The sequence below is a fragment of the Salinisphaera japonica YTM-1 genome (assembly GCF_003788585.1).
Lineage (GTDB): Bacteria > Pseudomonadota > Gammaproteobacteria > Nevskiales > Salinisphaeraceae > Salinisphaera > Salinisphaera japonica.
Genome location: NZ_AYKG01000018.1, coordinates 1 through 53524 on the forward strand (window position 1 = coordinate 1; position 53524 = coordinate 53524).

At 63.6% G+C, this 53524-nt stretch carries 49 protein-coding genes and 1 pseudogene; 31 read left to right on the forward strand and 19 right to left on the reverse strand.

Features of this window, described 5'->3' with window-relative positions; translation table 11 throughout:
• The first annotated feature begins 285 nt into the window (after positions 1-285).
• The 5 genes from SAJA_RS06865 to SAJA_RS06885 all read left to right on the forward strand — a co-directional run bounded on the left by SAJA_RS06865 (position 286) and on the right by SAJA_RS06885 (position 5428).
• Entirely contained in the window at positions 286-1665 is a 1380-nt protein-coding gene (locus tag SAJA_RS06865; RefSeq protein WP_123657929.1) for a hypothetical protein, read from the forward strand.
• Positions 1662-2252 (forward strand): LOG family protein, encoded by a 591-nt coding sequence (locus SAJA_RS06870; protein WP_221180154.1) that lies wholly within the window; start codon positions 1662-1664, stop codon positions 2250-2252. The genes SAJA_RS06865 and SAJA_RS06870 overlap by 4 nt, the downstream gene beginning before the upstream one ends.
• Positions 2253-2356: 104 nt before the next feature.
• A complete protein-coding gene (locus tag SAJA_RS06875) occupies positions 2357-3802 on the forward strand; it encodes an SLC13 family permease (RefSeq protein WP_342777540.1) in 1446 nt (481 codons plus the stop codon).
• A 7-nt stretch (positions 3803-3809) separates the two neighbouring features.
• Complete coding sequence (locus SAJA_RS06880; RefSeq protein ID WP_123657931.1) at positions 3810-4415, forward strand: 3'-5' exonuclease family protein; 606 nt, start codon at positions 3810-3812, stop codon at positions 4413-4415.
• A gap of 56 nt (positions 4416-4471) precedes the next feature.
• The gene (locus SAJA_RS06885) at positions 4472-5428 is read left to right on the forward strand and encodes an oxygenase MpaB family protein (protein ID WP_123657932.1); all 957 of its coding nucleotides are present in this window, start codon (positions 4472-4474) and stop codon (positions 5426-5428) included.
• Positions 5429-5456: 28 nt separating this feature from the next.
• Here SAJA_RS06885 and SAJA_RS06890 read toward each other — a convergent pair whose 3' ends face one another.
• On the reverse strand, positions 5457-6470 hold the full coding sequence (locus tag SAJA_RS06890) for a M23 family metallopeptidase (RefSeq protein WP_123657933.1): 1014 nt from the start codon (positions 6468-6470) through the stop codon (positions 5457-5459).
• 251 nt (positions 6471-6721) lie between these two features.
• On the opposite strand from SAJA_RS06890, the gene SAJA_RS06895 reads away from it, so the two are divergent.
• Positions 6722-8245: an OprO/OprP family phosphate-selective porin gene (locus tag SAJA_RS06895; RefSeq protein WP_123657934.1), complete on the forward strand. Its 1524-nt coding sequence runs from the start codon at positions 6722-6724 to the stop codon at positions 8243-8245.
• Positions 8246-8779: 534 nt separating this feature from the next.
• On the opposite strand, the gene SAJA_RS06900 is transcribed toward SAJA_RS06895, so the two are convergent.
• Both SAJA_RS06900 and SAJA_RS06905 read right to left on the reverse strand, forming a co-directional pair.
• On the reverse strand, positions 8780-10351 hold the full coding sequence (locus tag SAJA_RS06900) for a SulP family inorganic anion transporter (RefSeq protein ID WP_123657935.1): 1572 nt from the start codon (positions 10349-10351) through the stop codon (positions 8780-8782).
• A gap of 62 nt (positions 10352-10413) precedes the next feature.
• Positions 10414-11019 (reverse strand): carbonic anhydrase, encoded by a 606-nt coding sequence (locus SAJA_RS06905; RefSeq protein ID WP_184999785.1) that lies wholly within the window; start codon positions 11017-11019, stop codon positions 10414-10416.
• Between the two features lie 220 nt (positions 11020-11239).
• Here SAJA_RS06905 and SAJA_RS06910 point away from each other — a divergent pair, with 220 nt between their 5' ends.
• Complete coding sequence (locus SAJA_RS06910) at positions 11240-11749, forward strand: GNAT family N-acetyltransferase (protein ID WP_245963251.1); 510 nt, start codon at positions 11240-11242, stop codon at positions 11747-11749.
• Between the two features lie 16 nt (positions 11750-11765).
• On the opposite strand, the gene SAJA_RS06915 is transcribed toward SAJA_RS06910, so the two are convergent.
• Positions 11766-12668 carry an EamA family transporter gene (locus SAJA_RS06915; RefSeq protein WP_123657938.1) on the reverse strand — a complete coding sequence of 301 codons (903 nt, stop codon included), beginning with the start codon at positions 12666-12668 and terminating at the stop codon, positions 11766-11768.
• Positions 12669-13263: 595 nt separating this feature from the next.
• On the opposite strand from SAJA_RS06915, the gene SAJA_RS06920 reads away from it, so the two are divergent.
• The 4 genes from SAJA_RS06920 (at position 13264) to SAJA_RS06935 (ending at position 18298) form a co-directional block, all read left to right on the forward strand.
• Entirely contained in the window at positions 13264-13860 is a 597-nt protein-coding gene (locus SAJA_RS06920; protein ID WP_184999786.1) for a fimbrial protein, read from the forward strand.
• Positions 13861-13961: 101 nt separating this feature from the next.
• On the forward strand, positions 13962-14669 hold the full coding sequence (locus SAJA_RS06925; RefSeq protein ID WP_221180155.1) for a fimbrial biogenesis chaperone: 708 nt from the start codon (positions 13962-13964) through the stop codon (positions 14667-14669).
• A 30-nt stretch (positions 14670-14699) separates the two neighbouring features.
• A complete protein-coding gene (locus tag SAJA_RS06930) occupies positions 14700-17273 on the forward strand; it encodes a fimbria/pilus outer membrane usher protein (protein ID WP_123657941.1) in 2574 nt (857 codons plus the stop codon).
• Positions 17274-17395: 122 nt separating this feature from the next.
• Positions 17396-18298 (forward strand): fimbrial protein, encoded by a 903-nt coding sequence (locus SAJA_RS06935; RefSeq protein WP_184999787.1) that lies wholly within the window; start codon positions 17396-17398, stop codon positions 18296-18298.
• 46 nt (positions 18299-18344) lie between these two features.
• On the opposite strand, the gene SAJA_RS06940 is transcribed toward SAJA_RS06935, so the two are convergent.
• Entirely contained in the window at positions 18345-19571 is a 1227-nt protein-coding gene (locus tag SAJA_RS06940; protein ID WP_123657943.1) for an L-dopachrome tautomerase-related protein, read from the reverse strand.
• Between the two features lie 132 nt (positions 19572-19703).
• On the opposite strand from SAJA_RS06940, the gene SAJA_RS06945 reads away from it, so the two are divergent.
• Positions 19704-19928 carry a DUF3072 domain-containing protein gene (locus SAJA_RS06945; protein ID WP_123657944.1) on the forward strand — a complete coding sequence of 75 codons (225 nt, stop codon included), beginning with the start codon at positions 19704-19706 and terminating at the stop codon, positions 19926-19928.
• A 378-nt stretch (positions 19929-20306) separates the two neighbouring features.
• Here the strand turns inward: SAJA_RS06945 and pepD are convergent, their stop codons facing one another.
• Positions 20307-21764, reverse strand: a complete 1458-nt coding sequence (gene pepD, locus SAJA_RS06950) for a beta-Ala-His dipeptidase (protein ID WP_123657945.1) — start codon at positions 21762-21764, stop codon at positions 20307-20309.
• 61 nt (positions 21765-21825) lie between these two features.
• Positions 21826-22728 (reverse strand): LysR substrate-binding domain-containing protein, encoded by a 903-nt coding sequence (locus SAJA_RS06955; protein WP_184999788.1) that lies wholly within the window; start codon positions 22726-22728, stop codon positions 21826-21828.
• Between the two features lie 105 nt (positions 22729-22833).
• On the opposite strand from SAJA_RS06955, the gene SAJA_RS06960 reads away from it, so the two are divergent.
• Entirely contained in the window at positions 22834-23892 is a 1059-nt protein-coding gene (locus tag SAJA_RS06960; RefSeq protein WP_123657947.1) for a DMT family transporter, read from the forward strand.
• Positions 23893-24132: 240 nt separating this feature from the next.
• On the opposite strand, the gene SAJA_RS06965 is transcribed toward SAJA_RS06960, so the two are convergent.
• The 5 genes from SAJA_RS06965 to SAJA_RS06985 form a co-directional block, all read right to left on the reverse strand.
• A complete protein-coding gene (locus tag SAJA_RS06965; protein ID WP_123657948.1) occupies positions 24133-24315 on the reverse strand; it encodes a CsbD family protein in 183 nt (60 codons plus the stop codon).
• A gap of 199 nt (positions 24316-24514) precedes the next feature.
• The gene (dsbG, locus tag SAJA_RS06970) at positions 24515-25366 is read right to left on the reverse strand and encodes a thiol:disulfide interchange protein DsbG (RefSeq protein WP_184999789.1); all 852 of its coding nucleotides are present in this window, start codon (positions 25364-25366) and stop codon (positions 24515-24517) included.
• A gap of 78 nt (positions 25367-25444) precedes the next feature.
• Positions 25445-26965, reverse strand: a complete 1521-nt coding sequence (locus tag SAJA_RS06975) for an efflux transporter outer membrane subunit (protein ID WP_123657950.1) — start codon at positions 26963-26965, stop codon at positions 25445-25447.
• Positions 26962-30042 carry an efflux RND transporter permease subunit gene (locus SAJA_RS06980; protein WP_123657951.1) on the reverse strand — a complete coding sequence of 1027 codons (3081 nt, stop codon included), beginning with the start codon at positions 30040-30042 and terminating at the stop codon, positions 26962-26964. Before SAJA_RS06980 ends, SAJA_RS06975 begins: the two co-directional genes overlap by 4 nt.
• On the reverse strand, positions 30042-31229 hold the full coding sequence (locus SAJA_RS06985) for an efflux RND transporter periplasmic adaptor subunit (protein WP_184999790.1): 1188 nt from the start codon (positions 31227-31229) through the stop codon (positions 30042-30044). Before SAJA_RS06985 ends, SAJA_RS06980 begins: the two co-directional genes overlap by 1 nt.
• Before the next feature lie 133 nt (positions 31230-31362).
• On the opposite strand from SAJA_RS06985, the gene ubiE reads away from it, so the two are divergent.
• The 4 genes from ubiE to SAJA_RS07005 are packed head-to-tail and all read left to right on the forward strand — an operon-like array spanning position 31363 to position 34979.
• Complete coding sequence (gene ubiE, locus SAJA_RS06990) at positions 31363-32145, forward strand: bifunctional demethylmenaquinone methyltransferase/2-methoxy-6-polyprenyl-1,4-benzoquinol methylase UbiE (protein ID WP_123657953.1); 783 nt, start codon at positions 31363-31365, stop codon at positions 32143-32145.
• Positions 32142-32783 (forward strand): ubiquinone biosynthesis accessory factor UbiJ, encoded by a 642-nt coding sequence (locus SAJA_RS06995; RefSeq protein ID WP_184999791.1) that lies wholly within the window; start codon positions 32142-32144, stop codon positions 32781-32783. Before ubiE ends, SAJA_RS06995 begins: the two co-directional genes overlap by 4 nt.
• Positions 32783-34438, forward strand: coding sequence for a ubiquinone biosynthesis regulatory protein kinase UbiB (gene ubiB / locus SAJA_RS07000; protein ID WP_123657955.1), 1656 nt, complete (start codon positions 32783-32785; stop codon positions 34436-34438). Before SAJA_RS06995 ends, ubiB begins: the two co-directional genes overlap by 1 nt.
• A 10-nt stretch (positions 34439-34448) precedes the next feature.
• Entirely contained in the window at positions 34449-34979 is a 531-nt protein-coding gene (locus SAJA_RS07005; protein ID WP_123657956.1) for a GNAT family N-acetyltransferase, read from the forward strand.
• Positions 34980-35297: 318 nt separating this feature from the next.
• Here SAJA_RS07005 and SAJA_RS07010 read toward each other — a convergent pair.
• Positions 35298-36644, reverse strand: a pseudogene (locus SAJA_RS07010) (S41 family peptidase); the annotation flags it as partial.
• Positions 36645-36720: 76 nt separating this feature from the next.
• Positions 36721-37875 (reverse strand): murein hydrolase activator EnvC family protein, encoded by a 1155-nt coding sequence (locus SAJA_RS07015; protein ID WP_123657958.1) that lies wholly within the window; start codon positions 37873-37875, stop codon positions 36721-36723.
• Between the two features lie 154 nt (positions 37876-38029).
• On the opposite strand from SAJA_RS07015, the gene SAJA_RS07020 reads away from it, so the two are divergent.
• From SAJA_RS07020 to SAJA_RS07040, 5 genes are all read left to right on the forward strand, one after another.
• Positions 38030-38455, forward strand: coding sequence for a rhodanese-like domain-containing protein (locus SAJA_RS07020; RefSeq protein WP_123657959.1), 426 nt, complete (start codon positions 38030-38032; stop codon positions 38453-38455).
• Positions 38456-38472: 17 nt separating this feature from the next.
• Positions 38473-38952 (forward strand): protein-export chaperone SecB, encoded by a 480-nt coding sequence (gene secB / locus SAJA_RS07025; RefSeq protein WP_123657960.1) that lies wholly within the window; start codon positions 38473-38475, stop codon positions 38950-38952.
• A 6-nt stretch (positions 38953-38958) separates the two neighbouring features.
• Positions 38959-39969, forward strand: coding sequence for an NAD(P)H-dependent glycerol-3-phosphate dehydrogenase (locus tag SAJA_RS07030; RefSeq protein ID WP_123657961.1), 1011 nt, complete (start codon positions 38959-38961; stop codon positions 39967-39969).
• Between the two features lie 126 nt (positions 39970-40095).
• The gene (locus SAJA_RS07035) at positions 40096-40716 is read left to right on the forward strand and encodes a CDP-alcohol phosphatidyltransferase family protein (protein WP_123657962.1); all 621 of its coding nucleotides are present in this window, start codon (positions 40096-40098) and stop codon (positions 40714-40716) included.
• A 1-nt stretch (position 40717) separates the two neighbouring features.
• On the forward strand, positions 40718-41380 hold the full coding sequence (locus SAJA_RS07040) for an HAD family hydrolase (RefSeq protein ID WP_123657963.1): 663 nt from the start codon (positions 40718-40720) through the stop codon (positions 41378-41380).
• A 258-nt stretch (positions 41381-41638) separates the two neighbouring features.
• Here the strand turns inward: SAJA_RS07040 and SAJA_RS07045 are convergent, their stop codons facing one another.
• The gene (locus SAJA_RS07045) at positions 41639-42103 is read right to left on the reverse strand and encodes a tRNA (cytidine(34)-2'-O)-methyltransferase (RefSeq protein ID WP_123657964.1); all 465 of its coding nucleotides are present in this window, start codon (positions 42101-42103) and stop codon (positions 41639-41641) included.
• Between the two features lie 300 nt (positions 42104-42403).
• Positions 42404-42745 carry a putative signal transducing protein gene (locus tag SAJA_RS07050; RefSeq protein ID WP_123657965.1) on the reverse strand — a complete coding sequence of 114 codons (342 nt, stop codon included), beginning with the start codon at positions 42743-42745 and terminating at the stop codon, positions 42404-42406.
• An 80-nt stretch (positions 42746-42825) separates the two neighbouring features.
• Between SAJA_RS07050 and SAJA_RS07055 the strand changes: the two genes are divergently transcribed.
• The 4 genes from SAJA_RS07055 (at position 42826) to SAJA_RS07070 (ending at position 46627) form a co-directional block, all read left to right on the forward strand.
• Positions 42826-43176 carry a hypothetical protein gene (locus tag SAJA_RS07055; RefSeq protein WP_123657966.1) on the forward strand — a complete coding sequence of 117 codons (351 nt, stop codon included), beginning with the start codon at positions 42826-42828 and terminating at the stop codon, positions 43174-43176.
• Positions 43177-43283: 107 nt separating this feature from the next.
• Positions 43284-45200, forward strand: a complete 1917-nt coding sequence (locus tag SAJA_RS07060) for an Lnb N-terminal periplasmic domain-containing protein (protein ID WP_123657967.1) — start codon at positions 43284-43286, stop codon at positions 45198-45200.
• A 2-nt stretch (positions 45201-45202) separates the two neighbouring features.
• On the forward strand, positions 45203-45760 hold the full coding sequence (ampD, locus tag SAJA_RS07065; protein ID WP_123657968.1) for a 1,6-anhydro-N-acetylmuramyl-L-alanine amidase AmpD: 558 nt from the start codon (positions 45203-45205) through the stop codon (positions 45758-45760).
• A gap of 57 nt (positions 45761-45817) precedes the next feature.
• Positions 45818-46627: an inositol monophosphatase family protein gene (locus SAJA_RS07070; protein ID WP_245963253.1), complete on the forward strand. Its 810-nt coding sequence runs from the start codon at positions 45818-45820 to the stop codon at positions 46625-46627.
• Positions 46628-46631: 4 nt separating this feature from the next.
• Here SAJA_RS07070 and SAJA_RS07075 read toward each other — a convergent pair whose 3' ends face one another.
• Positions 46632-47312 carry a histidinol-phosphatase gene (locus tag SAJA_RS07075; protein WP_123657970.1) on the reverse strand — a complete coding sequence of 227 codons (681 nt, stop codon included), beginning with the start codon at positions 47310-47312 and terminating at the stop codon, positions 46632-46634.
• A 221-nt stretch (positions 47313-47533) separates the two neighbouring features.
• Between SAJA_RS07075 and SAJA_RS07080 the strand changes: the two genes are divergently transcribed.
• From SAJA_RS07080 to bfr, 3 genes are all read left to right on the forward strand, one after another.
• Positions 47534-48016: an RNA pyrophosphohydrolase gene (locus SAJA_RS07080; protein ID WP_123657971.1), complete on the forward strand. Its 483-nt coding sequence runs from the start codon at positions 47534-47536 to the stop codon at positions 48014-48016.
• Between the two features lie 397 nt (positions 48017-48413).
• On the forward strand, positions 48414-48662 hold the full coding sequence (locus SAJA_RS07085) for a (2Fe-2S)-binding protein (protein ID WP_123657972.1): 249 nt from the start codon (positions 48414-48416) through the stop codon (positions 48660-48662).
• Positions 48663-48734: 72 nt separating this feature from the next.
• Positions 48735-49244 (forward strand): bacterioferritin, encoded by a 510-nt coding sequence (bfr, locus tag SAJA_RS07090; RefSeq protein ID WP_123657973.1) that lies wholly within the window; start codon positions 48735-48737, stop codon positions 49242-49244.
• A gap of 85 nt (positions 49245-49329) precedes the next feature.
• Here bfr and SAJA_RS07095 read toward each other — a convergent pair whose 3' ends face one another.
• Together SAJA_RS07095 and SAJA_RS07100 are read right to left on the reverse strand one after the other, a co-directional pair.
• A complete protein-coding gene (locus tag SAJA_RS07095) occupies positions 49330-49755 on the reverse strand; it encodes a CopD family protein (RefSeq protein WP_123657974.1) in 426 nt (141 codons plus the stop codon).
• A gap of 91 nt (positions 49756-49846) precedes the next feature.
• The gene (locus SAJA_RS07100; RefSeq protein WP_123657975.1) at positions 49847-51724 is read right to left on the reverse strand and encodes a chloride channel protein; all 1878 of its coding nucleotides are present in this window, start codon (positions 51722-51724) and stop codon (positions 49847-49849) included.
• 74 nt (positions 51725-51798) lie between these two features.
• Here SAJA_RS07100 and argC point away from each other — a divergent pair, with 74 nt between their 5' ends.
• Both argC and erpA read left to right on the forward strand, forming a co-directional pair.
• The gene (gene argC / locus SAJA_RS07105; protein WP_123657976.1) at positions 51799-52845 is read left to right on the forward strand and encodes an N-acetyl-gamma-glutamyl-phosphate reductase; all 1047 of its coding nucleotides are present in this window, start codon (positions 51799-51801) and stop codon (positions 52843-52845) included.
• A 138-nt stretch (positions 52846-52983) separates the two neighbouring features.
• The gene (erpA, locus tag SAJA_RS07110) at positions 52984-53358 is read left to right on the forward strand and encodes an iron-sulfur cluster insertion protein ErpA (RefSeq protein ID WP_123657977.1); all 375 of its coding nucleotides are present in this window, start codon (positions 52984-52986) and stop codon (positions 53356-53358) included.
• Positions 53359-53524: the final 166 nt, after the last annotated feature.

The following is a 53524-nucleotide window of genomic DNA, read 5'->3' on the forward strand; positions in this document are numbered from 1 at the left end:
CCCCGGATACTAGCTAGATATCCGGGGCAAGACACAAGGGCCTGTTGCCGTTTCATGCGAGTCCGCGTTGGCGACCGCAAATCGTGTCCTGCAAGGCGCGAGTCGCAGCGTCGTGGCGTGCCACGATCAAGACTTGCAACGCTGTAGGGTGCGATTTGCGGCCCAACCCTTCGGGACAAGCGCTGTTTTGCGGCAATACAGCGTTCTAGCCCCCTTACGCAGAATGACTGCGCGGCGCGGGCTACGCCTCGTCTTGCCGCAAAACAGCGCTTGGCGCGGACTCGCATGAAACGGCAACAAGCCCTAGGCCCGTTTCGACTCTGTCTGCCGTTTGTCCATTATCGCTTCGAGTGGCCGGACTATTGCCAGGGGCTGGCGTTGTGCGCGGTGGATCTGGCGGCGATACCGCTCATGGTTGATCTGCTGGGCATGCCGTTTGCCGCAGCACTTGCCGTGGTGATCATGAACGGCGTGCTGTATCTGACCCATCACCTGCTGGGCGACCCGGTGGTGCCCGGCTGGATCACGCCGGCCATTCCGCTTCTGATCGCCTACTGTGAGGGCTATGACCCCGGCGTGGCTCGCGTGCACGCGTTGATCGCGTTTCAGTTCATGCTGGGGGCGTTGTCGATCGGGCTGGGCGCCACCGGGCTGGCGCGTCATGTGGTGCGCGCCGTGCCCACGGCCTTGAAGGCCGGCATCGTGATGGGGGCCGGGCTGGCCGCGGTGAACACAGTATTCGCCGACGACGGGCGGTTCTGGACCTATCCGGTGACGATCTCGATCGCGGTGGGGCTGGCCTTTGCGATGATCTTCTCGCGCGGGTTCAACGCGCTCAAGGCCCGAAGCGCCTGGGCGGCGCTTGCCGGCAAGCTGGGTATCTTTCCGATCATCGTGTTGGCGATCGTGGTCGCACCGCTGGCCGGCGAGGCGCCCTGGCCGGATCTGCGCTTTGGCTTCTCCCAGCCGGATTTCGTCACCCTGTGGGCCGGCTACACCGTGTTTGGCGTGGGCCTGCCGCCGGCCGGCTTCTTCCTGGCCGCGTTGCCCACGGTGATCGCGACGTATCTGGTGGTGTTTGGTGATGTATTGCAGTCGCGTGCGCTGCTCGACGAGGCCGCGGCCGCCCGGCCCGATCGTCCGATCGACTACTCGCCCGATCGCGCGCACATGATCTTTGGCGCCCGTAACGCCACCATGAGCGTGGCCGGCCCGGATGTGGCGATGTGTGGCCCGCTCTGGTCAGCCATGCACGTGGTGATCGTCGAGCGCTACAAGGAAGGCCGCAAGGCCATGGGCTCGATGATCGGCGGCGCCGGCTCGTTTCGGTGGGGCACGAACACCGGGCTGTTGCTGTTGCCGATCGTCTCGCTCATCCAGCCGATTCTGGGCGTGGCCCTGGCGCTGACGTTGCTCATCCAGGGCTATGTCAGCGTGCGGGTCGGTATCATGGAGGCCCGCAACCCGACCGATCTGGGCATCGCCGGCATCACGGCCGCTATTCTGGTGACGCAGGGGGCGGCCTGGGCCATCGGCGTGGGGCTGGTGTTATCAATTCTGATTCACGGCCGGGCGCTGGCACGGCCCATGCCGAACGAGTTGTTCGACCGACCGGACGACCGGCCCGCCGATAACGAAAACGACCAAGACGACGACAGACGATGAGCAAGCAAACGATGACCGCGCCGGCCCGCTGGGTCTGTGTCTACTGTGGCTCGCGCGATGGCCAGAATCCGATCTATCGCGAAGCCGCGACAGCGCTGGGCACGGCGTTGGGCCAGGCCGGCTATGGCCTGGTTTACGGCGGCGCCCGCGTGGGTTTGATGGGCGCGGTGGCCGATGCCGCGCTGGCAAGCGGCGCCCCGGTGCACGGCATCATCCCGCGCGGATTGTCCGAGCGCGAGCTGGCCCACGACGGGCTGACCCGCCTGGATGTGGTTGAAACCATGCATCAGCGCAAGCTGGGCATGATCGAGGCCGCCGACGGCTTCATCGCGCTGCCCGGCGGGTTCGGCACGCTCGAAGAGCTGTTTGAGGTGCTGACCTGGCACCAGATCGGCTGGCACGACAAGCCGGTGGGGCTGTGTGACGTCGATGGTTTCTATGGCCCGTTGGTGCGCTGCATGCATCACATGCGCGATCAGGGGTTTGTCAGCGCGGCCAATATCGCGCGTATTGGCGTGGCGCATGAGCCACAGGCGTTGGTGGCCCGGCTGTTCGAGCCGATGGCCGCAAGCACGGATATGTCATAACAGGCGATATACGACGAAAGTAGCAAAGCGCGATTCGGGATGATTGATACCGTGTCGCGCTCGCAAGTGACCCGAGGCATGGTGTGGCTCCTTCTCAAGACAGTATTTCGAACCGCCCCTCTGAGAGCTCGGGGATCAGTGCCCGCTCGGTGGGTCTGCTGCTCGGCCCGCTCTGGCTGATCGCCACGCTTTTGATCGGCGCGCCCGAAGGCCTGCCCGAAGCCGGCTGGCACTGTGCGGGCCTGGCCGCGATGATGGCCACCTGGTGGGCCACCGAGGCCATCCCGATTCCGGCCACCGCGCTGTTGCCACTGGCACTGGGGCCGCTGGTCGGCCTGGGGGATTTCCAGACCCTGGCCCACGGCTATGCCGACGACATCATCTTTCTGTTTCTGGGTGGGTTTCTGCTCGGCCTGGCCATGCAGCGCTGGAATCTGCATCGCCGCATCGCCCTGAGCACGCTGCTGGCGGTGGGCTCAGCGCCCAAGCGCCAGATCGGTGGTTTCATGATCGCCACCGGCTTCATCAGCATGTGGGTCTCCAATACCGCGACCTCGGTGATGATGTTGCCGATCGGCACCTCGGTGATCGCACTGATGGCCGATCGTGAGTCGGCCGGCATCGATCGTTATGCCACCAGCCTGCTGCTGGGCATTGCCTATGCCGCCTCCATCGGTGGTACGGCCACGCTGATCGGCACGCCGCCCAACGCCCTGCTGGCCGGCTATCTGTCCTCGGATCAGGATATTCAGATCGGTTTTGCCCAGTGGATGCTGGTGGGCGTGCCCACGGCGCTGTTGATGATGGTGGCCGCCTGGGCCTGGCTGACCCGCGGCGGCTTCGAGTTCGCGGCCAGCGATGATAGCCGTCAGATGTTGCGCGACGAGCTGGACAAGCTGGGGGCGATGACCTCGGCAGAAAAACGCGTGGGCATCATGTTCCTGTTGGCCGCCGTGCTATGGATCTGTCGCCCGCTTTTGACCGATGCCGGGGCCACGTTCGTCTCCGACGCGCTGATCGCGATGATCGTGGGTGTGTCGTTGTTCATCATCCCGGCCAGCGACGGCAAGGGCTCACGCCTGATGAACTGGGAGAACGAGGCCAACGTGCCCTGGGGCGTGTTGCTGCTGTTCGGTGGCGGGCTGGCGCTGGCGGGTGCGATCAAGTCCACCGGACTTGCCGCCTGGATCGCCGATTCGATGGAGATCTTCGCCGTGCTGCCCGTATTGTTGCTCGTGGGGGCTGTCGCACTCGTGATCATCATGCTCACCGAGGTCTCGTCCAACACGGCCACGGCGGCGGTGTTCATGCCGCTTCTGGGCGCGCTGGCCGTTTCGGTCAACGTGGACGTGCTGCTTTTGACCGTGCCGGCCGCGATTGCTGCCAGCTGTGCTTTCATGATGCCGGTGGCCACGCCGCCCAACGCGATCGTGTTCGCCACCGGGCGGCTCAAGATCCAGTCGATGGTGCGCGCCGGCCTGGCTCTCAACGTGGCCTGTGTGATTCTGGCCACGCTGATCCCGTATGCCGTGATCAGCTTCATCTGGTAGGCAGGCGATGGCCCGCGCAATTGGCCCGCCCGAGCACGTACCCGAATACGATCCCACGGCGTTCATCGCCGTGGACGTGGAGACCGCCAACGCCGATACGGGCAGCATCTGCCAGATCGGCTTTGCCCGCTTTGCCGCCGGCGCGCTGATCGACAACTGGTCGTGGCTGGTTCATCCGCAAACGTTCTTTTCCGCGGCCAATATCGCGGTCCACGGTATTCGCCCGGGCCATGTCAGCCACGCGCCGGACTGGGGCCAGATCCACGACGCGGTGTCGGCGCTTTTGACCGATCAGGTCGTTGTCTCGCATTCCAGCTTTGATGTCACCGCGCTCGGCCGTGCGGCCGAGGCCGCCGGCCGCGCGCCGATTGCGGCCCACTGGCTGGACTCGGTACGCATCGCCCGGCGGGCGTTTCCCGAACTACGCGGGGCCGGCGGCCACGGCCTGGGGCATCTGAAAACCGTGCTGGGCCTGGAGTTTTCACACCACGATGCCGGTGAGGATGCCCGTGCGGCCGGCTGGGTGGTCGAGGCTGCGGTGGCGGCTACCGGCATCTCGGTGGCGCAGTGGCTCACGGCCGCCCATCGGCCGGTGGCAGACTTCCGGCGTTGAGCGAGCGCGGGTTGTGCATGCAACCCGAATCCGGCCTGCGGCGTATAGTTGGTGCTATGTCATGGTCTGCTCGCACATTCGCACGCAACGTATCGGCCCAGGCGCTGGCCGGTGCCACCGAGCCGGTTTATGCCCGCCTGCGCGGCTGGATCGTGGATACCGTGGCCACGCGCCAGGATTTCGGGATCGATTACGATCATCCCGTGGGCGATCAGGGCCTGTTCGGCCCGGAGTCAGTCACCTGGAAGATCCATGCCGATTTTCCGGGCATGATGGCCGGCGGCATCGCGGCCCTCATGCTTCAGACGTTGCACCCGCGGGCGTTGGCCGGCGTTTGGGATCACTCGCGATTTCGTTCGGATGCGCTGGGCCGCTTGCGCAACACCACGATGTTCGTGGCCGCAACCACCTACGCGCCGACGCATCATGCCGAGCGTATTATCGATATCGTGGATCGCATGCATGCGCGCGTGACAGGCGAAACACCCGAGGGCGAGCCCTATGACGCGCGTGACCCGCATCTTTTGACCTGGGTGCACTGCACCGAAATGGCGATGTTCCTGGAAGGCTACAAGCGCTATCGCCGGGCCGATCTGCCGCGCCATGTCGAGGATGCCTATTTCCGAGAGACCCGCGTGATCGCCGAGAAACTCGGTGCCCGCGACGTGCCCGGTTCCAAGCAGGAGATGGCCGATTATTTCGTGGCTATCCAGCCCGAGCTGCGCTTCGACCAGCGATCACGGGATACTCTGGCCGTACTCGATACCATGGCCTTGCCGATCCCGGTGGCCGGCGTATCCCGGCGTATGTTTCTGGGCGCCGGGGCGGCCTTGTTGCCGGAATGGGCACGGCTGCGGATGCATCGCTCGTACCGCCAACGCGTGATCGATCGCGGGGCGGCCGAGTCGCTGTCGCGTATCGGCCCGGTAATGCGGGCCGCCATGTCACAAGGTGTGGGCGTACGCTCGGCGGCCCGTTGCGGGGCCACGCGAGACTGTCTGAACTTTGACTGAGGCAGTTGATCGGGAATCCGGGGCGCGATCAGCGCAGCGCCGGTCTTGGCGCGATGAACGGCGCCGGATCGATCGCGCCGCCCCGGCTGTAGATACCGAAATGCAGATGCGGCGGGCCGCCGGCGGCATTGCCGGTGTTGCCCACGCGACCGATCACGTCGCCGGCCGAAACCCGCGCGCCATCGTCGCTCGTGTAAGCCGATAGATGTGCATAGTAATAGCGCGGCCCGGTCAAACTGGACGATAGAAAGATCGTCTTGCCGCCCAACCCGCCGTTGCGATGTGAAACACGCCCGTCGACGACGGCGACGACCGGTGTGCCGGCCTTGGCAAAGATATCGATGCCTTCATGACGGCGGGCGCCGCCATCGCGGGCCACGCCGAACCCGCCGCCGATATCGCGCGCGGCGGCACCGGCCACCGGCATGCCCAGCTGGCCGCCGCGCGCGGTGACCAACCGGCCGGCAAAGGCCTCGAACAGGCGTGGCTGCAATACAAAGCGATAGCGGGCCTTGGCATCGACATCCACGCGATGAATCTCGCCGTCGGCGGCAACCGCGGTGACAAGCGACCAGGTATCCGCCGCCGGATCCTGTCGTTCCAGAGTGGCGAACAGGCCGGCGCTGGTTTCGTCGCTTGTCAGTCGCCAGGCCAGCTGCTGGCCGCGTTCAGCGGCCAGGGTATAAACCGCGGCCCGGATTGTATCGTCGGCGAAGTCGAGATCGGCGCTATGGCGTGCCCCGAGCCCAACCGGTGTGGCGTCGGCCGGGGCGGCCTGCCAGCGTTGTACGCTCGGGGTATCGCCCAGACCGGCAAGCCGCAGGCGGGCGGCGTATATATCCCGGTCGGACCAGCCCAGCACGTCATGGGCAAGCCATGACAGTGCCAGGCGCGACGTGTGCTCGGCCTGGGCCCGCCAGACCGGCTTAGCCCACAGCGCGACAAGCATGACGGCGAGCAGCAGCGTTTCAAGTATGAGTCGGCGGCGTCGGTGGACGGGTGGCGATGGCGTCTGGGGCTCGGGCGGCGTGTGCATGCTCATGAGACCACCGCCCGGGCGTTTGGTTTAACCGGCGTGCTGCACCGCGCGCGATCCGAGGCGATGATGACAACGACATGACAGACAGCCGCGTAAGCGACAAAAAACATAACCCGCCGCGAGGCTTGGCGCGTAAGTCGTTGATAAGAGCGTGTTGTCGCCTGTCGCTTATTTGACACAAATTATTTACAAAACTGTAACAAAGGCGAATTAGAGTGCGTTCGTGACACAGGGGAATCACCAGAAGGATAGATATGCCCACGACACGACGTACCGGCCTGTGGTCGGCCAGCGCGCTTGGCCTGACCGCTCTCTTGTCGATGCCGCCAGCCGCCGAGGCCGCCGCCGAGCTCTCGGAGGCCGAGTGTGCCACCCGCAGCGCGGCCGGGGGGCAGCGCCTGACGCTGTATATGGATCAGGCGACCAAGCAGATTCTGGCCGAGCCGGGCCCGAACCGCGTGCGTCTGGGTGAGTTCGAGGCGGTCGATCCCTGCGCCGACCAGGCCAAGGCCGAATACCGGACCACCGAGGAGCCGAGTTCGCTGGCCACCGTGCCGGTCGAAGCCCCGGCGCCGCGAACGACCACCGGCATTGACGACAAGCCGGCCACGCTGATGTTGACCGACGAAAGCCATTCCTTCGAGGTTGGCTTGTCGGGGCGTCTGCACGCCGACTACAACTATGAAAACCCCAACGATTACGTCGAGCGTGACGGCGGCGCCGAGCAGAACGCGGCCACCGGTACTGAAATACGCCGGGCGCGTATCGGCGTCGAGGGCACGTTCGGCAAGGATCTGGGCTTCATGCTCGAATCCGATTTCGCTGACAACGAAGTCGGCGTGAAGGACGCGTTTCTGGTCTATAGCGGTATCGATCCGCTGGAATTCACGCTCGGCCAGCAGAAACAGGCCATCAGCATGGAGCTGCAGGAAAGCTCGAACGACATCATGTTCACCGAGCGTTCGCTGGTGAACGCTTTGACCGGGCCACTGTTTGATCGTGCCATCGGGGCCAATCTGAAAGGCTCGGGCCACGATTGGTCGGCCCAGACCGGGGCCTATGGCGACACCATCGAGCCAAACGGCGATCGTGTGCAGGCCACCGAAGGATACGGGGCCAGCACGCGCCTGACCTGGGCGCCGATCAATTCAGAAGACTACGTGATTCACCTGGGCACGTTTGCCGGTGTGCGTGAATCGGCCGAAGACAACGGCGTGCTCGACGGGCAGCCGGCCTACAGCTACGAAAACACGCATATGTCCAATGCGCGTATCTTCGATACGGGCACGATCGAGAACTTTGATCGCGTGTATATGGGCGGGCTCGAATTCGCAGCCATGGCCGGGCCTTATTCGATACAGAGTGAGTATGTGGTCACCCAGACCGATCGCAGCGACGGCTTTGACGACCTCAACTACGATGCCGGTTACGTTCAGCTTGGCTGGACGCTGACCGGCGAGTCACGGGTCTACCGGGGCAGCGACGGCGAGTTCAAGGGGCTGCGCCCGGACGAACCCTTCGATCTGAGTGCGGGCACCTACGGCGCCGTCGAGCTGGCAGGCCGCTTCGACTATGCGGACCTGAACGATCGTGACGTGACCGGCGGCGAAGGCACCCGTGCCACCGCGGCACTCAACTGGTATCTCAACCGCCACGTGCGGCTGATGGCTGATTACAGCCGCGTCATCAACACCGAAGTCTCCCCGCTCGTCACCCAGGACGGCGGCAGCGTCGACGGCGCGGATATCTTCACCTTCCGCACCCAGTGGGCGTTCTGACCCCGGGTCAAGCGTTGCCGAAAGACAAGCCGGGCCGATCATCGGTCCGGCTTTTTTGTGTTTGGGAGAATCCGGGCACGAGTGCGCACCCGAAAGCATGTTATCCGCAGATGGCCGCAGATAGCTGCAGATGTGATCCTGATGAGCCGAAAACAACGCGGCCGGGTTCGAGCCAGCGTACTGCCGCAGGGTTGGATAAAAATTCAGGGATGATCGTTCAGCGCGGATGGACTATCGCGCGTCGGTGTCAGTTGATAAAAAACCCTGTCTCACAGCTACAAAAGAGACGATCAAACCAACGACATTCGTCTTAAACACCCCGCCAAGCTCAGGCAGCCTCCAACCGAGCAATCAGCCGGTAACCCACGGCCCCACCAAGCCCACATCTGCGCAATCTGCGTCCATCGGCGGATAAAAAAGAACCCAGACCCAGGACTCGGCTAAATCGCCACCCGCTACGGCTGTAAACAACGCCCACAAAAAAGCCCGCCGCTGGCGCGACGGGCTTGATCAGGCGTTATCGAAAGCGCGTGATCAGGCCGGGTCGGCCTGGTTCACGCCTTCGTCACCGGAGGCCACGCGACGGCCGTCGGCGCCAACATAGGTGGCGCTGTGGCCGTCCAGGCCACGCAGCTCGACGGCGATGTTGCGCTTGGGCGCACCGTCCACGAAGTGGTTGAGATCTTCACGAATATCCGGATCCACGAACTTGGCGTTGGTGGCGTCCACGATCAGATGACCGCCCTCCGGAATCTCCTGCAGATAACCACGCAGCTCCTGACGGTTCAGGAACGACACTTCGCTACCCATGCGCAGCAGACCATGGTCGCCATTCTTCGTGAACGACAGCGCCGTGTGGTAGTGCGACTGGATCAGGAAGTAGACCGCCACGACCATGCCCGAGAGCACGCCGATGAGCAGATCCGTGGCCAGAATCATCACGATCGTCGTGGCGAACGGCAGGAAACGCTTCATGCCGGCACTGTACTGGGCGTGGATCAGGCTCGGACGGGCCAGTTTGTAGCCGGTGAACAACAGGATCGCGGCCAGTGCGGCCAACGGAATCGTCTCCAGCGCGAAAGCCAGGAAGGCGACCGAGATCACCAGCAGAATCCCGTGGATAAACGCGGCCAGACGAGTACGACCGCCGGACTGGACGTTGGCCGAACTGCGCACGATGACCGCTGTCATCGGCAGGCCGCCGATCATGCCGGCAGCGAAGTTACCCAAGCCCTGGGCCTTGAGCTCACGGTGCGTGGGCGACTTACGGCCCATCGGATCCATCTCATCGACGGCCTCGACCGAGAGCAACGTCTCAAGACTGGCCACCAGCGCGATGGTGATCGCCGAAAGATAGATACCAGGCTCCAGCATCATCCCGAAACTGGGCAGCTGTAGCTGCTGGAACAGCGATACGGGTCCGTCCAGGCCCGGCAGGTTCACGAACTGGGCGCCGTTGAGCGCCATGCCCGAGCCCGAGAAAACCATCGCCAGGACCACACCGGCAATCACGGCCACCAGCGGCGGCGGCACGATGTTAGCCCCCGGAATCTTCTTGAACAGCCCCATCTCGAAGGCGATCAGAATACCCAGGCAGACCACGGTGATGATGACCGCCAGTGGGGCGATGCCTTCCATCAGCGGGCCGGGTGTGGTCAGACCGGCATCGGTCTTGGAGCCGTGGCCGAGTGCCAGCGGAATCTGGGTGCCGATCAGGATCAGCCCGATACCGGCCAGCATGCCCTTGATGACGCCGTTGGGCACGAAGGCACCGATGATCCCCAGCCGCAGAAAACCCAGAATAATCTGGATGACGCCAGCCAGAACGGTGGCCATCAGCAGGCCGTCAAAGCCGTACTGATGAATCACGCCCAGTACGATCGCGGTCAGGCCGGCGGCAGGCCCGGAGACCGACAGCTGCGAGCCACTGGCAAGGGCGACCACCAGGCCGCCGATCATGCCGGTGATCAAGCCCGATAGCGGCGGGGCGCCCGAGGCGATCGCAATCCCCAGGCATAGCGGGATCGCGACGAAGAACACCACGATCCCGGCGCGCAGATCACGGCCGAAATAACGGGTGTCCAGGAATGAGGTTTCATTCGACATGTTGGGGTTTCAATCTCTTAGCGTGAACGAATGACACGATGGGCAGGCAAGTACGGCCTGCTTCAAGCGGCCGCAGGCTGGCTGGGAGCCGACTCACAAACCACGTCCAGATGGCCTGCGTCCAGGGCATAGACCAAACCCAACAGGGTGGGCGGCTGCTCTGCATTCTTGATCAGATCCAGGTCGGCCAGCTTGTCGATCTGGGCCTCAACGTTTCGGCGCACCATGGCATTCACGCGTGCCTTGTCGTCGTTGGCATCCAGATTGTCGCGCTCGCTGTTGTAGAGCTCGACCAGTTGCGCCAGGTGGGCATCAACGTGATCCATGCCGCTGGCCTGGCCGGAACAGGCCGCCCCCACGCCGCCACAGCCTTCATGCCCGCAGACCACGATATAAGGCACCTTGAGCGCGGTAACCGCGTACTCCAGCGCCGACATGAAGCCGTGCTCCTCGGTGGCCGCGATATTGGCCACGTTGCGATGCACGAACAGATCGCCCGGCGAGGCGTTGCACAACGTTTCAGCCGGCACGCGCGAATCGGAGCAGCCCAGCCACAGTGCTTCTGGCGACTGCCCCTGTTCCAGCCGCGCAAAGAATTTGGAGTCACGTTCCTGCATGGTGGCTAACCAGGCCTGGTTTTCGAGCAGCAAGCGTTCCTTGAATTGCATTGCGATATACCTTTGTTGGAAACCGAGCATCGCGGGCCGTAAGCGTCTGGGCCGGCCGAAGCTGCTCGACAAATCGGTATCGCCGAGCCTTTCACGATCCGATGGATATAAACGTATTGTTATCATATTGCACGGACGTGTCCCGGTCTGACAAGAACGATTACCGCGCTTGATGAGACTAAAAAACGTGCATAGTGAATCATTTAGCGAGGTTTCAATTTTGAATTCGTCCCTGGAAGCCGGCGATTCAGCATTAACGGCACGAGACGCGAAAATCAGCGACGCACCGCAGATTCTGACGTTCATTCAGGCTCTGGCCGAGTACGAAAAAGAGCCCATGGCCGTGACCGCGACGGTGGCCGATATCGAGGCGGCGCTGTTTGCGCCCCAAGCAACCGTTACTGCACTGATCTTCGAGTACAACAGCGCAAGTATCGGCTTTGCGGTGTATTTTCAGAATTTCTCGACCTGGCTCGGCCGGCATGGCCTGTTTCTCGAGGATCTGTATATCGCCCCCGAGTATCGACGTCGTGGTTTCGGCCGGGCTGCCCTCCGTGTGCTGGCGCAACGCGCCGTCAACGCTAGGTGTGCACGCTTTGAGTGGAACGTGCTGAACTGGAATACGCCGGCCATCGATCTGTACGAGGCCGTTGGCGCCAAGCCACAGTCAGAATGGACCGGTTATCGCCTCGACGGGGCGGCGCTGCGACGATTTGCCGCGGGCGAATAGAGGCTGTCGCGTCGAATCAATCCGGGCGCGGCGCCTCGTAGGCGCGATCGGTCACCCGATTATCTGGCGTCAGTGTCGTACCGATCGAAGCCAGCATGATCGCGCCAACGGCCAGCCATTGAAGCAGCCCCAGGGTCTGTCCGAGAAACAGCAGGCCGGACAGGGCGCCGACTGCCGGCTCCAGACTCATGAGCGTGCCGAACGTTGCGCGGGGCAGGCGGGGCAGCGCAATCATCTCCAGCGTGTAAGGCAGGGCCGTCGAGAGCACCGCCACGAATGCGCCCAGCATCAATACATGAGGAGACAAAAGCGCCGAGCCTGCCTCGAGCACGCCGATCGGCGCAATGAAAAGCGCGGCCACCACCGTACCCAGAACCGCGCTTTGCAAGCCGTGGCTCGCCCCGGCTCGCTGCCCGAAGACGATATACAGCGCCCAGCAAACCCCTGCGCCAAGCGCGCAGGCCACCCCGACCGGATCAAGCGGCCCGGATATCGACTGATCAGGCCAGAGCAACACGGCGAGCCCGCCGACCGCGATCACCACCCATAGCCCATCCAGGGCGCGGCGCGACGACACCACGGCCACCAGCAACGGCCCGGTGAATTCCAGGGCGACCGCGATCCCCAGCGGTATACGCGCCAATGCCTGATACAGCAGAAAATTCATCGTTCCCATGGCCAGCCCATACAGGATGATCGTGCGCCAGGCCCTCGGCCCGACCGTGTGACGCCACGGGCGAAACAAGGCCACCAACAACACCGCTGCAATGATCAGGCGTATCGAGGTCGTACCGGCCGGCCCAGCCGCCGCGAACAGGCCATGGGCCAGGGCGGCCCCGCTCTGAATAGCGCTCATGGAAACGAGCAACAGGGCGACAGGCCAGAGGCGCTGGCCGAGCGGTGACGATAGATAAGACATGATGACCAACGCTTTCAATGGTCCTGGACGGCGTGACTATCGGAGTAATCCGGCCGCAACCGTACGAACGATCGGGCTGAGTCTATCGCACAAGTCCGTAATTGGTATTTTCTTGGCCGGGCCTTGCTCGCGTTATCAAGGATCGAGTAGCCGGTCTTTAATAGATAATGAGCCCACAAAGCGATTGATAAAATAAAATACGGCGATAGCCAAGTAATATTTATTACTCAATATGGATGCGTACAAATACGGAGAAAAAGATAAAAGAATGAGGCATCTCTCTATCGCGTTAGGGTCAACGATCAACCCGCAATCAGGATCAAGCATAGAGATCCGCCGGGCACGTCGATTGTCTTTGTATCTGCATGATTCTTCATATGAAATAAGTAGAGGCTAGTACCTGAATTTAGCGCAGTGGGTACGGGGTTTCGTCATCACGCGCGCCGAACGAGCGTTCGGTATCGGGCCGTAAGCCATTAGAATTAAAATAAATACCGAAAAATGATTTTGTGGACTAAGAATAGTGTTTGCAAAATAAGAGGACAGGCTAGACGATCCGCGCTCGTTTCCTTGAATGAAATGGACGAGGGGTCCTATGAGCGTGCAGAAGATTTTGGCCTGTGCCGGTGCCTTGGCAGCAGCGGTTTGCGCCCCGGCGGCCGTCGCGCAGCAGGGCGGAACCATCAGTTTCGATGGCAAGGTGACAGCCGCCAGCTGTGAGATCGTCGGCGAAGGGGCTGATCAGACGGTGACCCTGCCGACTGTCTCGGTCAACGCGCTGCCCGCTGAGGGAGCGACTGCTGGTGAAACGCCTTTCGATATCCAATTGGCCAACTGCAGCCTGGCCAACAACACCGATAAAACCACTGGTTCGCAGTCGGTCACCGCTTATTTCACGCCCAACGCGAATGTGAACACCACGTTCGGCACATTGCTCAACACCACCGATGCAGCGAGCGGCGGTGCACAGAACGTCACGATCCAGCTGGTCAACGGTGAAAATGACCAGGCGATCGATATCGGCAACACGGTGCCAACCGATGAAAGCTCGCTGGGCAACCTGCCTGCCGGTCAGTTCGACGCCGACAATGGTCAGGTCACGCTGAACTATCTGGCGCGTTACTTCGCAACCGGTCAGAGCACCGCGGGTGAGGTGAACGCCATGGCCAGTTATGTCCTGATCTATCCGTGATCGCTGCGCGCTTATTTAGGCAGCACCGCGATCGATGCCGGAATAACTGCAGCGTGTGGGCAAGGCTCGCACGCCTTGTTGGTGGGCTCGTGGTAATCGTTGTGGGTGCAACCACGGCCAACGCCAATGTCGTGATCGAGGCCACACGCGTCATCTATGAACAGGGCGCCCAAAGCCAGATCGTGCAGTTGACCAATCGCGGTGATCAGCCGGCGCTAGTGCAGAGTTGGGTGGATTCCGGCAATGCCGAATCCACGCCTGAAGACAGCCAGGCGCCGTTCGTGATTCTGCCGCCGATCACACGGGTAGAGGCCGATCGTGGTCAGGCGCTTCGTATCCGGTTTACCGGTACGCCGAAAGCATTGCCAAGTGATGAAGAAAGCGTGTTCTGGCTGAACGTGCTGGATGTGCCGCCCTCGCTGGGGCAAAAGCAATCAGATCGGGACAAGAACTATCTGCAGTTCGCGATCCGGTCGCGTATCAAGCTGTTCTATCGGCCAAAGGGGCTGCCCGGTGAGCCGCGCAAAGCGCCCGACGCGCTTGAATGGTCGGTCACGACCAATACATCCGGGTCGCCGGTACTGCGCGTGCGCAATCCTACCGCCTATCACGTGACGCTGACCGCGGTGCGGTTGGGCAAGTCGGGGTCGAGCCTTGTGCCGCGCAGCCACATGTTGGCACCTGGCGCGAGTCATCGTTGGCCGCTAGGCACGTCTCCGGCTGCCGGAGCGCGTGTATTTTACGAGTCGATCAACGATTTTGGGGCTGCCACGCGCCACCACGCCACGTTTTCCGCTGCCGGCGATTAAACCGCGATCAGCGGGTTTTCGGATCGTGCTATGGGCCAGTCAAGATACGAGATCGCCACGCAGCGACGGGGCGTATCGGCGGCGCGTGGGGCCGGGATGGCCTTGCTGTCGTGCTGGGCACTGTCGCCGGTCTGGGCAGCGCCGGGTGCCGCGGCGCCAGCTGATGCATCCAAACCGGCAAGTGCGCAGCCCAGCGCCGTGACGTTTGATAGCCGCCTGCTCAGCGGCAAAGCCCGAGACCGCGATTTATCGGCCTACCGACAGGGCAATCCGGTCGAACCCGGCACTTATACGTTGGATATTTACGTCAACGATAAATGGCAGGGCCAGCGCCGGCTGCGTTTTCGACGGCTTCCGGATACCAAGACCGCTGCGCCGTGCTTCGAGCGGTCGGATTTGATGAGTTTTGGCGTGGATCTGACCCGCCTTAAGCCATCTGAAGACGATGCCTGTCGCCGGATACAACAATGGCTGCCGGCGGCCGCGACCCACTACGACCAGAGCCGGCTGCGTTACGACATCACGATTCCTCAGGCGGATCTGGCCGACACGATTCGCGGTGCGGTGCCGCGTAGTGCGTGGTCGCGGGGTATCGATGCCGGGCTTGCCCAGTACGACTTCGATCTCTATCAGCGTGACAGCAGTCAGTTCGACACCTCCAGACAGGGTTATCTGTCGTTCATGGCGGGCTTCAATCTGGCGGGGTGGCAGTTTCGTAGCGACCAGATCGTTCGCTGGGCCGAGAACGATGGCTTTGCCAATGATCGCACGCGTACTTTCGTGCAACGCCCGTTTCCGGCTATCCGCAGCGAGCTGACGGCAGGCGAGAACTTTACCGACGGGCGGATCTTCGATTCGTTCGGGTATCGCGGCGTGGAGCTGGCCTCTGACGATCGAATGCTGCCGCGGGCGCAGAGAGGCTATGCGCCGGTCGTGCGCGGCCAGGCCAATTCCAACGCCCGGGTCGAAATACGTCAGAACGGTCAGCTCATCTACCAGACCAGTGTTTCGCCGGGGCCGTTCGCAATCCGCGATCTGTATCCCACCGGCTATGGCGGCGACTTGAACGTCACCGTGATCGAGGCAAATGGCCGGCGAAGACGTTTTTCCGTGCCCTATGCCAGCGTGCCCGGCCTGCTGCGACCCGGCATATCGCGCTACAGCCTCGTGGCCGGGCAGTTTCGTGAGGACGGCGCAGACGACCCGTTCGTATTGCAAGGCACCTGGCGCCATGGCTTCACCAATCTATTGACCGGTTATACGGGCATCAATGTGAGCCAGGGCTATGCCGCGGTTACGTTGGGTAGCGCGCTCAACACGCCCCTGGGCGCGTTCGCGCTTGATGTGACCCACGCGCGCACCGAGTTTTCTGGCCGGGCCACGCAGAGCGGGCAGAGTTATGAGGCGACGTACAGCCGTAGCCTGGGCGGGTTAGGCACGACGTTGAATCTGGTGGCTTATCGTTATTCCAGCGCCGGTTATTACGAGCTGGATCGCGCGCTGCGCCTGCGCGAGCGAGACGCCGACAACTTCGACCCGTTCTTTCGTGGCCGCCAGCGCAATCGCGGCCAGCTGAGTATTAATCAGCGCCTTGGCGCGCGGGGCGGGGCGTTTTATCTGACCGGCTCGGTACAGGACTACTGGAATCAGGACGGTACCAGCACGAACTACCAGGCCGGCTATCGTAACCAGTTCAAGCAGCTGACCTATGGTTTATCGGTCGAAAACCGACGCTATGTCGCCGAGCGTGACGAGATGCGCGTCACTCTGAATCTGACGTTGCCGCTAGGGGCTGGCCGGGCCAATCCGGTATTCGCCAATTCGAGCACCGATTTTGACGATGCAGGCTATGCCGGCAGCCGTCTTGGCCTCAGTAGCTCGATCGGGCGCCATCAGAACATCACCTGGAATGCCTCGGTCAGCGACCAGGACGGCAGCCGGCCCGGGGCTGATGCCACGGTAGCCTATCGTAGCCCGGTGTCGACGCTGCGAGCCGGTTACAGTTATGGCGATGACGCCCGCCAACTCAGCCTGGGCGCACGCGGCTCGCTGGTAGCCCATAAAGACGGCCTGACGTTTTCGCCACAACAGGGCGAGAACATGGTTCTGGTGCACGCCGATGGTGCCGAAGGCGCCCGGATCGTCAATTCAGTGGGGGCCAGCATCAACGATGATGGCTATGGGCTGGTGGCCTATGCCACGCCTTATCAGATGAATCGTATCCAGCTTGATCCCAGCAATACGCCCAACGATATCGCCCTGGAAACAACGTCCAAGGAGATCGTGCCTTGGGCCGGCTCGATCACACGTCTGGATTTCTCGACCGTGGCTGGTGATCCGATACTCATTCGTGTGCAGACCACCGATCAGCGCACGATACCGCTGGGCAGTGACGTCACGGATCAGACCAGCGGCGAGCAGGTCGGGCTGGTCGGGCAAGGCAACCAGATCTATTTTCGCAGCTATGAGAGCCATGGCCGTCTGGCCATCCAGTGGGGCCCGCGCGACGATCAGCGCTGTGTCTTCGACTATGCCTATGACGCCGATATCGATACCGAAGGCCAGATACGTCAACTGACCGCGCGATGCGAGGACGATCGATGAAGCCGTCAGCAGGCTGTTTGTCCGCTCGTGTGCTGCTGTTTTGCATCATCTTTTTCGGTGTCATGGACGCGCACGCTGCATGCCGGGTGGATCCCGGTCTTTTCAGTAATTATTCACCCCCTGTGGTGACTCTTGATTTCAACCAGCTGGTGGTCGCGCCGAGCGCACAGCCGGGCGACGTGCTGGCGACCGCGCGCGGCAGTGTGGCGCAGCGAAGCAATCTCGTGCGCTGTAATCTGTTCGGGGGTGGCACGCGAGGCGATGTGCTGGCACCACCGAGTGCGCTCTCGCCGGATATCTTTGACTCGGGCGTGCCTGGCGTGGGCATCCGGTTGCGTCAACGGGCCAGCAACAATCCGCGCGGGTTGTTCATCGTTGATCCTTATGAGGGGGCCAACAACAGTGGTTTCAGCAGCGGTCTGCTCGGTTTTCTGCGGCTGGATCTGCCCGAACTAGAAATCATCGCAGAAGCGGTTCGCACCGCGGAATCGCTCACCGCCGGCACGCTGCGCGGTGGCACGTTCTCGCGTTTCGTCACCGACAACGGCGATGCAGACACAATCTTCACGACCCGGCTCAACGGGCGTGTCGTGGGCTCGACCTGCGAGGTCAGCGGCCCGCGCAATATCTCGGTGGCGTTGCCGCCGGTCTCGATCACGATGTTCGAGGCCCCTGGCAGCACGGCGGGCCAGACCCCGTTCGAGATCGCTCTGTCCTGCAACGGTATCGAGGATGCGCGAGATCGGGTGGCGATCACGCTGGATTACAGCGCGGCAGGCGCGTTGGCCGATCGCGGCGTGATTGCCAATGCCGCCACACGTGACGCAGCGCGCGGCATTGGTATCCAGGTGCTCGACGGTGCCGAGACCCCGGCGCCGCCGAATACACCGGTCGATATGCGCGCGCTACGGTTGGGCCGCACTCAGAGCGCGCTGTCGTTCGCAGCGCGTTACTACCAAACAGAAACCGCGCCGTCGGCCGGGCAGGTACAGGCCATGGCCCGTTTCATGATCGTCTATCCCTGAACAAGGGAATCCGTGGATTCTCTTGCGTCACGGCTCCGGCATGCTGTCAGCCGCCGCCATGATCGGCCGGAATCGGCTTGGCATCGGCGCTGATGCGATAAAGCACATAAGGCTTGTCGCGGGCGTCATGACCGGCGCGATACTGCGGTTGGCGGTGGAGCTGGTTGGCCGTGACGTAGATATCGCCGTTCGGGCCGATCGAGAGCGTATCCGGCCAGAGCAGGCGCGGATCATAGGCCAGCGTGGACCATTCGTGGCCGTTAGCCGTCGGGTCGAGTACGTGGATGGCGTTGTGCTCGTAGTCGGTGGCATACAGCCGGCCGGCGGCGTCCATGAGCAGGCCATCGGAGGCGCCTTTCTCGCCGATCGTGCTGACCTGTTTTTCGAGTGCTTCATCAGAGATTTCGCGATCGCGCAGGCCGGCGGTCGGCACGCTGTAGAGCGTGCGTCCGGATAGCGCCGAGTAATACAGCGTGGCGCCGTCGGGCGAGAGCGCGATACCGTCGGCCGGAATCGCCGGCACCTTGGGTGTGCCCTGGCCGTCGTCGAGCATCATGTAGCGGCCTTCCACGATCGGGCGAAACCCGGCCTCGGCAGACGTCGAGGCCGTGCCCGAGAGCTTGCGCCAAGCCCTGCCGCTGGCCAGATCCACCACGATGATCGCGCCCGGGCCGGTGAACGATGAATCGGTGATATAGGCGATACCGGCCGGGCCCTTGGCGGTATCGATACGCACGTCGTTTAGATACGTGTTTTTCAAAGCCGCGTTGTTAGGCAGCACGATCGTACGGTCGATCTTGTTCGTGGCGAGATCCACGGACACGAGCTTGGCGCCGCGTGCCAACGGGCCGGCCTTGTCATAGCCGCTGGCCGGCAGGACGCCCGTATCCAGCAGCCAAAGATGCCCGTCGCCCGGTGCCACCACGCTCTGCACGCTGACCAGGTGTTCGGCCGGTGCTGAAATATCCAGCGTATTGATCTTTTTCGACGGATAGGCACGTTCTTCATCGCCAACCAGCTCGGCGACCGTATAGGTGGGGTGATCACCCCAGCGCGGGTAGGAGACGAAACGACGCCCGTCCGTGGTGACGCTCAAACCGGTGGGCATCTGGTCGTGGAACAGAAAATCAGCCGTCAGAGCCCCAATCGGTTCTGCCTGCGCCAGATCCTGCGACGATGGCTCGGCGTTTTCGTCGGCTGCGATGGCGGTGCCCGGTAGAGCGAGCCCGGCCAAGGTGGCCAGCGTAGCCAGCGTGATCCAGTGGTTTGGCATGTGCGTGTCCAGATGAGCGGTTATCGATAGCCTAACGGAGAACGGGTTGATCGAAGAGAGGGCCGGCGAGGCACGGTTTGTGTCATCGCGGGTTTTATGTATATTTATACAATGAATCAAGAGAGTAATGCCATGAACGAACCCAAGAATCCGGACAACGAGCCCGAGAACAGCAATCTCGAGAAAGCGCCCAAGAACTGGACCACCGGTGACGAGGCGATGACCGGGGCACAAGCCTCGTATCTGCAGACGCTGTGTGAAGAGGCCGGCGAGCGCTTTGACGAGAACATGACCAAGGCCGATGCCTCGAAGAAAATCGACGAGCTACAGAACAAGACCGGCCGCGGCGAGGGCTAGAACCTTTCCGTGCTTGCTGGATCAGCACAGTGCGTTAGCGTTCGGTTGGGCTTGCTAGGGCGTTTATCGTTCCGATCGGCGTAGACGCGTGTTGCGCGCGATCGAGCAGGGTGAATCAACCCGGGTCGCAGCGGCTCGTTTTGAGACCAGTACAGCGAGGACGATTCCATAGGCCAATCAATAGCGATTGATTGGCCATCGAACGGCTTTGTGAAAGTCCATCAAAGATCAGCCAGCCAATGCTGTATCTCGTGCCGGGCTCAGCTGTCCGCCATCTCCCGAACCGATCATTCAGTCGCCGACTCGCCATGCCACCAACCCCGCATCTGCGTCATCTGCGGATAGAAAAGAATGGCTGCGCCTGCGCGGCGGGGTGTTCTAGCGGGCCAGCGCGGTCAGCGTGTTGCCAAGCAGCCGGTAGAACGTTTCGACCGAGGCGATATCGACCCGCTCGGCCGGCGAGTGCGCGCCGCGGATCGTCGGCCCGAACGAGATCATCTCGAGTGCCGGGTATTTCGCCCCGATAAGCCCGCATTCCAGGCCGGCGTGGAGCACGACGACACGCGGCGGCGCGCCTGTTGTTTCGGCGTGGACCGCCTGAAAGCGGGCCAGCAGGCCACTATCGGCATCGGGCGCCCAGCCCGGATAGCCATGCGCCACGCCGGGCGAAAACCCGTGCGCGGCCAAGTGCCGGGCGATCGACTCAGCCAGCCGGTCGCGCTCGGTATCGACCAGCGAGCGGACCATGAGCTGGGCGGTGAGCTGGCCGTCGCTTAGTTGAACAACCCCGATATTGTTCGAGGTCTCGACCGTGCCGGGTGCTTGGTCGCTCATCGCGGCGACGCCGTAGGGCAGGCCTGCGAGCATGTCGATTACGGTCTTGGAGGCTGTGGCCGTCAGGGCCGAGGTCGCGGTCGTTGTGTCCGTATCGATCCGGATCGACAGGTTTTGATCCTCGGTCACGAGCGTATCGTCCAGCGAGGCACGAAAACGCGCGATCATGTCGGTAACGGCTTCGATATCGCCGCCCGGCACTGCGATCGTGGCGCGGGTGTGGCGTGTGATCGCGTTGTCCATACGGCCGCCGTCGAGGACGACCAGATGCGGCGCGTGGGGGCTGAGAGAGGCCAACAGACGCGCCATCAGCACGTTGGCACTGGTGCGCCCGGTATGGATATCCATACCGGAGTGGCCGCCGGCCAGCCCGCTGATCTCAATGGCCAGCAGCCTGTGCCCGTCAGGCAGGGCGGCTGTGTCACAGCGCTCATCCAGGCTGACGTTGGCGCCGCCGGCACAGCCGATACAGATATCGCCGGCCTCCTCGGTATCCAGATTCAGCAGATAATCGGCGCTAAGCCAGTCGGGCGCCAGACGCGCCGCGCCGACCAGCGAAACTTCTTCGGCGACCGTTAATAACACCTCGAGCGGCCCGTGCTCGATCGTCTCGTCCTCGAGTATGGCCAGGGCCGCGGCCACGCCGATCCCGTTGTCCGCACCCAGTGTGGTGTCTGTGGCCATCAGCCAGCCGTCGACGACTCTAGGCCGGATGGCATCCCGGGTGAAGTCGTGCACAACGTGGGGTTCGGCCTCGGCCACCATGTCGACATGGGCCTGGAGGGCAACGGTGGGTGCGGCCTCGTGCCCGGCCGTGGCGGGTTGGGTGATCAACAGATTGCCGGCGGCGTCCTGTGTACAGGCCAGGCCGCGTGCCTCGGCCCAATCGACGATGCGAGCCTGTATCGCGGCCTCGTGCCACGACGGGCGCGGCGTGTTGCAAAGCACATCGAAATGACGCCACAGCGGGGCGGGCGTGAGTGTTTCAAGTGCGGTATTCATCGATCGATCTCTTGCATGAGTCTTCGGCCAGCATAAGAGGGCATGAGGGCTTGACCAAGCGCTAAGCGCCGACCAGCTCGGCGTGCAGCCAATCGATCACGCGCTGCTTGTTGGTGTCGATCGCCTCGGGGGCGGCGCTGTAGACCGATAAGCCCCGGGGCAGATTCATGGCCGCGGCCAGCGGGCGGACCAGTTGCCCGGTATCGATGAGATGTTCCAGCCCGCGTTGCCAGCCCAGGGCGATACCCTGGCCCATCAGCGCGGACTGGATCACCACCGGGTAGTTGTCGAACGTGGCCCCGCGTGGCGTGGCCACGCGCGCGCCGACGCCGGCCAGCCAGTCGTTCCAGGACAGCCAGCCGTCTTTCGGGTCGTCGCGGCAGTGCAGGATATCGTAATCCGCCAGGTCGGCCGGGGTCAGGCTGTATTGACCGGCAATCGCCGGGCTACAGACCGGGAACACGGCATCAGGCACGGAATAGATCGGCGTGAGCGCGCCGGCCGGGCGCGTGCCGCATTGCAGGGCGAGATCAAAGGCGGTCTCAGCGTGGCTCAGGGGCTGGGTCGAGGCATTGACCCGCAGGCGCAGATCCGGATGACTGGCATGAAAAGCCGGTAGACGCGGAATGAGCCAGTACATGGCCACATAAAGCTCGGCCAGAAGCACGATATCGTCATCATCGCGGCGAGACCGCAGCGTTTCGGCGCTACTGGCCATGGTTTCCAGGCCGCTGGCCACGGCGCGTGCCAGCTCCTCACCGGCTGCGGTGAGCACGACGGCGCGATGCCGCCGCTCGAACAGGGCCAGCCCCAGGTCATCTTCAAGCGCGCGGATCTGGCGGCTTACCGCGGCCTGGGTCATCGACAGCTCGGCGGCGGCCTGTGTGAAGCTCTCCAGGCGGGCGGCGGCTTCAAAAGGCAGAAGCGTGGCCAGTGGCGGCAGGCTGCGGCGTAGGCGATTCATGCATTTGATATTACCTGAAGTAATGCCAGCGAATCGAAATATCGTGTGACGGGGGCATGAGTCGGGCTCAGGATTAGCCGCACTCATCCCGCCACCGCCCGCCCTATGCAACAGGTCCTAATGCGTTCGACCCTGCAGAACCAGTCGTTTGGCGGCCTGGCTTATATCGTGCTGGCGGCCGTGGTGCTGGCGCTGGGTGACGGCCTGGTCAAGCTGCTTTCGGAGCAGATCAGTGTGTGGCAGCTCGTCGTACTGCGGGGGCTGGTGGCGGTGCCGTTGCTGGGCGTGTTCATGTGGCGCTTTGCGCGCCACGGTCTGCGCGCCACGCATCGGTTCTGGGTGGGGGTGCGCAGCCTGCTGCTGGTTGCGATGTGGATTCTGGTCTATCTGGCCCTGGCCGGCCTGGCGTTGCCGACGGTATCGGCCGCGCTTTATACCGCGCCGCTCATCATCACGCTGCTGTGTGCGCTCGAGCCCGGCCGGCGGCTGGCGCTGGGCGAAATCGGGGCCGTCATTCTCGGCTTCATCGGGGTTTTGGTATTGCTGCGCCCGGGCACCAGCGCGTTTTCACCGATGCTGTGGTTGCCGCTGGCCGGGGCCGTACTCTATGCGCTGGCCGCGCTGATCACGGCCACGAAATGTCGGGATGAATCGCCGCTCGTGATGTCGATGGGTGTACAGATCGCGTTTTTGGGCGTCGGCCTGATCGCGCTCGGCGTTTTTGCGGTTGTCGACATGCCGACGAGCTGGCAACAGGCCGCCCCGTTCGTGGCCCGTGGCTGGCCGGCGTTTGCAGGCATGGATCTGTCGGTGCTCGCCGGCTTGATCGTGGCGCTGGCGGTGATTGCTGTTTTGGCCAGTGCCGCCATGGGCCGGGCTTATCAGATGGCGCCGGCCCCGCTGGTCGCTGCCGGTGACTACAGCTATCTGGTGTTTTCCACGCTCTGGGGGTTTCTGCTGTTCGGCCATTTGCCGGATCAGTGGGGTGTGGTCGGTATGGCGTTGATCGCGATGGCCGGGCTGTATGCGACCCGCGGCGGCGGAAACGATCATGGCAACGGCGACCGGGCCTCGGGCCGACATCGCCTCGGGCAAGACAGCCGATCGCGCCGTGCACGACCGCGGCTTCTGCGTCGTGAGCGGTTGCCCAACGCCCCGGCGTAGGGCGTGCCGTCACAAGATAAGCCGGCCCCTTTGGGGTTGCTCGCGCCGGACGCGCCATGACGCGTTACGGACCTTGACCGTGGCGGGCCACGCTCGGCGGCCCGCGCCTTGCCTGACACGCCCGGCGCGGGCAATGCGACGGCATATCCTATGACGGCACGCCCTAGGCCGTGGCAGACAACAAGCACGCATAAAAAAGCCGGCGCCTCAGCGCCGGCTCTCCAATCTCTTGCCGGTCGGCTAGCTCAGCTTGTCGCGAGCCTTGTCTTTCGTTTCGCCGACCTTGTTCTGGACCTTGCCCTTGTTCTTCTGGGCCTTGCCCTCGGCTTCCTGTTCTTCGTCGCCGGTCAGCTTGCCAACCTGCTCTTTAACAGTGCCCTTGATCTTATCGAGCGTGCCTTCTTTACGATCGTCGTCAACCATGAGAACTCTCCGGTTCTGTGCGGCCGGACAATCGATGACCGGCCGGATACGAAATTAAGCGTATCGATGTAACGGTGATTGAAACCGATGGATCGACATCGACCCATGACTGGACATTAGACCTTTTTTTTAGCGTTGGCGATACGTAGCGCTATCGGCACGTTCAGCAGGCATTTAGCTAGCGGTTAACCAGCATTTCTTATTTTTGGGCGCTTTCGATGAAACTGTTCAGCCAATCCCGGCCCGGCGCGCCAACCTTGGATTGCCATTTGCCTTGTGCGTCCTTGTAAACCAGCGTGGGGGTACCGCTGCCGCCGGCGGCCGCCATCTGCTTGGCGTGCGCGTCCAGCACGTTCTGGATATCGGCGTCGATGTCCTCGATTGGCTTGATACCGCCGCTCTCGCTGGCCTCGTCGAAGCCGGCCTCGTTCTTGGCGAATGCCTTGGCCGGGTCGTCGGCGGTGAGAATAGCCGCAGCCCGCCCGGCACTCGTGTCTTTCAAGAAACCGACCATGGCCCATTGCAGCTGTAGCTTGTTGTTTTTGACCAGCGGGGCGGCCTGATCAGAGAACTTGTGGCAATAGATACAGTTCGGATCGGCGAAGACATAGATCTTCGGCGCCTTGTCCGGGCCCTGCTGTACCAGATGGCCCGTTGCTTCAAGCTGTTGGGCGATCTTGGCGAGATCGGGCTTGGGCACGTATTTTTCGGTGTAGGCCGCCGACAGGTTCTTGCCGTCCGGTGAGACGATACGCCCGACGATCAGATAGCCGTTCTCGCTGTAGACGATCTGATGCTGGCCGGACTGAGACAACACGTAGCCGGTCAGGCCCGGAACGTCAGTCTTGAACGAGCGCACGACCTCGAGCTGGCCGGATTTGACCGACTGCTGGAGCGCTTTGGGTAAATCGGCTACGGCGGGTTTGTCGGTACTCGATGCGTTATCGGCGGCCAGCGCGCCAGCGCTCGGGCCGGCCAGCAGCGCGAACGTGACGAGACAGGTGCCTAGCAGGCCATACCCGCGGCGAGCGATTGAAATGGGTTGGGACATCATCGATCTCTCCGAGACGAAAATCTTGAAACACCGTAAATCTAGCATTAACGCCCGTTCGCCCATCTGAATCATCGATCAGGGATCCGGCGCGTCATCCGCCAACGGCGCCAGCGGCAGCGCACTGCGGCTACTGCGGGCCAGATCGCCGCCGCCGAGCGTCTTGTACAGCGTGACCAGATTGATCTCGCGCGCCAGGCGTCGCTGGATCGCGTTCTGTTGAGAGGTATAGAGCGTGCGCTGCTCGATCAGCGTATCCAGATAGCTGTCGGTTCCGGCGCGATAACGTGCCTGTGATAGCCGATACGAGCGCTGATTGGCGGCCACAAGCGCGGTTTGAGAGGTGATCTGGTCATCGATCGTGGCCCGCAGGGCCAGGGCATCGGCCACTTCACGAAACGCGGTTCGCAGGGTTTGCTCGTAGGTCTGGGTATCGATCTCGCGCTGGATACGTGCCAGCGCCAGCTGGGCGGCTCGAGAGCCGCCGTCGAAGATCGGGACATCGATTTGTGGGGTTACGCTCCAGGAGCGATTGTTGTCGGCAAACAGCCCGGTCAGCCCGCGGGTGGCCCACCCGGTGGCCGCGGTCAGGCTGATACGCGGGAAAAACGCGGCCCGGGCCGCGCCGATCGAGGCATAGTCGCCGGCCAGGCGGTATTCGGCGGCGATGACGTCGGGCCGGTCGAGCAACACTTCGGAGGGCACGCCGGCTGGCAAACGTTCGATAACAGCCTGTTCAGGCAAACGTGCCTCGGGCAGCAGCCCGGGCGCCAGCGTGGTGCCGGCGACCAGATTGAGCGCGTTTTCATCCTGGGCCACCTGGGCGACGAGCGAGGCGATATCCACGCGTACGGCTTCGACCGCCGAGCGCGCGTTGGCCACGTCCGAGCCCGAGGCGATGCCGTAATCATGGCGCGCGTTGACCAGGCGCAGGCTGGCCAGGCGATTGGTCAGCGTGTTGCGGGCAAGTGCGAGCAGTGCCTTGTCGGCCGCCAGGGTAAGCCAGTTGGCCGCCACCTCGCCGATCAGGCTGATCTGGGCCGTACGGCGATCGGCCGTGGTCGCCAGCAGGCTTTGAACGGCGGCCGCACGCTGATTGCGAAGACGCCCGAATATATCTAGCTCGTAGCTGGAAAACCCGATTTCAGTCGACAGCGACTCGGAGATCGCGCTCTGGTTGGCCAGGTTGCCGCTGGCGGTGTCGTCGCCGCCGGCGGTACGCCCGGAACGCGAGAAGGTGGCACTCGTGCTGGACGAAATCGAGGGAAACAGATCGGCGTTGATATCAGCGACCTGGGCGCGGGCGGCCGCGATATTGAGCGTGGCCACGGCCAGATCACGATTGTGCGATAGCGCGGTCGAGACCACCTCGCGCAGACGATCATCGATGAAGAAATCGCGCCAGCCCAGCATCGAGACATCGGCCCCCGGCTTGGCCGGCGGTGTCCCGTAGATATCCACCCCGGGCCAGACCCCCGGAATGACCGGCGCCGGTGATTCGTACTCCGGCGCCAGATTCACGCAGCCCGCCAGCGTGACCATGAGCGCGGCCGTGACAAACCCCAGGGCGAGCGTGCAGCTTGAACATCGGTGCCTCATGCCAGACGCTTCCAGCCGGCGCGACAGATCACGAAGAACACCGGCACGAATACCAGCGCCAGCGTGGTCGCTGCGATCATGCCGCCGAATACCCCGGTGCCTACCGAGTGTCGCGCGCCAGCGCCCGCTCCGGTGGCGATCACCAAGGGCAGCACGCCCATGCCAAAAGCCAACGAGGTCATCAGAATCGGGCGTAGCCGCAGGCCCACGGCCTCGATGGCAGCCTCGCGCAACGTTCGGCCTTCGCCCGCCAACTGGTGCGCATATTCCACGATCAGAATCGCGTTCTTGGCCGCCAGGCCAATGGTGGCAAGCAGCCCCACCTGGAAATACACATCCAGCGACAATCCGCGCAGCGCGACTGCAAGCAGCGCACCGGCCACGCCGAGTGGCACCACCAGCATCACTGCCAACGGGATCGACCAGCTTTCGTAAAGCGCGGCCAGGCAAAGAAAGACAAAACCGATCGACAGGCCGTAGAGCAGCGGCGCCTGGGCCCCGGCCTGTTGCTGCTGTAGCGAGATACCCGACCACTCGTAGCCGATGCCCTCGGGCAAGTCGGCCACCAGATCATCGACATGGCCCATGGCCGTGGTCATGGCGACACCCGGTGCCGGCTGACCGGAGATCTGATACGCCGCCAGGCCGTTATAGCGCTCAAGCTCTGGCAGACCGGTGGTCCAGTGTGTGCTGGCGAAGGCCGAGAACGGCACCATATCGCCGGCCTCGTTGCGTACATACCAACGATCCAGATCATCGGGCTGCATCCGATAGGGCGTATCGCCGGCCATGAAGATACGCTTGACCCGGCCGTCGTAGATGAAATCGTCGATATAAGAGCCGCCAAAGGCCGCCGACAGGGTATTGTTGATATCGCCGATGGCCAGCCCCAGGGATGCGGCCTTTGCGTCATCGATATCGATGGCGAACTGGGCGGCCGGGTCGGTCGTCTCACTGCGCATCTGGGACAGCGCCGGGTCGGCCCGTGCAGCGCTCAGAAACGCTTCGCGCGCCTGGGTGAGGGCATCGCGGCCCAGTCCACCCAGATCCTCGAGCTGTAGCTCGAAGCCGGCTGCATCGCCCAGATTACGCAGCACCGGCGGGTTCAGTACATAGACCTGTGCATCGCGGATCTTGGATAGCGCAGCCGTGGCTTTCGCCGCGATGGCCTCGGCGCCGGTGTTATCTCCCGTGCGCTCGTGCCAGTCCACCAGATGCACGAAGGCGCGCCCGGTGTTCTGGCCCGAGCTGCCCGCGATCGTGAAGATTGATTCGACGTTGGGCTGGGCCTGGAAATAAGCATCCACCTGTTCCATCACGTCAACCGTGCGCTGCGAGGTGGCCCCCGGCGGCAGCTGGATCGAAACCCGCAGCACGCCCTGATCCTCCGAGGGCAGGAAATTGCCGGGCAGTACCGAAAACAGCCAGACCACCAGGGCCACGATCGCGACCATAACGAGCATCACCAGCGCGCGCGCTCGAATGGCCCGGGCGCTGAGCGCCTGTACGCCACCACGCAGACGATCCAGTGCCGCGTTGAAGCTGGCCAGCAGACGGCCCGGGGCCCGTCGCTGGCCCGGTGGCTTGAGCAGCGCGGCACACAGGGCAGGTGTGAGAATGAGTGCGACGCCGATCGAGAGCACCATCGCCGCCACGACCGTGACCGAGAACTGACGATAGATCACGCCCGTGGCCCCGGGGAAAAACGCCATCGGCACGAACACGGCTGTCAGCACCAGCACGATACCCACCAGCGCGCCCTGGATCTCGCGCATGGAGGCCAGGGTGGCCGCACGCGGGGACAGATCCCGCTCGGCCATGATGCGCTCAACGTTCTCGACCACCACGATGGCGTCATCGACCAGCAGGCCGATCGCCAGTACCAGAGCAAAGAGCGTGAGCGTGTTGATCGAGTAACCAAACGCCGCCAGCACCCCGAAGGTACCCAGGATCACCACGGGCACGGCCAGGGCTGGAATCAGCGTGGCCCGCAGGTTCTGTAGAAACAAGAACATGATCGCCACGACCAGCACGATCGCGATGAGCAGGGTCTCGACCACTTCGGCGATCGATTCCTCCACGAACGGCGTGGTGTCGAAAGCGGTGTGGGCTTCCAGGCCCGGCGGGAAGAAATCTTTCAGGCCGTCCAGCCGGGCATGCACGTTTTCGGCGCTGCCCACGGCGTTGGCACCGGCAGCCAGCTCCAGGCCCAGCCCGGCCGCGCGATGGCCGTTATAGCGAGCGATTTCGGAGTATTCATCCGAGCCGATCTCCACGCGGGCCACGTCAGACAGATGCACCAGCGAGCCGTCGGCGGCGGCTTTGACCACGATGTCCTTGAACTGGCTCACCGCGGTCAGGCGGCTGCGGGCACGGATCGTGGCGTTCAACTGCTGGCCCGGGGCGGCGGGCAGGCCGCCCAGTTCACCGGCCGAGACGTTGGCGTTCTGGGCCTCGACCGCGGCGCGCACATCGGCGGGCATGAGGTTGTACTGGTTCAGCCGGTCCGGGTCGAGCCAGATCCGCAGCGCGTATTCGGCGCCGAAGTTGCGCGCCTGGCTGATGCCGCTCACCCGGGCCAGCGGGTCGGTCAGCGTGCTGGCGATATAATCGCCGATATCGGCCTCGTCCATCGAGCCATCGGTCGAGGACAGGGCGAACACCAGAAAATAGTTGCCGCCGGATTGATACGTGCGCACCCCGCGCTGCTGCACCTCGGCCGGCAGACGGGCCAGTGCGCCCTGGAGCTCGTTCTGAACCTGGACCTGGGCGATATCGGGATCGGTGCCCGAGGTGAAGGTCAGGCGTACACGGGCATCACCCGAGGAATCCGAGCTGGACTGGATATACAGCAGGTTGTCGATGCCGGTCATCGACTGCTCGATGATCTGGGTCACCGAGTTCTGGGTGGTCTGGGCGTTGGCCCCGATATAGGTCGCCGAGACCGTGATCGTGGGTGGGGCGATCTCGGGGTATTGCTCGAGCGGCAGGGTGAAGATCGACAACAGCCCGGCCAGGCTGATCACGATCGCGATCACCAGGGCAAAAATCGGCCGGGCGATGAAAAACGCTGACATCAGTCCGCCGATGCCGGGTTTGTTGTCTGAGCGATCAGCCGCCCGTCCTGCATGGTCAACCGGGTCACCGCGACCGCGTCACCGGGTTTTACCTTGCCCATGCCCTGCACGATCAACCGATCGCCGGCGGCCAGACCGTCACGCACGCGCCAGCGATTATCCTCGGTGGCCCCGGCCAGGGTGACCTGGCGCTCGGCCACATGGTCGGTTTCGTCGACCACAAGAGCGGTGGGCTTGCCGGCGCTGCTGCGATCGATGCCCTGCTGGGGCACGAGCAGGGCCCGCGTATCGATGCCCTGAACAAGCGAGGCCTGGACATACATGCCCGGCAATAGATCATGCGCCGGATTGGCCACGATGGCCCGCAGCATCACCGAGCCGGTATCGGCATCGACCTGCACACTGGTGAACTGCAGCCGGCCGTCGAGTACCAGATCCGCGCCCTCGGGCGAGACCTTGACCGGGGCGGCCTGATCATCGTCGGTGGCCAGCGCGCCCGAGGCCACGGCCTGTTTCAGGCGTAGATACTGGGCCGCCGACTGCTGGATATCCACGAAGATCGGGTCCAGCTGGGTGATGGTCGTCAGCGGGTCGGTCTGGTTCGTGGTGACCAGCGCGCCCGGCGTGACCCGCGAGGCGCCGATCTGACCGTCGATGGGCGCACGGAGCCGTGTGAAATCCAGATTGATACGTGCCGTCTTGACCGCTGCGTTTGCGGTCGCGATATCGGCCTTGTCCTGGGCCAGGGTGGCCTGGGCGTTGTCGCGCTCCTGCTTGCTGATGGCATCGATCGCGGCCAGCTCGGTATAGCGCTGGGCCAGCGGTTCGTCGGACTGCAGCCGTGCACGAGCCTGGGCCAGCTCGGCCTGGGCCTGATCCAGCGCGGCCTCATAGCGCGAGGACTCGATCTCATAGAGCACGTCACCGGCGGCCACGCTCGCCCCCTCGGTGAAGCGTCGTTTCTCCACGATGCCCTGAATCTGAGGGCGCACCTCGGCCTGGGTCTTGGCGCGCGTGCGCCCGGGCAGGCTCTGGCGCACGGTATAGCGCGATGCCTTGACCGTGATCACGCCCACCTCGGCCGGGCGCTCCGGGCCGGTCTGTGTTGCCGGCGAATCACAGCCGGCCAGGCACAGGCCGAGTACGCCCGCCACGCCGATCAGCAAGGCGCGTTTGATTGAAACCATAGGAATGATCATTACACAGGCAAGTCTACCCGAGGCGCGCCGGGGGCCGGCATACGCGCCGTGCGCGATTGCCAAGCGGGGACGCGGGCGACTGCGGTAAGATCGAGGTCTGTAATTGCCTGCCAATCTCGCGATGAACGATTCCCGTGACGGCTCGGATCAGCCCGGGTCTGCCCATACGACCGTAGATTTCGGATACGAACAAGTCGATCGCGCGGCCAAGCAGGGCCGCGTGGGTCAGGTCTTTGATTCCGTGGCCGACAACTACGACGTCATGAACGATCTGATGTCCATGGGCGTACATCGGCTGTGGAAGCGTTTCACCATCAGCCTGGCCGCCCTGCGCGCGGGCGACAGGGTGCTGGATCTGGCCAGCGGCACGGGGGATCTGGCCGCCGGTTTTGCCAAGAAGGTGGGCCCCACGGGCCGCGTTCTGATGTCAGACATCAACGCCGCCATGCTGGCCAATGGGCGTAATCGCATGATCGATCGGGGCATTGTCTCCAATATCGATTATTGCCTGGCCAACGCCGAAAAGCTGCCCTTCGCTGATGATTCGTTCGATGCCGTGACTATCGCCTTTGGCCTGCGCAACGTCACCGACAAGGATGCGGCCCTGGCCGAAATGGCGCGCGTGACGCGCCCCGGCGGCCGCACGATCGTGCTCGAGTTCTCCAAGCCGGCGGTGCCGGGGCTGGGCCCGATCTATGATCGTTATTCGTTCTCGGTGCTGCCGTGGCTGGGTAAGAACGTGGCCCGCGACGAAGACAGCTATCGCTATCTGGCCGAGTCGATTCGGATGCATCCCGACCAGGAAACGCTCAAGGACATGATGACCAACGCCGGCTTCGTGCGCTGTGGCTATCACAACCTGACCGGCGGCATCGTGGCCGTGCACCGCGGGTACGCACCGTGAGTGCGGGCCAGACACACGAGCGCCAGCATTTCGCCAGCCTGCCCGGCCCGGCCCGCGGGGCCGCCGAGATCGCGCTGAACCAGTACCTGGGTGCCGATGAAGCCGCGCTGGCGCGGGCCGCGGCGTTGGCCGGCCGCTCGTTGTCGATCGGCCTGACCGATCTGGGCCTGGCCGTGACCTTCGTGGCCGAGGCCCACGGGATACAGATTGTGGGCGCGCCGACCGGCGAGCCCGATGTCTATCTGGCCGGGCGCTCGGCTGATTTCGCGCGTGTGTTCTTCGCGGCCGGCTCGCAGTCGCTCATGGGCGCGGGCCTGCGGATCGAGGGCGATATCGGTATCGCCCAACAGTTCGCTGATCTGTTCGCTCGGGTGGATTTCAATATCGGCGATCTGCTGGATGCGCGTTTTGGCCCCGTGGCTGGGCATCTGCTCGAGCGCGGGTTCAATACCGCGTCTGGCCTGTTCGCTCGGTTTCGTGCCGAGTTCCCGAGCCAGGCGGCGGAATATCTGCGCGAAGAAACCCGCGACGTGGTGGGTGCGTATGAGCATGAGCGCCTGGCCGACGAGGTGGTCTCGTTGCGTGACGACATCGAGCGTGCCGCGGCCCGACTCAAGCGCGTAGAAAGGAATCGTTGATGGCCTTTAAATCGGTGGATCGCACCCGTCGTCTGTTTGAAATACTGGCCACCGTGCGCCGCTACGGCCTGGGCGAGCTGGCCGGTGATGCCGCCCCCCGTTGGCTGGTGGGGGCCAAGAAAGATCACGATGCCCCGGTCGCCGAGCGCCTGCGTCTGGCCCTGGAAGAGCTGGGGCCGGTGTTCATCAAGTTCGGGCAGATGCTCTCCACCCGGCGCGATCTGTTGCCGCCGGGCATGGCCGAAGAACTCTCGCGGCTGCAGGACGATGTGCCGCCTTTCAAGGGCGCCAAGGCCCGCGAACTGATCGAGGCGGCCTATGGCCATTCACTCGATAAGTTCTTCGCCGAATTCGACGAAGAGCCGATGGCCGCGGCCTCGATCGCCCAGGTGCATGCCGCGCGTCTGCACCCCCAGGGGGACGAGAAGGGTGAACAGACCCAAGGTGCTACGGTCGTGGTCAAGGTCTTGCGCCCGGATGTCCACGAACGCGTGGTGCGCGATGTGGCCGTCATGTACTGGCTGGCCGGGCTGGCGGCGCGTTTTCATCCCGAGGCCGAGCGGCTGCGCCCGGTCGAGATCGTGGCCGAGTATGACCGCATCATCTCCGACGAGCTGGATCTGCTGCGTGAAGGCGCCAATGCCAGCCAACTGGGGCGGAACTGGGCCGGCTCGGATCTGATCGTCCACCCGACGATCTATTTCGACTACAGCACCGAAAACGTGCTGGTCATGGAGCACATGCACGGCACGCCCATCGACGACGTCGAGACGCTGGTCGCGGCGGGGGCCGACTTCAAGGCGCTGGCCGAGCGCGGCGTGGAGATCTTTTTCAAGCAGGTCTTTCGCGACAATTTCTTCCACGCCGACATGCATCCGGGCAATATCCAGGTCCAGCTCGATAACCCACAACGCCCGCGCTATATCGGCCTGGATTTCGGCATCGTGGGCTCGCTCACACCGCAGGATCAGCGTTATCTGGCCGAGAATTTCCTGGCGTTCTTCAACCAGAACTATCGCCGGATCGCCGAGCTGCACGTGGAATCCGGCTGGATGCCGGCCGATACCTCGATCGAGGATTTCGAAGGCGCGATCCGTACCGTCTCCGAGCCGATCATGAACAAGCCGCTGGCCGAGATATCCTTCGGGCTGTTCCTGTTGCGGCTGTTCAAGATCGCGCGTCGATACAACTACCAGGTCCAGCCACAGCTGGTGCTGCTCCAGAAGACCGTGCTCAACGTGGAAGGCCTGGGGCGGGATCTCTACCCGCAGCTGGATCTATGGGCCACGGCCAAGCCGATCCTCGAAGGCTGGATGCGCAACCGCGCCGACCCGAGACGGGCCGCCGAGCGCATGCGTAACCAGTTGCCCGAGATCATGGATGCGCTGCCCACGCTTGCCCCCAAGCTCATGGCTTATGCCCGCGACGGCGAAACACCCGGCAGCCGTCGCCTGACCCAGTCGTTGACGGATATCAAGCACGAGCTGACCTCGGCCCGCCGTGCCATGCGCTGGACGCTGGTCGGCACCGGGCTGGTGGTGGCATCGGCCCTGGTTTTTGTCTATCCGCCGATGCCGCACTGGGTATCGATTGTCGGCGGCGTGGCCGGGCTGGCGGCCTGGATACGCGCCTGGCGCGGCTCGGCCCGGCAGTGATCGGCCCGGCGTGAACCGGGGGCAAAACCTGTCAATCCGTGCGGCGCGGCCGTCGCCGCGGGTCACGATTCCGCGGGTCGTGGCCGGGCTGGCGCCGGGGCCGATCGATGCCCGGCGCGCGCTCACGGTAATCGATGCGGCCAGTGCCGAGACCGCGTATGACCTGCATCGTCAGGCCATGGCACCCAGCGCGCCCGGGCCCTGGGACGAGACCGAGCGCCGGGCCGATTTCAACCAGCTGCTGGCCCGCGTGCCGAGTTTCCTGATCGAGATCGACGGCGCGATCGCCGGGTATCTGCAGGTCCTGCCACGCCGCGAGGTGTTGCACGTGGTCAATATCGGGCTATCGGCAACGTGTCGTAACCGAGGCCACGGCACGGCCCTCATGCGCTGGCTACAGACACAGGCCCGATCGCGCGACTGTGGGCTGCACTTGAAGACCTATCGCGGCAATCGCGCGGCGTTGGTGTTCTATCAACGCTGCGGCTTCATCGAAAGCCACCGGGACGCACGTCACCGGTGGCTCGATTGGTGGCCCTAGCCCCTAGTCCTGGCCCTAGCCCTGGCCCGAGCGCACGTCGCCCCAGCGGCGTGCGTCCTTCCGGGGCGCGTCGGCCGCGGGCGTCTCGGTTTCGTTGTTGCCCTCGTCGGCGGGGCGCAAGGTATAGAGCCCGCGCAGCAGCGTAAGCGCTTCGTAGAGGCCATAGTCTTTTTCGGCCAGGCTCTGCTCGTCATCAGCCTTGGCCTCGGCCTCGGACTCAGAATCAGACTTGGATGATGCCGCCGACGGCTTGGCTGGCTTGTTGCCGGGCGAGGTCTCACCGGCGGCTTGGTCGCCTGCCGGATCGGTCGTGTCGTCGTCGCTGCCTTGTTCGGTGTCCGGGGCCAGGGTGGTGGCTGCCGGCGTCGTCGTGTCGCCGGCGGCGCCGGTATTGGTCAGCGCGCCGGGCAGGTCGGCCTCGCTGTAGCCAAAGCCGGCCGTGCGGTCGGCGGGCGTGATCTTGACCGAGGCCAGGGCGATATCCGGGGTGATGCCCTCGGCCTGGATCGAACGCCCGCTGGGGGTGTAGTAGCGTGCGGTGGTGAGTTTCAGCGCCGAGCCGTCGTTCAATGGCAACACGGTCTGCACCGAGCCCTTGCCGAAGGTGTCCCGGCCCATGACCACGGCCCGGCGGTCATCCTGCAACGCGCCGGCCACGATCTCGGCGGCCGAGGCGGTGCCTTCGTTGACCAGCACCACAATGGGGGCAGCGCTCAGCGCATCACCCGGCGTGGCCTTGAAGACGTGCTCGGCCTCGGCGGCGCGCCCGCGGATGGTCACGATCGTGCCGTCCTCCAGAAACAGATCGGAGACGTCGACCGCGGCGGTCAGAATGCCGCCGGGGTTGCTGCGCAGATCCAGCACGACACCGCGCAGGGTGTTGTCCGTGTCCTGTTTGAGCTGGTCGAGGGCTTTTTCGAGATTGTCGCCGGTGTCCTCGGCGAACTGGGTGATGCGCAGATAGCCGTAGTGATCGCCCAGCACGCGCGAGTTCACGCTGGCGACCTCGATATCGGCCCGTTCGAGCTCCAGCGTCATCGGTTTGTCCTGGCCATCGCGCAGGATGGTGAGCGAGATCTTGCTGCCGGCATCGCCGCGCATGGCCTTGATGGCCTCGGGCATGGTCAGGCCCTTGACCGGCTGACCATCGATTTCGACGATCATGTCGCCCGGCTGGATGCCCGCCTTGGCGGCCGGCGTGTCATCGATCGGCGAGACCACCTGCAGATAGCCCGACTCCATCTGGACCTTGAGCCCCAGGCCGCCGAACTGGCCGGAGGTGGCGTCCTTGAGTGCTTCGTATTCCTCGGGGTCGAGATAGGCCGAGTGTGGGTCCAGGCGCGAGACCATGCCGTGGATGGCGTTGTCCAGCAGGGTTTCGTCATCCACGGGCTCGACGTAGCCGGCCTCGATCTGGTTGAGCAGCGCGGTGAACTTGCGCAGCGTCTTCAGCGGGAGGGTCGGTGCGCTCGTCTTGTCGGTCTCGTCGGCGGCGGCCGTGTCGTTGGCGGCGTCGTCGGCCGGCCCGGGCGCCTGCTGGGGTTTTGTATCAGCGGGTGGGTCGGTGGCCGTGTCCTCGGCCGGCTGGGCTTGGGCCACGGCGGGCAGGCCAGACAACAGGCAGGCGATGAACAGCCCGAGCGATGCGCTTTGGCGGATGGTCATGTCATTGATCTCGAGTCGGGCCGCACAGGCACAAAATGCCGGTCGGCGATCGTCTTGAATGCGGTCGAAGATAGCATCAACCGGCCAGCCAGCGCCGCGGGTTGACCGGCGTTTCACCGCGCCGGATTTCAAAATAGATGCCGCTGGTGTCATGGCCGCCGCTATGGCCGGCGGTGGCGATCGGCTGGCCGGCCTGGACCGCGTCACCGACGTCGACATAGCTGGCCGCCGCATGGCCATAGAGCGAGTAGTAGTGCGCCCCGTGGTCGACGATCACGATCAGCCCGTAGCCTTTCATGTAGCCGACATAAACCACGCGCCCGCTGGCCACGGCCGAGACCGGGGTGCCCTGACGGGCCGCGAACCACTGGCCCTGCCAGCGCAGCGGGCCGCCGTTCTTGGTCTGGCCGAAAGCCGCCAGCGTGCGTCCGTCGACGGGGGGATGCATACGCCCCTTGAGCGAGGCGAAGCTCGCCCCGCGCGGGGTTTCGGGCAGGTCGGCCAGCTGGGTCTGTACCGATTGCAACAGCCGCTCGAGATCCTTGGCCTGATCGCGCATGTCGGATAACGAGCTGCGTTTCTCTGACAGCGAGCGATCAAGTGCGGCCAGGGTCTGTTTCTGTGCGGCCTGGCTTTCTTTCAGCCGGGCCAGGGTGGCCGCGCGGGTGCTGCGCTGATCGGCCAGTTCGCTCTGCTCGGCCTCCAGCGATTGTTGGCGCGCGGCCAGACGGGCCAGGATCTGCTTGAGGTCGTTGACCTGCTCGCCCTGGGCATCGGCGAAGTAACGATAGTATTCCAGCATCCGGCCCAGCCGCTCGGGCGACTCGCCCGATAACAGCAGCCGCATACGGCTGATACGCCCGGTTTCATAAGCCGCGCGCACCTGGGCCCGAAGCGCGGCCAGCTCGTCGGTCAGGCGCGCGCGTTCGGCATCACGCTGCGCGGTGAGTTTGTCGATCCGTGTTTTCTGGGTGGCGATATGCGAATCCAGCGTGTCCAGGCGTTTGCGCGTCGTGCTGATGCGCTGCTGGGCCTGGGCCAGGCTATCGGATAGATCGCTGCGCTGGTTCGAATCCGATGCGATCTTGTCGCGCACGGCCTCGATGCGATTGCGCAGGGTCGAGAGCTCTTTTCGGGCCGTGGCCCCCTCGTCGGCCGCCAGCGCAGGCTGGGCCGTCGCGCAGGCAACCGCCACGAGCAGGCAGGTCGTATAGGTGGCGATCGATCGCATGCCCGCGATTGTATGACAGCTTGCGTGGGCCGCGGCATGTACAAGGCAGGCGATCGAGTCTCGCGGGTATGCAATAATCGCGCACCGCGTATCGCCCGGCCTTGGGTCGGGGCGATTCTCGGGTCGTTTCAATTGCCGTGCCGGGCCGTTTTCTATGGATCAGCTGTTCGAATTCATCGCCGCTCACCCGCTGCTCTGGGCAGCCCTGGCGGTGATCGTAATCGTCTTCATCGCCAACGAGGTCTGGCGCGGGGCCACCGGGCGCGGCCCGATCGCCCCCGACGAGGCGATCCGTCTGATGAACAGCGAAGACGCGGTCGTGGTTGATACCCGGTCCAAGGCCGACTACAAGAAAAGCCATATCATCAACGCGCGTCACGTGCCGCTGTCGGGCATCGAGTCGCGCGCGGGCGAGATCACGAAAGATACAGGCAAGCCGGTCGTGGTCTACGATGCAGCCGGGACCCAGGCGCCCAGTGCCGTGACCAAACTCAAGGCGAAGGGCTATGAGCGGGTCTATGCCCTGAAGGGCGGGTTCAACGGCTGGCAGGCCGATGGCCGGCCGGTCACGCGCAAGTAATTTTTCAAGGAGCAATCATGGCCGAAGAGGGCAACGCCGAGCAGCCGCAGAAACAGGTCGGCCTGCAGAAAATCTATGTTCGCGACGCCTCGATCGAGGTGCCGGATGGCCCACGTGTGTTCACCGTGGCCTATAACCCGGAAGTGAACGTGGATCTGAACACCCAGATCCAGAATCTCTCGGAAGAGACCCATCAGGTCTGTCTGACGGTCACCGTCACCGCCAAGCAGGACGAGCGCACGGCCTATATCGTGGAAGTCCAGCAGGCCGGCGTGTTCCAGCTCGACGGCTTCGAGGAGGCCGAGCGCGACCAGATCCTGGGCGCTTATTGCCCGTCGGTGCTGTTTCCCTATATCCGTGAGGCTGTGGGAGACATGGTTCAGCGCGCCGGGTTCCCGCATTTTCTGTTGCAGCCGGTCAACTTCGACCTGCTGTATGCCCAGCATCGCGCCAACGAGGGCCAGGGCCCCAGCGATGCGAGTGCGGCCACGCACTGATCCACGATGACGGCCCCGCTACAGCGTTTCGCGGTTCTGGGCGCGGGCTCGTGGGGCACCGCGCTGGCCGTGCAGCTGGCCCGTCGTGGCCACACGGTTGCGCTCTGGGCTCGTGATAGCCAGGCAATCGCCGCCCATGAGGCCGCGCGCTGCAACACGCGCTATCTGGCCGATACACCCTGGCCGGATACGTTGAGCGGCGAACCGGATCTGGCACGTGCCGTGGCCGGTGCCGACGACGTGCTTGTGGTCGTGCCCAGCCATGCGCTGGCGGATTGTCTGGCCGCGCTGGCGCCGCACCTGACGCCCGATCAGCGTGTGCTGTGGGCCACAAAAGGCCTGGAGCCCGACACAGCGCGCCTGCCGCACGAAGTCGCGCGTGCCGTATTGGGCGATACGCGGGCCATGGGCGTGCTGTCCGGGCCCAGTTTCTCGGGCGAGGTCGGGCACGGGCTGCCCACGGCGGTGACCATCGCCTCGGAAAACGATGCGTTTGCCAATGACATGGCCGCGGCGTTTCACGACGGCATGTTCCGGGTCTACACCGCGCGCGATGTGATCGGCGTGGGTGTGGGCGGCGCGGTCAAGAACGTGCTGGCGATCGCGGTGGGCATCTCCGATGGCCTGGGCTACGGGGCCAATGCCCGGGCGCTTCTGATCACCCGGGGCTTGACCGAGATGATGCGCCTGGGCGCGGCACTGGGCGGGGCGCGTGAAACCTTCACCGGCATGGCCGGTCTGGGGGATCTGCTTTTGACCTGTACCGACGACCAGTCGCGCAATCGACGCATGGGGCTGGCACTGGCCACCGGGCAGAGCGTGGACGCAGCCGCCCGCGAAATCGGCCAGGTGGTCGAGGGGGTGCGCGTGGCCCGCGAAGTGCATCGCATGGCTATCGCCCACGGCATCGATATGCCGATCGCCGCCCAGGCCTATGCCGTACTCCATGAAGACATGGCCGCCACCACGGCGGTACGCCGTCTGACCGACCGCCCGTATCGCGCCGAGGCCGAATAAGCGGGTGCCACGCATCGTGTAAACTTCCGAGCCGGTCGTAGACAGCAACGGGTCTGCGAGCGGCCGGTCTGTCTGCCCGGCCCCGGGGATGTTTTCAGGGCCGTTTCAAAGAATACTAAGACGCTTATGGCGAACTGGGTCACTTTCGGACGTTTTGTCCTGTTGTTCGTGCTGCTGGCGATCATCTATTCGAATGATCCGGCCTGGCAGCTGATCAACGCGCCGCTGACCGTGTTCATCATCGCGCTCGACGGCGTTGATGGTTGGGTGGCACGGCGCTTTGGCGAGGAAAGCCTGTTTGGTGCCACGTTCGATATCGCCATCGACCGCATCGTTGAGACCGTGCTCTGGGTGGTGTTGGCGCATCTGGGCTTTATCGGGGTATGGATTCCGCTGTTGTTCATCATTCGCGGCAATCTGGTGGATGCGATTCGGAGCAAGGGCGCGGCCACCGGCACCGCGGCCTTCGACATGATGCAATCGCCCGTGGGGCGTTTTCTGGTGGCCGGGCGTTTCATGCGCGGTTTCTATGCCGTGCTCAAGGCCGTGACCTTTGCCTGGATTCTGCTCTGGCAGCCCTTCGACGTGGTCGCACCGGACTTCTGGGCCGCCAACGGCGTCTGGCTGAGCGCGATCGGCCTGGGGCTTGCCTGGGCCTCGGCGGCGATTTGTGTTGCACGCGGGTTGCCGGTCATCATCGAGTTCTGCGTTAACGCCCGACCGGGTGCCCCCCGGCCCAAGACTTGACATGCGCCTGATCATTTTCGATATCGACGGTACGCTGGTGAGCGGTGCCTCTTCAGAGGCCCGCTTTGCGCGTTTTCTATGGCAGCAGGGCGCGCTGGGGCTGCGTCAGCTCGCGGCATTCGCCTGGTTCACGCTGCGCTATCTGCCGCGTTTCGGCCGTCACGTCATGCAGAAGAACAAGGCCTATCTCTCGGGGCACAGCGAGCGCCATATCGCCGATCTGGCGACACGTTTCGTGGCCGAGGTGTTGCCCGAGGTGCTGTCGCCGGCGGTGGTCGAGCGGCTGCGGCATCATCAACAGGCCGGTGATCGTGTGGTGTTGCTTTCCGGGACGCCGCAGTTCATCGCCGATGCGCTGGCCGAGGCACTCGAGGTGCGCGAGGCGATCGGTGCCCGCTGCTGTACCGAAAACGGCGTGTTCACCGCGGCCCCACCGCGACGTCATCCCTACGGCCCGACCAAGATCGATGCCGCCGAGACGCTGGCCGCCCACGCGAAGCTACCGCTGGACGAAGCCGTGGCCTTCGGGGATTCGATCAACGATGCCTATCTGTTTCGTGTTGTCGGCGAGGCCATCGCGGTTGAGCCGGATCGTCGGCTGAGCCGTGAGGCCGTTGGCGCGGGCTGGGAAATCATCACGGGCCAGGCCTCGCCCATGGCGTGAGGGGCGCGGCTGTGGCGGGGCTCTATCTCTTTCTTATCCGCAGATGACACAGATTGCACAGATGTGGGCTCGGCGGCTTAATGGCCGGCGCGGGGATGACAGCCAGCTGAGCCGGACACGAAGGCTGGGTATTGGCGGCCTGGCCTTCTTTTGCCTCCTGCCGAGCGTTTTGCCGGGCTGGCCATCGGTCGCCATTGATCGGCCCGTCGACCGGCTTGATTCAAGGCAACAGGCGTATACGCAAACCGCAAGTAACACCTAGTCGATGCCGGCTGCGCCCGTGAATCCCAGCTGGCGCCAGGCCTCGAAGGCGATCACGGCCACGCTGTTGGACAGGTTCAGGCTGCGGTTGCCCGGCTGCATGGGCAATACGATTCGGGCACCGGCCGTCTCGCGCCGGATCGCTGGCAGGCCGCGTGTCTCACACCCGAACAGCAGGGCATCGTCGGCGCGATAGACAATATGGTCATAGCGCGTGTCGCCGTGGCGCGTGGCCGCCAGCACGCGCGAATCGCGGTGAGCCGCGCGCCAGGCATCGAAATTCGCCCATTCGTGCACGCGGGCGAACTCGTGATAATCCAGGCCCGCGCGGCGTAGCCGTCGATCGTCGAGCGCAAAGCCCAGCGGATGGATCAGATGCAGCTCGGCGCCGATATTGGCCGCCAGGCGGATGATGTTGCCCGTGTTGGGCGGGATCTCGGGTTCGTGCAGCACGATATGCATGGCGGGGCGACCGAGGCAGGCAAAGATATAGTCTAGGGGCTGTTGCCGTTTCGTACGAGTCCGCGCCAAGCGCTGTTTTGTGGCAAGACGAGGCGTAGCCCGCGCCGCGCAGTGAATCTGCGCTAGTGGGCTAGAACGCTGTATTGCCACAAAACAGCGCTTGTCCCGAAGGGTTGGGCCCAAAATCTGGCCATGCCGCTGGCTCACCTTGATCGTGGCACGCCACGATGCGACGGCTCGCGCCTTGCCTGGCCAGATTTTGGGCGCCAACGCGGCGCTCGTACGAAACGGCAACAGCCCCTAACGTCTGGCGACATCGTTCGGGCGCTCGTGCTGACAGCGCCAGCAGGCGGCGAATACGCCTTCGATCGGCTCGCCGCAGCCCGGACAGACCCAGTCGCCGGCCTTGTCCAGCGTGTCGGCCTCGAAGGCGCGGACCACCTTGCGTGCGGCCTCGGCCGTGGCCAGCGGTACCCAGACGCTCGGGTAGACGTTGGCCGGCAATTCACCCACACCGCCCCATAGATAAGCCCGGCGCACATAGGCCTCGTGGCCGTGGTCGACCAGCAGGTCTTTCACGATCTCGGCGTTGATGGGGTCGGGCGCCAGATAGACCTGGCAACAGCCGGCTTCGATGCGCATGGATACCTCGATAAAGAGCCAATTGACTTGCCTTGGCGCTTTGCTACGCTGCAAGACGTTCTCTTGCAAGACGACTGGTCATGTCCAAACCCGATAATAATAACCGCGTGCTGGCCGTGTTCGTACTCGTCGCGATGCTGCTCTGCATGCCGCTGACCGCGACAGCGCAAGACTCGGTCCGGGACGCTCCTTACACCTACAATGCACGCACGCCTTCGGCGGGTGCCATGGCTTTTGATGCGGTCATCGTGCGCCCGTTGAGCCTGGTGGCCACGGTGGGCGGCATGGGGCTGTTCATGATTTCGCTACCGTTTTCCGTGATCGGCGACAATGTCAACGAGTCCGGCGATCGTCTGGTCGGCGAACCCGGGCGTTATACCTTCACGCGTCCGCTCGGCGAATTCGAGCAGGCGTATAATAGGGACGATTAGTCAGGCCTGCATGTCGCGTGCCGGCATTGATTCCTCCCGGCACGAGAGACGGCTTCTTGGGCATCCGATTGTCTTGGCGCTTTGTGGCGCTTGTTACTGCGGTTTTGATGGGCGCTCCCGTGATCTCCCAGAGTGCGTCCGTCCAGGTCACAGACCCGGCGCGGGTGGCCACACTGCAGCAGCGCGCTGCTGACCAGCATCTGTCGCGGGACCCGGTCTGGCGGGCGCTCGTGCACTACGAGCCCAACTGGATGCGCGGCGGCGTTCACAGCGAGGTGGCTTCGCCGTGGTTTTTTCTGGCCGGTGAGGCCGGGCATACCGATCCTGCGGCCGAACTTGCGGCGAGCATTGCCGGGCTGTTTGATGCCACGCCGATCGGGCCGCGAGAGATCGCCCCGTTCTGTCTGTTCATCGCCCGGCGCAAGTTTCTGGTCGACAAGCTGGGTATCGATACGTCGGGCCTGCCGGTGAATAAATGCCAGACCTACGAGCGCTGGCGAGCCATGGTGGCCCCGCGCGAAGCCAGCCTTATCTTCCCGGCGGCGTTTCCCAACAGCCCCTCGTCAATGTTCGGGCACACACTGTTGCGTGTGGATTCCAATCGACGCAAGAACGCCACCGAGTTGTTGTCGTATGCGGTGAATTTCGCCGCCGCCGCGCCCGAGGACAAGCGCGGGCTGGGCTTCGTGTGGAACGGGCTGACCGGCGGCTATCCCGGTGTGTTTGGTCTGTTTCCCTACTATGAAAAGGTCAAGCAATACGCCTGGATCGAGAACCGTGATGTCTGGTCGTACACGCTCAAGCTGCAGGACGCCGAGCTCGATCGCATGGTCGATCATATCTGGGAGATGGATAGTGTCCGCTTCAACTACTACTTCCTGAACAAGAACTGCTCGTACCAGCTGTTGTCGTTGATCGACGTGGCCCGGCCCAGCCTGCGTCTGACCGAGCAGTACGACTGGTATGCCATTCCCTCGGATACCATCCGCTCACTGGCTGATGTGCCCGGGCTGATCGGCCCGGCCCGGTATCGGCCGTCGATGGAGGCGATCCTGCGTTCGGAAACCGCGCAGCTTTCCGATCACGAGCAGTTGCTCGCCCGCGAGATCGCGCACGGCGAACGTGCCCCGGATAATGCCGAGATGACCGCACTGGAGACGACGCGCCAGGCGGCCGTGCTGGAGGTGGCCTACGACGCGTTGCATTATCAAACCGCCAGCGAAGAAATCGAGGCGGAGATGGAAACCGCCGAAGCGAAAGCCTATGCCAACGAGATACTGGCCCGGCGGGCCGCACTCGGCGGCCGATCGCCATTTGAACCGGTCACACCGCCGGCCCGTTCGCCGGATACCGGGCATCGCTCGCTGCGGGTGAATGCGTCCACGGTCTATGCCGACGACAACACCAGTCTTGCCTTTCGGATTCGCCCGGCCTATCACGATTTGCTGGATAATCCGGGTGGCTATACCCGCGGCCAGGCCATCGATTTCGCTGATCTGGGTTTTGCCATCGACCCGGACGAGGGTGATCTCGCCATCACCGACTTCACGTTGCTCTCGATCACCTCGTTATCGCCGCGGGATGCCTGGTTTCAGCCGGTATCGTTTACCGTCGAGACGGGCGCGCGCCGGCGGCCCTCGGGGCGTGTGTTCACCGATGCCCCCGACGATCTGGGCTTTTTCTTACAGGGCGGACCGGGCCTGGCCTGGGGCCAGGGCGATCTGACTGCTTATGTGTTCGGCCAGGTATCGATCGATGCCAATCCGGGTCTGCAGCCGGGTTATGCTTTGGGTGCGGGGCCGTCCGGCGGTCTGCTGTATTACCCGATACCTGGCGTGCAGGTGCGTCTGGATACCGGTTTGATGCCTTATGCCGCAGGGGCTGACGGCCATTACGGCTGGGCACGCCTGGATGCCCAGGTGCCCCTGATCGAGGATTTCGCGCTGCGCTCGGGGATCGAGTACGAGAGCACCGAGTACAACGATGGCCTGCGTTTCAATGTCGGCCTGCAGGCTTATTTCTAGCCGTGGCGGGCGTGATCGACGACACCGGCTGGCTGGGCGGTATCCGGCACCTCCCTTCGCCCAATCACGATGCGCGCCCGGCGGACACATCGGTTGATGCGCTTGTCATTCACGGCATGACCGTGCCGCCGGGGCATTTCGGCCATGATCATGTCGCCGCTCTCTTTACCAATCGTCTGGCGCCGCGAGATCATCCGGTATTCGCCGAACTGGCCGGCCTGCGTGTCTCGGCCCATGCCGTGATCGAGCGCACGGGACGAATCACGCAGTATGTGGGCTTTGAGGCGCGGGCCTGGCATGCCGGGGTGTCGCGCTTGGCCGGGCGTGAGCGCGTCAACGATTTCGCCGTCGGCATCGAGCTGGAAGGCACGGACGACTGTGCTTACAGTCCCTGGCAATATCGCGCGCTGGTCTGGCTCATCGGCGTGCTGCAGGCGCGCTATCCGGCGATCACTGCCGAGCGTATCGTCGGCCATGCAGATATCGCCCCCGGGCGCAAGACCGACCCGGGGACGGCCTTCGACTGGGTGGCTTTGCGCAATGTTGTTGCCACGGGGTAGGGGCTGGCAGTCCCATCGCTTATCATGCGCCCTGATCATCGAGATAAGGACCAGCCCGTGAGCGAGGAATACAGCCGTTATCTGGACGTGGCCATTCGAGCGGCCAGGGCCGCCGAAGATGTTATTGCCCGGTATTACCGCACCGATATCGATGTGACCCGCAAGGCAGATGCCTCGCCGGTCACGGTGGCTGACGTCGCGTGCGAGCAGGTGATCAAGCAGATCTTGGGCGAGGCGTTCCCAGAGCACGGCTTTTACGGCGAGGAGCTCGGGCGTGAATCGATCGATGCCGATTATGTCTGGCTGATTGACCCGATCGACGGCACCAAGAGCTTCGTGCGCGGCTATCCGATGTTTTCGACCCAGATTGCGCTCATGCACCAGGGCGAGCTGGTCGTGGGGGTGTCCAACGCGCCGATGTACAACGGCGGCGAGCTGATGGCCGCGGCCAAAGGGGCGGGCGCGACGATGGACGGTCAGCCTATCGCGGTCAGCGCCGTCGAGGCGATCAGCGAGTCCAGCCTGTCGCTGGGCAATATCGGGGCGCTGGGCGCCTCACCGGCCTGGGACGATATCGGCCGGCTCGTGGGGGACGTGCACCGGATCCGTGGCTACGGCGATTTTCTGCATTATCACCTGTTGGCCGGCGGCGCGATCGACATGGTGATCGAGTCCGATCTGAATATTCTGGATATCGCCGCACTGGCGGTGATCATTCGCGAGGCCGGGGGCGATGTAACCACCTTGGACGGTCGCCCGCTGGATCTGGAATCTCGTACGCTGCTGGCGACCAACGCCCGGCTGCGCGAGCCTGTCAACGCGTATCTGACCGGTTGGGACGATACGCGCGACGGCCCGAAGGGCTAGCCGATCAGACCAGCGCCGGCGGCTCGGCGGCCCGGAACGATACGATCGACCACCCTTCGGCGCGCGCCCGCGCGGCCAGACGCTCATCCGGGTCCACGGCCACGGGCCGATCGGCCCACTCCAGCAGCGGAATATCGTTGTGGGAATCCGAGTAGAACGTTACGCCGTCGATCGCCGGGCCGGCATGCTCGGCCAGAAATGCTTTCGCGCGCTCGATCTTGCCCGCCTGAAACGACGGCACGCCGGCGATATTGCCGGTATAGCGTCCGTCGATACGCTCGGGTTCGACCGCGATCAGATGGTCGACGGCCAGTAGATCAGCGATCGGGGCCGTGACAAAGGCATTGGTGGCCGTGATGATCGCAATCAGATCGCCGCGCTGGCGGTGATAAGCCAGCACGCCGCGCGCATGAGGCGCGATATGGGGCGCGATGCGCTCTGCCACGAAACGCTCTCGCAGGCTGGCCATCGTCTCGTGGCCGTGAGTCATCAGTGGGCCCAGGGCGAAACGCTGGTATTCGTGGATATCGAGGGTGCCTTCGGCGTATTGCCCGGCGAAACGCTCGTTGGCCGCGGCATAGTCCGCAGCTTCTACCCAGCCGGTATCCACCAGGAAACGATTCCATTCGTAGTCGCTGTCGGTTGCCAGCAATGTCTGGTCGAGATCGAAAAAAGTCAGATGCACGAATTATCCAGCGCTTGATGAGATGACGACCGGCATCTTCGCGCGAATTCATGGCCGGCGAAACCACGCGGGCGAACCGAAACGATGCGGGCGCGCGCATGCACGGATTGTCGGGCAAACCATGGCCGGCGGCGGTCGCTGACGAGGGGACAAAACCAGTTTTTTCGTTTCTTGCCGATTTATGAAAGAATCAAATCAGTATTTTTACCGAAGGTATCAACGTGATCGATGCACAAGGATACCGCGCCAATGTCGGCATCATCCTGAGCAATCCTTCAGGTCAGGTGTTCTGGGCCAAGCGTATTGGGCAGCAATCCTGGCAGTTTCCTCAGGGTGGCATCCGTCGCGGAGAGCATCCTGAGGCAGCGCTCTATCGGGAGCTGGAGGAAGAGGTCGGGCTGCGCCCGGAGCACGTCGAAATCATCGGCAGCACGCGCAACTGGCTGCGTTATCGGCTGCCCAAGCGCTATATCCGGCGCCACAGTCAGCCGCTTTGCATCGGCCAGAAGCAGAAGTGGTTCATGCTGCAGCTTGTTGCCGACGAGTCTTGTGTGCGTTTTGATGCCTCGGCCAAACCCGAGTTCGATGGGTATCGCTGGGTCGATTACTGGCACCCGATCAGCGAGGTCGTTTTCTTCAAGCGTCATGTCTATCGCCGCGCGCTGGACGAACTGGCGACCTGCCTGGAAGAGACACCGACCTAGGGCGTGTCGTCATGAGATATGGCCTCGCATTGCCCGCGCCGGGTGCGTTGGGCAAAGCGCGGGCCGGCGAGTGTGACGGGCCACGCTCACGGGCTGCCAGTGGCATGGCACATTCCGCGCGAGCAACCCCCAGAACATAACGATGAGCCGGTGGCCGAGCTACAGCAATCCGGCGTTATGTTTCATCTGCCTGGCTCGCTCACTCACGTGGAATGATCACGCCTCACTCGCGATGACTTGTCTTGTTGCGGCTTGGCCCCCGATGCGCGGCCTCACCTTGTGACGCGACGCCCCAGTCCGATATTGACAGCGGCCAATGACAGTATGAAACTGAGTCGGCACGACGGTAGTTGACAATCATTCGCATTCAGAGTGTACTGCCGTCGGAGGTCAGCTTATGTATGTCTGTATCTGTAACGCGGTCACGGACTGCCAGATTCGCAAAGCCTACTGCGACGGCGCCTGCAGCATGCGCGCACTACGCGAAAAGCTGGGTGTGGCCGGCTGTTGTGGCCGCTGTGCGCCCTGTGCCAAGGATGTGTTGACGCAGTGTCGCCAACAGAACGCGCGCCAGGAACAGGCTGGGCAACGCGTGCCTGTCACCCGCGACGATGAGCTGACCGAACCGGTGGCCGTCGCCGGTTAGCGCTGCCTGATTGTTGTCCTCGCCGGGCTCGGCTAATCTGGGCGGGAATCCGCCGGCCGAACAGGACCCCTTATGAAAGGCGACGCTAACGTCATCAAGCATCTGCAGGAAGCGCTCAAGCTGGAGCTGACCGCGATCAACCAGTATTTCCTGCATGCCCGTATCTACGAAGACATGGGCTTTTTCGAACTCGGCAAGCACGAGTACAACGAATCGATCGAGGAAATGCAGCACGCCGATCGATTCATCCAGCGTATTCTGTTTCTCGATGCGCTGCCCAACCTGCAGGATCTGGGCCGGCTACGCATCGGCGAGCACCCCAAGGAAATGCTCGAATGCGATCTGGCCGCGGAATACGAGGGCCACGCGCACTACAAGGCCGCGGTCAAGGTCTGTGAAGAGGCCGGCGACTACGGCACGCGTGATCTGTTCGTTGAGATTCTGTCCGACGAAGAAGAGCATATCGACTACATCGAAACCCAGCTTGGCCTGATGGAATCGATGGGCGAGCACAACTATCTGCAGTCGCAGACCGGTGCCGATATCAACCAGATTCCGGAAACCGGCAACCCCGAGAAATGACCGGGCCTGTCAGGCGATAATCCGGGATAAAAAAGCCCGTCGCCTGTTGCCAGGCGACGGGCTTTTTTTCAGGCGCGGCGGTCAATCAGAACGGTTTGACGATCGCCAGCACCACGATGGCCACGAGAAAGAATGTGGGCACTTCGTTCATCAGGCGGAAATAGCCGGCCGAGCCGCTGGCCCGGTCTTCGCGGAATTTCTTGACCTGGATCTGGCACCAGCCGTGAAAGCCCAGCAACAGCACCACGAGCAGGATCTTGGCGTGAATCCAGCCGGTGTTCATGAACCAGCCCCAGCCCAGCATGCCGATCAGCCAGATGCCGAAGACGATAGTGGCCACGGCCGCGATCGACATCAGGATCGAGAGCCGTTTCTCCATGATCTTGAAGCGCTCGCGCCCCACGGTGTCGCTCGCCTCGGCGTGGTAGACGAACAGCCGCGGCAGATAGAACAGCCCGGCGAACCAGGCCACCATGAAGATCACGTGAAAAGCCTTGACCCATAGATACATGACTTGTCTCTCTTATCGAACCCGGCAAGCGGGCTGGGATGATTAATGCACGGTATTGTACCCAGCCCGGGCCAGACGTACCGGCGTGCGGCTAGCGCCGATACGTCGCGGCCACAGTGGCCGGGGTGAGAATGCCGTAGGGAATGGGTTTGCGGCCGGTCAGCGCGCTGTTGCGCTGTACGATCAGAGCCTCGGCCTCGGTGGACTCGAACTGATCATAGGCCTCTTGCAGACTGGCGCGCACATCGATCGAGAAGGTATCGGCGCGATGGGCCGGGATATCCATCAGATCAATGGCATCGTCAGGGGCGAACGCTGCCAGCAGCTCCTCTCGGGTCTTGTCGGTCTTTTGTTTATCGGTCTTCGTCATGTCAGCCGGTGCCTCGCCGGCTGCCTGTTCACTGCGATGGGCGCGCTCGGCCAGGGCGCGCCCAAGCTCGTCGGGGCGCATGAGCTGCAGTCGGCCCTCCTCGGGGCGGATCAGCAACCAATCGATCTTGGCCGCCAGCGCGCGCGAGACCGTGGCGTAGGTGGTCTGGGCGTCCAGGACACGGAATTTACGATTCATGGTGGTGAGTACGCTGGCCCGACGCAGATATTGCGATACCGGGTCATTGCGATAATCCAGGCCGCGACGGCGCAGCAGCAGCCGGAAGATCGAGTCCGAGACCGCCACGCGGCGCGAAATCACCAGCGCGGTGATGATCACGAGCATGCCCGGGACCACGATCGTCGTCTGGCCGGAAAGTTCCAGCAGGGCGACCAGGGCCGACAGCGGGGCCTGTAACACCGAGGCCATGAGCGCGCCGATCCCCAGCAGAGCATACAGCCCGCTCTCGCTGATCGGCAGGCCCAGGTGCTGGGCCGCGGCACTGCCCCAGGCGCTGCCCAGCGCGGCCCCGGTCACGAACATGGGCAGGATGATCCCGCCGGGCATGGCCACGGCCACGGCCATCAACGTGGCGACGAGCTTGGCGATGCCGATACCAAAGGCCGCCCCGACGAAGAACTGCCCGGCCAGGGCCTGGTTCACGGTCTCGAAGCCCAGGCCCATGATTTCGGGGAAAACCGCTGCCAGCAAGCCTGTCACCAAACCGGCCAGCGCCATGCGCAGACTGACCCGGATATTTGAAAGTGCCGGGCCCAGCGCGCCGGCAGCCCGCACGAAGCCGCCGCCCAGCGCGCCGAAGACCGCGCCCATCAAGGTCATGACCGGCAATTCCACGGCATGAAAGTTTTCTGCCGCGCCGGTCAGCTGTGGGTGCAGGTTGGGCAGATCGAGTGTGACCAGCGAGCCCGTTACGGCTGCCAGAATGATCGGGGCAAAACCGGCGATCGTGTATTCCATCATCACCACTTCCATGGCGAAGATGACCGCGGCCAGCGGGGTGTTGAACGAGGCCGCGATACCGGCGGCCGTGCCGCAGCCCACCAGCGTGCGCACGCTGTTGTTGGGCAGGGCAAGACGCCGTGCCAGCCAGCTCCCGACATAGGCCCCGCTGTGCGCGGCCGTGCCTTCGCGGCCCACCGATTGCCCGGTGGCGATCGCGAACGCCGACCCCGCCAGGTCGATCACCGCGGCCTTGAGCGGCAGATAGCCCTGGTAATACATCAGCCGCTCGATGATATGAACGATGCCGTTTTCCAGCGACTTGAGCCACCATTCAACGATTAGACCCAGTAGCAGAGCGCCCACAAGCGGCACGGCCAGGCGCACGGCCAGGTCGGCGCTGACAAACGTGCCGCCGGCGTTGCCGAACAACGCGAATATCGGCAGCCGGATGCCCTGAATCGCGCCGTAGAGCAGCAGAATCACGCCGCCCGATAGCGCGCCCGTCAGCCCGCCCAGTACACAAAGCAGGCCAAGCCCGGGCGTGTTCTCGACATCCGCCAGCTGGCCGCGCCAACGCTCGACCGCCCGTGACCACTGGGCAGCCAGGCGGCGTCGCATATGGTCGCGTTTGGACATGGGGCGGGTCTGGGGTTGCCAATATCTCGCGTGTAGTATGCGCGTGGTACTGGCAACGAAACAGGTCTAGCCTCATGACAGGCACCCAACGCATCGGAATCGTCGGCGGCACCGGCTATGCAGGCGCCGAACTGCTGCGCCTGCTGAGCCATCACCCGCAGGCTGAGATCACGGTGGTCACGTCACGCGGTGAAGCCGGTACGCCCGTGGCCAGCGCGTATCCACAACTCGACGGCCTGACCGATCTTGTCTTCGAAGCGCCGAGCGTGGAGACACTGTCGCGTTGCGATGTCGTCTTCTTTGCCACGCCGCATGCCGCGGCCATGCACGATGTGCCGGCGCTGCTGGCAGCCGGCGTGCGCGTGATTGATCTCTCGGCTGATTTTCGCCTGCGTGATCCCGCACTCTGGGCGCGCTGGTACAACGCCGAACATGTGGCGCCCGAGCTGATCGAGCGAGCGGTCTATGGCCTGCCGGAATTGACCGGCCGTGCGGCAATCGCCAATGCTGATCTGGTGGCTTGTCCCGGCTGCTATCCCACGGCTGTCTTGCTGGGCTTCATGCCGCTTTTAAAGGCCGGTATCGTCGATACCGAGCGCCTGATTGCAGATGCCAAGACCGGCGTATCCGGGGCGGGCAAGAGCCTGAAGCCGGGTTTTCTCTATGCCGAAATGGCCGATTCCTTCAAGGCCTACGGTGTGGCTGGCCATCGCCATCTGCCGGAAATCGAGCAGATGCTGGGCCAGATGAGCGCGGATAAGCCCATCGGGCTGACGTTCGTGCCGCATCTGGTGCCCATGATTCGTGGCATTCACGCCACGCTCTATGGCCAGCTGACAAGCAACGAACATGATCTGCAGGCGCTGTATGAAAACGCCTATGCCGATGAGCCGTTCGTGTCCGTGCTGGCCGCGGGCCAGACGCCGGAGACCCGGCACGTGCGCGCCACCAATCAGTGTCGTATCGCTGTTCACCGGCCACAAGACGGGGCTCAGGCCGTCGTGTTGTCGACCATCGACAACCTGGTCAAGGGCGCGGCCGGCCAGGCGGTACAGAACTTCAACCTCATGATCGGGATCGACGAAACCACGGCGTTGACACAGATCGCCCCGATCCCGTGAGACAATGACCCAACGGGCCGACAGACCCGACACCGACTGTCGCGATGTGGCACAACACGTAACGTTTGTATTGCATGAAACGCTGATGCCCCCCATGTCGTATGATGAACAGTCGCGGGTTCGACAGGAACAACGCTTATGAGCACTACCGAAGTCACTGAAACAACGACCGCCGATGCCCAGGACGATGCCCTGGTGTTTACCGACGCGGCCGCGCTGAAGGTCAAGGAACTCCTCGAAGACGAGGCCAATGACGCGCTCAAGTTGCGGGTATTTGTCTCGGGCGGTGGGTGTTCCGGCTTCCAGTACGGCTTTACCTTCGATGAAAACGTCGAAGACGGCGACACCCTGATCGAAAAACAAGGCGTGTCCCTGCTCGTCGACCCCATGAGCGTGCTCTACCTCATGGGCGCCGAAATCGATTTTTCGGATGGGGTCGAAGGCGCGCAGTTCGTGATCCGTAACCCCAACGCCACAACGACTTGCGGCTGCGGTAACTCGTTCGCGGTATAAAAGCCGACCTGCGCGCCTTCGTCCCCTTGAGGGGACGATTCGCCGCAGGCGAATAGGGGTGACAAATAATCCCAAAAGCTTTGCGCCAGCAAAGCCCGCGCGAATGCGCGGCGCAGTTCGTGATCCGTAACCCCAACGCCACAACGACTTGCGGCTGCGGCAACTC

Excerpts from the sequence above, each read along its gene's own strand:
- SAJA_RS06865 (WP_123657929.1), top strand. The coding sequence starts at position 286 with ATGAAACGGCAACAAGCCCTAGGCCCGTTTCGACTCTGTCTGCCGTTT.
- SAJA_RS06870 (WP_221180154.1), top strand. The coding sequence starts at position 1,662 with ATGAGCAAGCAAACGATGACCGCGCCGGCCCGCTGGGTCTGTGTCTAC.
- SAJA_RS06880 (WP_123657931.1), top strand. The coding sequence starts at position 3,810 with ATGGCCCGCGCAATTGGCCCGCCCGAGCACGTACCCGAATACGATCCC.
- SAJA_RS06885 (WP_123657932.1), top strand. The coding sequence starts at position 4,472 with ATGTCATGGTCTGCTCGCACATTCGCACGCAACGTATCGGCCCAGGCG.
- SAJA_RS06890 (WP_123657933.1), bottom strand. The coding sequence starts at position 6,470 with ATGAGCATGCACACGCCGCCCGAGCCCCAGACGCCATCGCCACCCGTC.
- SAJA_RS06895 (WP_123657934.1), top strand. The coding sequence starts at position 6,722 with ATGCCCACGACACGACGTACCGGCCTGTGGTCGGCCAGCGCGCTTGGC.
- SAJA_RS06900 (WP_123657935.1), bottom strand. The coding sequence starts at position 10,351 with ATGTCGAATGAAACCTCATTCCTGGACACCCGTTATTTCGGCCGTGAT.
- SAJA_RS06905 (WP_184999785.1), bottom strand. The coding sequence starts at position 11,019 with ATGCAATTCAAGGAACGCTTGCTGCTCGAAAACCAGGCCTGGTTAGCC.
- SAJA_RS06915 (WP_123657938.1), bottom strand. The coding sequence starts at position 12,668 with ATGTCTTATCTATCGTCACCGCTCGGCCAGCGCCTCTGGCCTGTCGCC.
- SAJA_RS06920 (WP_184999786.1), top strand. The coding sequence starts at position 13,264 with ATGAGCGTGCAGAAGATTTTGGCCTGTGCCGGTGCCTTGGCAGCAGCG.
- SAJA_RS06930 (WP_123657941.1), top strand. The coding sequence starts at position 14,700 with ATGGGCCAGTCAAGATACGAGATCGCCACGCAGCGACGGGGCGTATCG.
- SAJA_RS06940 (WP_123657943.1), bottom strand. The coding sequence starts at position 19,571 with ATGCCAAACCACTGGATCACGCTGGCTACGCTGGCCACCTTGGCCGGG.
- SAJA_RS06945 (WP_123657944.1), top strand. The coding sequence starts at position 19,704 with ATGAACGAACCCAAGAATCCGGACAACGAGCCCGAGAACAGCAATCTC.
- pepD (WP_123657945.1), bottom strand. The coding sequence starts at position 21,764 with ATGAATACCGCACTTGAAACACTCACGCCCGCCCCGCTGTGGCGTCAT.
- SAJA_RS06955 (WP_184999788.1), bottom strand. The coding sequence starts at position 22,728 with ATGAATCGCCTACGCCGCAGCCTGCCGCCACTGGCCACGCTTCTGCCT.
- SAJA_RS06960 (WP_123657947.1), top strand. The coding sequence starts at position 22,834 with ATGCAACAGGTCCTAATGCGTTCGACCCTGCAGAACCAGTCGTTTGGC.
- SAJA_RS06965 (WP_123657948.1), bottom strand. The coding sequence starts at position 24,315 with ATGGTTGACGACGATCGTAAAGAAGGCACGCTCGATAAGATCAAGGGC.
- dsbG (WP_184999789.1), bottom strand. The coding sequence starts at position 25,366 with ATGTCCCAACCCATTTCAATCGCTCGCCGCGGGTATGGCCTGCTAGGC.
- SAJA_RS06975 (WP_123657950.1), bottom strand. The coding sequence starts at position 26,965 with ATGAGGCACCGATGTTCAAGCTGCACGCTCGCCCTGGGGTTTGTCACG.
- SAJA_RS06980 (WP_123657951.1), bottom strand. The coding sequence starts at position 30,042 with ATGTCAGCGTTTTTCATCGCCCGGCCGATTTTTGCCCTGGTGATCGCG.
- SAJA_RS06985 (WP_184999790.1), bottom strand. The coding sequence starts at position 31,229 with ATGGTTTCAATCAAACGCGCCTTGCTGATCGGCGTGGCGGGCGTACTC.
- ubiE (WP_123657953.1), top strand. The coding sequence starts at position 31,363 with ATGAACGATTCCCGTGACGGCTCGGATCAGCCCGGGTCTGCCCATACG.
- ubiB (WP_123657955.1), top strand. The coding sequence starts at position 32,783 with ATGGCCTTTAAATCGGTGGATCGCACCCGTCGTCTGTTTGAAATACTG.
- SAJA_RS07015 (WP_123657958.1), bottom strand. The coding sequence starts at position 37,875 with ATGCGATCGATCGCCACCTATACGACCTGCCTGCTCGTGGCGGTTGCC.
- SAJA_RS07020 (WP_123657959.1), top strand. The coding sequence starts at position 38,030 with ATGGATCAGCTGTTCGAATTCATCGCCGCTCACCCGCTGCTCTGGGCA.
- secB (WP_123657960.1), top strand. The coding sequence starts at position 38,473 with ATGGCCGAAGAGGGCAACGCCGAGCAGCCGCAGAAACAGGTCGGCCTG.
- SAJA_RS07030 (WP_123657961.1), top strand. The coding sequence starts at position 38,959 with ATGACGGCCCCGCTACAGCGTTTCGCGGTTCTGGGCGCGGGCTCGTGG.
- SAJA_RS07035 (WP_123657962.1), top strand. The coding sequence starts at position 40,096 with ATGGCGAACTGGGTCACTTTCGGACGTTTTGTCCTGTTGTTCGTGCTG.
- SAJA_RS07040 (WP_123657963.1), top strand. The coding sequence starts at position 40,718 with ATGCGCCTGATCATTTTCGATATCGACGGTACGCTGGTGAGCGGTGCC.
- SAJA_RS07045 (WP_123657964.1), bottom strand. The coding sequence starts at position 42,103 with ATGCATATCGTGCTGCACGAACCCGAGATCCCGCCCAACACGGGCAAC.
- SAJA_RS07050 (WP_123657965.1), bottom strand. The coding sequence starts at position 42,745 with ATGCGCATCGAAGCCGGCTGTTGCCAGGTCTATCTGGCGCCCGACCCC.
- SAJA_RS07055 (WP_123657966.1), top strand. The coding sequence starts at position 42,826 with ATGTCCAAACCCGATAATAATAACCGCGTGCTGGCCGTGTTCGTACTC.
- SAJA_RS07060 (WP_123657967.1), top strand. The coding sequence starts at position 43,284 with ATGGGCGCTCCCGTGATCTCCCAGAGTGCGTCCGTCCAGGTCACAGAC.
- SAJA_RS07085 (WP_123657972.1), top strand. The coding sequence starts at position 48,414 with ATGTATGTCTGTATCTGTAACGCGGTCACGGACTGCCAGATTCGCAAA.
- bfr (WP_123657973.1), top strand. The coding sequence starts at position 48,735 with ATGAAAGGCGACGCTAACGTCATCAAGCATCTGCAGGAAGCGCTCAAG.
- SAJA_RS07095 (WP_123657974.1), bottom strand. The coding sequence starts at position 49,755 with ATGTATCTATGGGTCAAGGCTTTTCACGTGATCTTCATGGTGGCCTGG.
- SAJA_RS07100 (WP_123657975.1), bottom strand. The coding sequence starts at position 51,724 with ATGTCCAAACGCGACCATATGCGACGCCGCCTGGCTGCCCAGTGGTCA.
- argC (WP_123657976.1), top strand. The coding sequence starts at position 51,799 with ATGACAGGCACCCAACGCATCGGAATCGTCGGCGGCACCGGCTATGCA.
- erpA (WP_123657977.1), top strand. The coding sequence starts at position 52,984 with ATGAGCACTACCGAAGTCACTGAAACAACGACCGCCGATGCCCAGGAC.